The organism is Paracoccus marcusii, assembly GCF_006151785.1.
In the GTDB taxonomy this organism is placed as follows: domain Bacteria; phylum Pseudomonadota; class Alphaproteobacteria; order Rhodobacterales; family Rhodobacteraceae; genus Paracoccus; species Paracoccus marcusii.
This window is the reverse complement of sequence record NZ_VDDD01000007.1, coordinates 1-51,770: the sequence shown is the minus strand read 5'-3', so window position 1 is coordinate 51,770 and position 51,770 is coordinate 1. Positions and strand designations below refer to the sequence as shown.

Annotated in this window: 49 protein-coding genes and 2 tRNA genes; 7 read left to right on the top strand and 44 right to left on the bottom strand. The window is 67.8% G+C overall.

Features of this window, described 5'->3' with window-relative positions; all coding sequences use genetic code 11:
• From ftsZ to FHD68_RS02425, 12 genes are all read right to left on the bottom strand, one after another.
• A partial coding sequence (gene ftsZ / locus FHD68_RS02480) for a cell division protein FtsZ (protein WP_244297738.1) occupies nucleotides 1-1,082 on the bottom strand: 1,082 nt, incomplete at its 3' end.
• Nucleotides 1,083-1,303: 221 nt separating this feature from the next.
• The gene (gene ftsA, locus FHD68_RS02475; RefSeq protein WP_045981146.1) at nucleotides 1,304-2,638 is read right to left on the bottom strand and encodes a cell division protein FtsA; all 1,335 of its coding nucleotides are present in this window, start codon (nucleotides 2,636-2,638) and stop codon (nucleotides 1,304-1,306) included.
• A 3-nt stretch (nucleotides 2,639-2,641) separates the two neighbouring features.
• A complete protein-coding gene (locus FHD68_RS02470; protein ID WP_045981145.1) occupies nucleotides 2,642-3,592 on the bottom strand; it encodes a cell division protein FtsQ/DivIB in 951 nt (316 codons plus the stop codon).
• A complete protein-coding gene (locus FHD68_RS02465; RefSeq protein WP_194885292.1) occupies nucleotides 3,580-4,515 on the bottom strand; it encodes a D-alanine--D-alanine ligase in 936 nt (311 codons plus the stop codon). Before FHD68_RS02465 ends, FHD68_RS02470 begins: the two co-directional genes overlap by 13 nt.
• A 147-nt stretch (nucleotides 4,516-4,662) precedes the next feature.
• The gene (murB, locus tag FHD68_RS02460) at nucleotides 4,663-5,598 is read right to left on the bottom strand and encodes a UDP-N-acetylmuramate dehydrogenase (RefSeq protein WP_127898160.1); all 936 of its coding nucleotides are present in this window, start codon (nucleotides 5,596-5,598) and stop codon (nucleotides 4,663-4,665) included.
• Nucleotides 5,599-5,643: 45 nt separating this feature from the next.
• Entirely contained in the window at nucleotides 5,644-5,991 is a 348-nt protein-coding gene (locus tag FHD68_RS02455) for a hypothetical protein (RefSeq protein ID WP_045981142.1), read from the bottom strand.
• Complete coding sequence (locus tag FHD68_RS02450) at nucleotides 5,988-6,290, bottom strand: DUF2484 family protein (protein ID WP_240542526.1); 303 nt, start codon at nucleotides 6,288-6,290, stop codon at nucleotides 5,988-5,990. The genes FHD68_RS02455 and FHD68_RS02450 overlap by 4 nt, the downstream gene beginning before the upstream one ends.
• On the bottom strand, nucleotides 6,287-7,708 hold the full coding sequence (gene murC, locus FHD68_RS02445) for a UDP-N-acetylmuramate--L-alanine ligase (protein ID WP_127898158.1): 1,422 nt from the start codon (nucleotides 7,706-7,708) through the stop codon (nucleotides 6,287-6,289). Before murC ends, FHD68_RS02450 begins: the two co-directional genes overlap by 4 nt.
• Entirely contained in the window at nucleotides 7,705-8,790 is a 1,086-nt protein-coding gene (locus FHD68_RS02440; protein WP_127898157.1) for a UDP-N-acetylglucosamine--N-acetylmuramyl-(pentapeptide) pyrophosphoryl-undecaprenol N-acetylglucosamine transferase, read from the bottom strand. The genes murC and FHD68_RS02440 overlap by 4 nt, the downstream gene beginning before the upstream one ends.
• Nucleotides 8,790-9,953: a putative lipid II flippase FtsW gene (gene ftsW / locus FHD68_RS02435; RefSeq protein ID WP_045981139.1), complete on the bottom strand. Its 1,164-nt coding sequence runs from the start codon at nucleotides 9,951-9,953 to the stop codon at nucleotides 8,790-8,792. Before ftsW ends, FHD68_RS02440 begins: the two co-directional genes overlap by 1 nt.
• A gap of 197 nt (nucleotides 9,954-10,150) precedes the next feature.
• Nucleotides 10,151-10,894, bottom strand: coding sequence for a cytochrome c biogenesis CcdA family protein (locus FHD68_RS02430; protein ID WP_045981138.1), 744 nt, complete (start codon nucleotides 10,892-10,894; stop codon nucleotides 10,151-10,153).
• 114 nt (nucleotides 10,895-11,008) lie between these two features.
• Nucleotides 11,009-13,408 (bottom strand): Rne/Rng family ribonuclease, encoded by a 2,400-nt coding sequence (locus tag FHD68_RS02425; protein WP_127898156.1) that lies wholly within the window; start codon nucleotides 13,406-13,408, stop codon nucleotides 11,009-11,011.
• Nucleotides 13,409-13,940: 532 nt separating this feature from the next.
• On the opposite strand from FHD68_RS02425, the gene FHD68_RS02420 reads away from it, so the two are divergent.
• Complete coding sequence (locus FHD68_RS02420) at nucleotides 13,941-14,825, top strand: alpha/beta fold hydrolase (RefSeq protein WP_164871405.1); 885 nt, start codon at nucleotides 13,941-13,943, stop codon at nucleotides 14,823-14,825.
• Here the strand turns inward: FHD68_RS02420 and FHD68_RS02415 are convergent.
• From FHD68_RS02415 to FHD68_RS02405, 3 genes are read right to left on the bottom strand one after another with little or no spacing between them, the layout of a single operon-like run.
• Nucleotides 14,822-15,427, bottom strand: a complete 606-nt coding sequence (locus FHD68_RS02415; protein ID WP_045981135.1) for an inner membrane-spanning protein YciB — start codon at nucleotides 15,425-15,427, stop codon at nucleotides 14,822-14,824. The genes FHD68_RS02420 and FHD68_RS02415 overlap by 4 nt on opposite strands.
• A gap of 26 nt (nucleotides 15,428-15,453) precedes the next feature.
• The gene (locus tag FHD68_RS02410) at nucleotides 15,454-16,353 is read right to left on the bottom strand and encodes a DMT family transporter (protein ID WP_139085110.1); all 900 of its coding nucleotides are present in this window, start codon (nucleotides 16,351-16,353) and stop codon (nucleotides 15,454-15,456) included.
• Nucleotides 16,354-16,398: 45 nt separating this feature from the next.
• On the bottom strand, nucleotides 16,399-17,376 hold the full coding sequence (locus FHD68_RS02405; protein ID WP_052714581.1) for a DUF1223 domain-containing protein: 978 nt from the start codon (nucleotides 17,374-17,376) through the stop codon (nucleotides 16,399-16,401).
• A gap of 234 nt (nucleotides 17,377-17,610) precedes the next feature.
• Here FHD68_RS02405 and acnA point away from each other — a divergent pair, with 234 nt between their 5' ends.
• On the top strand, nucleotides 17,611-20,391 hold the full coding sequence (acnA, locus tag FHD68_RS02400; protein WP_127898153.1) for an aconitate hydratase AcnA: 2,781 nt from the start codon (nucleotides 17,611-17,613) through the stop codon (nucleotides 20,389-20,391).
• 155 nt (nucleotides 20,392-20,546) lie between these two features.
• On the opposite strand, the gene ggt is transcribed toward acnA, so the two are convergent.
• The 11 genes from ggt to FHD68_RS02345 form a co-directional block, all read right to left on the bottom strand.
• On the bottom strand, nucleotides 20,547-22,352 hold the full coding sequence (ggt, locus tag FHD68_RS02395; RefSeq protein ID WP_127898152.1) for a gamma-glutamyltransferase: 1,806 nt from the start codon (nucleotides 22,350-22,352) through the stop codon (nucleotides 20,547-20,549).
• A 69-nt stretch (nucleotides 22,353-22,421) separates the two neighbouring features.
• On the bottom strand, nucleotides 22,422-22,964 hold the full coding sequence (locus FHD68_RS02390) for a DsbE family thiol:disulfide interchange protein (protein WP_240542525.1): 543 nt from the start codon (nucleotides 22,962-22,964) through the stop codon (nucleotides 22,422-22,424).
• On the bottom strand, nucleotides 22,957-23,100 hold the full coding sequence (gene ccmD / locus FHD68_RS02385; protein ID WP_045981131.1) for a heme exporter protein CcmD: 144 nt from the start codon (nucleotides 23,098-23,100) through the stop codon (nucleotides 22,957-22,959). Before ccmD ends, FHD68_RS02390 begins: the two co-directional genes overlap by 8 nt.
• Nucleotides 23,097-23,822, bottom strand: a complete 726-nt coding sequence (locus FHD68_RS02380; protein WP_127898151.1) for a heme ABC transporter permease — start codon at nucleotides 23,820-23,822, stop codon at nucleotides 23,097-23,099. The genes ccmD and FHD68_RS02380 overlap by 4 nt, the downstream gene beginning before the upstream one ends.
• Before the next feature lie 43 nt (nucleotides 23,823-23,865).
• The gene (gene ccmB / locus FHD68_RS02375) at nucleotides 23,866-24,522 is read right to left on the bottom strand and encodes a heme exporter protein CcmB (RefSeq protein ID WP_127898150.1); all 657 of its coding nucleotides are present in this window, start codon (nucleotides 24,520-24,522) and stop codon (nucleotides 23,866-23,868) included.
• Complete coding sequence (ccmA, locus tag FHD68_RS02370; RefSeq protein WP_045981128.1) at nucleotides 24,519-25,151, bottom strand: heme ABC exporter ATP-binding protein CcmA; 633 nt, start codon at nucleotides 25,149-25,151, stop codon at nucleotides 24,519-24,521. Before ccmA ends, ccmB begins: the two co-directional genes overlap by 4 nt.
• A complete protein-coding gene (locus FHD68_RS02365) occupies nucleotides 25,148-25,504 on the bottom strand; it encodes an Mth938-like domain-containing protein (protein WP_127898149.1) in 357 nt (118 codons plus the stop codon). The genes ccmA and FHD68_RS02365 overlap by 4 nt, the downstream gene beginning before the upstream one ends.
• Nucleotides 25,504-26,490, bottom strand: a complete 987-nt coding sequence (gene secF, locus FHD68_RS02360) for a protein translocase subunit SecF (protein ID WP_127898148.1) — start codon at nucleotides 26,488-26,490, stop codon at nucleotides 25,504-25,506. The genes FHD68_RS02365 and secF overlap by 1 nt, the downstream gene beginning before the upstream one ends.
• Nucleotides 26,491-26,503: 13 nt before the next feature.
• Nucleotides 26,504-28,168 (bottom strand): protein translocase subunit SecD, encoded by a 1,665-nt coding sequence (gene secD, locus FHD68_RS02355; RefSeq protein ID WP_045981125.1) that lies wholly within the window; start codon nucleotides 28,166-28,168, stop codon nucleotides 26,504-26,506.
• 16 nt (nucleotides 28,169-28,184) lie between these two features.
• Nucleotides 28,185-28,517, bottom strand: coding sequence for a preprotein translocase subunit YajC (gene yajC, locus FHD68_RS02350; RefSeq protein WP_045981124.1), 333 nt, complete (start codon nucleotides 28,515-28,517; stop codon nucleotides 28,185-28,187).
• A gap of 130 nt (nucleotides 28,518-28,647) precedes the next feature.
• A complete protein-coding gene (locus FHD68_RS02345; protein ID WP_127898147.1) occupies nucleotides 28,648-29,814 on the bottom strand; it encodes a M20 aminoacylase family protein in 1,167 nt (388 codons plus the stop codon).
• A gap of 64 nt (nucleotides 29,815-29,878) precedes the next feature.
• Between FHD68_RS02345 and mazG the strand changes: the two genes are divergently transcribed.
• Nucleotides 29,879-30,685: a nucleoside triphosphate pyrophosphohydrolase gene (gene mazG / locus FHD68_RS02340; RefSeq protein WP_045981122.1), complete on the top strand. Its 807-nt coding sequence runs from the start codon at nucleotides 29,879-29,881 to the stop codon at nucleotides 30,683-30,685.
• Here the strand turns inward: mazG and dusA are convergent.
• The 5 genes from dusA to FHD68_RS02315 all read right to left on the bottom strand — a co-directional run bounded on the left by dusA (nucleotide 30,682) and on the right by FHD68_RS02315 (nucleotide 36,216).
• A complete protein-coding gene (dusA, locus tag FHD68_RS02335; RefSeq protein WP_127898146.1) occupies nucleotides 30,682-31,671 on the bottom strand; it encodes a tRNA dihydrouridine(20/20a) synthase DusA in 990 nt (329 codons plus the stop codon). The genes mazG and dusA overlap by 4 nt on opposite strands.
• Nucleotides 31,672-31,745: 74 nt before the next feature.
• Nucleotides 31,746-31,820 (bottom strand) — tRNA-Val (locus FHD68_RS02330).
• Nucleotides 31,821-31,879: 59 nt separating this feature from the next.
• A complete protein-coding gene (locus FHD68_RS02325; RefSeq protein ID WP_045982246.1) occupies nucleotides 31,880-32,197 on the bottom strand; it encodes a hypothetical protein in 318 nt (105 codons plus the stop codon).
• A gap of 124 nt (nucleotides 32,198-32,321) precedes the next feature.
• A complete protein-coding gene (lon, locus tag FHD68_RS02320; protein WP_045999536.1) occupies nucleotides 32,322-34,739 on the bottom strand; it encodes an endopeptidase La in 2,418 nt (805 codons plus the stop codon).
• Between the two features lie 121 nt (nucleotides 34,740-34,860).
• Complete coding sequence (locus tag FHD68_RS02315) at nucleotides 34,861-36,216, bottom strand: ATP-binding protein (RefSeq protein WP_240542524.1); 1,356 nt, start codon at nucleotides 36,214-36,216, stop codon at nucleotides 34,861-34,863.
• A gap of 34 nt (nucleotides 36,217-36,250) precedes the next feature.
• Between FHD68_RS02315 and FHD68_RS02310 the strand changes: the two genes are divergently transcribed.
• Entirely contained in the window at nucleotides 36,251-37,111 is an 861-nt protein-coding gene (locus FHD68_RS02310) for an MBL fold metallo-hydrolase (RefSeq protein WP_127898145.1), read from the top strand.
• A gap of 60 nt (nucleotides 37,112-37,171) precedes the next feature.
• Nucleotides 37,172-37,246: transfer RNA gene (locus FHD68_RS02305), tRNA-Asn, on the top strand.
• A 178-nt stretch (nucleotides 37,247-37,424) separates the two neighbouring features.
• Here FHD68_RS02305 and FHD68_RS02300 read toward each other — a convergent pair.
• From FHD68_RS02300 to FHD68_RS02290, 3 genes are all read right to left on the bottom strand, one after another.
• Nucleotides 37,425-38,339, bottom strand: a complete 915-nt coding sequence (locus FHD68_RS02300; protein ID WP_127898144.1) for an MYG1 family protein — start codon at nucleotides 38,337-38,339, stop codon at nucleotides 37,425-37,427.
• A 72-nt stretch (nucleotides 38,340-38,411) separates the two neighbouring features.
• Nucleotides 38,412-38,723 carry an ETC complex I subunit gene (locus FHD68_RS02295; RefSeq protein WP_127898143.1) on the bottom strand — a complete coding sequence of 104 codons (312 nt, stop codon included), beginning with the start codon at nucleotides 38,721-38,723 and terminating at the stop codon, nucleotides 38,412-38,414.
• A gap of 85 nt (nucleotides 38,724-38,808) precedes the next feature.
• Nucleotides 38,809-39,123: a hypothetical protein gene (locus FHD68_RS02290; protein WP_139085108.1), complete on the bottom strand. Its 315-nt coding sequence runs from the start codon at nucleotides 39,121-39,123 to the stop codon at nucleotides 38,809-38,811.
• 72 nt (nucleotides 39,124-39,195) lie between these two features.
• Here FHD68_RS02290 and FHD68_RS02285 point away from each other — a divergent pair, with 72 nt between their 5' ends.
• Nucleotides 39,196-39,477 carry an I78 family peptidase inhibitor gene (locus tag FHD68_RS02285; protein ID WP_139085106.1) on the top strand — a complete coding sequence of 94 codons (282 nt, stop codon included), beginning with the start codon at nucleotides 39,196-39,198 and terminating at the stop codon, nucleotides 39,475-39,477.
• On the opposite strand, the gene uvrB is transcribed toward FHD68_RS02285, so the two are convergent.
• The 10 genes from uvrB to coaBC all read right to left on the bottom strand — a co-directional run bounded on the left by uvrB (nucleotide 39,474) and on the right by coaBC (nucleotide 51,264).
• Nucleotides 39,474-41,660 carry an excinuclease ABC subunit UvrB gene (gene uvrB, locus FHD68_RS02280; protein WP_127898140.1) on the bottom strand — a complete coding sequence of 729 codons (2,187 nt, stop codon included), beginning with the start codon at nucleotides 41,658-41,660 and terminating at the stop codon, nucleotides 39,474-39,476. The genes FHD68_RS02285 and uvrB overlap by 4 nt on opposite strands.
• Nucleotides 41,661-41,715: 55 nt before the next feature.
• Complete coding sequence (locus FHD68_RS02275; RefSeq protein WP_139085102.1) at nucleotides 41,716-42,933, bottom strand: NAD(P)/FAD-dependent oxidoreductase; 1,218 nt, start codon at nucleotides 42,931-42,933, stop codon at nucleotides 41,716-41,718.
• A 102-nt stretch (nucleotides 42,934-43,035) separates the two neighbouring features.
• Nucleotides 43,036-44,247, bottom strand: a complete 1,212-nt coding sequence (locus FHD68_RS02270) for a cysteine desulfurase (RefSeq protein WP_139085099.1) — start codon at nucleotides 44,245-44,247, stop codon at nucleotides 43,036-43,038.
• Nucleotides 44,244-44,837, bottom strand: coding sequence for a Yip1 family protein (locus tag FHD68_RS02265; RefSeq protein ID WP_046000959.1), 594 nt, complete (start codon nucleotides 44,835-44,837; stop codon nucleotides 44,244-44,246). Before FHD68_RS02265 ends, FHD68_RS02270 begins: the two co-directional genes overlap by 4 nt.
• A complete protein-coding gene (locus tag FHD68_RS02260; protein ID WP_052715289.1) occupies nucleotides 44,834-45,328 on the bottom strand; it encodes a hypothetical protein in 495 nt (164 codons plus the stop codon). The genes FHD68_RS02265 and FHD68_RS02260 overlap by 4 nt, the downstream gene beginning before the upstream one ends.
• Nucleotides 45,325-46,659 carry a SufB/SufD family protein gene (locus FHD68_RS02255; RefSeq protein ID WP_139085097.1) on the bottom strand — a complete coding sequence of 445 codons (1,335 nt, stop codon included), beginning with the start codon at nucleotides 46,657-46,659 and terminating at the stop codon, nucleotides 45,325-45,327. The genes FHD68_RS02260 and FHD68_RS02255 overlap by 4 nt, the downstream gene beginning before the upstream one ends.
• Nucleotides 46,659-47,414, bottom strand: a complete 756-nt coding sequence (gene sufC, locus FHD68_RS02250) for a Fe-S cluster assembly ATPase SufC (protein WP_045982236.1) — start codon at nucleotides 47,412-47,414, stop codon at nucleotides 46,659-46,661. The genes FHD68_RS02255 and sufC overlap by 1 nt, the downstream gene beginning before the upstream one ends.
• Nucleotides 47,415-47,490: 76 nt before the next feature.
• On the bottom strand, nucleotides 47,491-49,011 hold the full coding sequence (gene sufB, locus FHD68_RS02245; protein ID WP_045982235.1) for a Fe-S cluster assembly protein SufB: 1,521 nt from the start codon (nucleotides 49,009-49,011) through the stop codon (nucleotides 47,491-47,493).
• 16 nt (nucleotides 49,012-49,027) lie between these two features.
• Entirely contained in the window at nucleotides 49,028-50,083 is a 1,056-nt protein-coding gene (locus tag FHD68_RS02240) for a cysteine desulfurase family protein (RefSeq protein ID WP_127898136.1), read from the bottom strand.
• The gene (coaBC, locus tag FHD68_RS02235) at nucleotides 50,080-51,264 is read right to left on the bottom strand and encodes a bifunctional phosphopantothenoylcysteine decarboxylase/phosphopantothenate--cysteine ligase CoaBC (RefSeq protein ID WP_127898135.1); all 1,185 of its coding nucleotides are present in this window, start codon (nucleotides 51,262-51,264) and stop codon (nucleotides 50,080-50,082) included. The genes FHD68_RS02240 and coaBC overlap by 4 nt, the downstream gene beginning before the upstream one ends.
• Nucleotides 51,265-51,389: 125 nt before the next feature.
• Here coaBC and FHD68_RS02230 point away from each other — a divergent pair.
• A partial coding sequence (locus FHD68_RS02230; protein ID WP_139085094.1) for a magnesium chelatase domain-containing protein occupies nucleotides 51,390-51,770 on the top strand: 381 nt, incomplete at its 3' end.

The following is a 51,770-nucleotide window of genomic DNA, read 5'->3' as shown; positions in this document are numbered from 1 at the left end:
GCCACGCGGCGCGCCGGGATCGCCGGCTGCTCCTCGGCGGCGGCACCGACCTGCGGGTTCTGGGTCAGCGGCGCAGCCATGCCGCGGCGGGGCGAGGGAACCTCGGCCACCGCGACGGCGGCGTCGATGCCGGTCGCCACGACCGAAACGCGGATCGTGCCGTCCATGTCGGGGTCCAGGGTCGAACCGACGATGATGTTGGCATCGGCGTCCACCTTGTCGCGGATGACGTTGGCCGCCTCGTCCAGTTCGAACAGGGTCATGTCATAGCCGCCGGTGATGTTGATCAGCACGCCGCGCGCGCCGTTCAGGCTGATCTCGTCCAGCAGCGGGTTGGCGATGGCACGCTCGGCGGCTTCCTGGGCGCGGTTCTCGCCCGAGGCCTCGCCGGTGCCCATCATGGCCTTGCCCATCTCGTCCATCACCGACCGCACGTCGGCAAAGTCCAAGTTGATCAGGCCCGGCTTGACCATCAGGTCGGTCACGCCCTTGACGCCCTGGTACAGCACGTCGTCGGCCAGCGCGAAGGCGTCGGTGAAGGTGGTCTTTTCGTTGGCCAACCGGAACAGGTTCTGGTTCGGAATGATGATCAGCGTGTCCACGACCTTCTGCAGGGCCTCGACGCCCTCCTCGGCCTGGCGCATCCGCTTGGTGCCCTCGAACTGGAAGGGCTTGGTCACGACGCCGACGGTCAGGATGCCCATCTCGCGCGCGGCCTGCGCGATGATCGGCGCCGCACCGGTGCCGGTGCCGCCGCCCATGCCCGCGGTGATGAAGCACATATGCGCGCCCATCAGGTGATCGACGATATCCTCGATCGTCTCCTCGGCGGCCTTGGCGCCGATCGTGGGCTTGGCGCCCGCGCCCAGACCCTCGGTGACCTTGGGCCCGATCTGGATGCGCGAGGTCGCACGCGACTGCTGCAGCGCCTGCGCGTCGGTGTTGGCGACCACGAACTCGACCCCGTCGAGCTGCTTCTGAATCATGTTGTTGACGGCGTTGCCACCTGCGCCACCGACACCGAAGACGGTGATGCGCGGCTTCAGCTCTTCTTCGTCATTCATCATCAGATTGAGGTTCATGGTGTCCGCCTGTTACCGCTGCTGCATTGGGGAGGCGGGTGTACCGCTCGAATCCCGTTTCTTAATGGTTACCGTAACAATTGGCACCAGTTCCGTCACCCGAAAAAGCCGGGCGTTTCGCAAAATCTGGAGGGGCTACCCTTGAAATAGGCGGCATCTTGCCATGTCTTCCGAATGTGGTGGGAAAACCCTTGCCACCCCCCAGAACCAAGGTGGTGCAATCACCAGTTGTTCTTGAACCAGCGATAGGCGCGACGCAGGCTGCGCGCGGGATAGCGGTCGGCCGGCATCTCGAAATCCCACCATTCATCCTGCGGATGTGCGGCGAACAGCGCCAGGCCCACGGCGCTGGAAAAGCTGGGATCGGTCAGCTGATGGGCCAGACCGTCGATGCGCAGCGGCCGCCCGCAGCGCACGTTCGGACCCAGGATGCGCGTCGCCAGCCCGTCCAGGCCGGGGATCTGGCTGCCGCCCCCGGTCAGCACGATCTGCTGGCTGGGCATCCAGTCGAACCCGGCCGCGTCCAGCACCTCGCGGACATGCTCCAGCATCTCCTCGACGCGGGGGCGCATCACGCCGATCACGTCGGCGCGGCTGACCTGGCGGCGGTCCGCCTCCCAGTCCCCGGTTTCTCCGCCGACCTCGATCATGTCGCGGTCGTCGCGGCCCGTCGCCTCGACGCCCCCGTTCAGCGTCTTCAGGCGCTCTGCCACGGGCAGGCTGACACGCAGACCCTGGGCGATGTCCTGGGTGATCAGGTTGCCCCCGATGGGCACGTGATCGGAAAAGATCATGTGCTTCTTGACGAAGATCGACACGCCGGTGCCGCCACCGCCGAAATCGACACAGGCCGCGCCCAGCTCCTGCTCATCCTCCACCAGCGACGCGCGGGCCGAGGCATAGGGCGCCGAGGCGATCCCCGCCAGTTCAAGGTCGCAGCGCCGGATGCACTGGACCAGGTTGCCGATGGAATCGCCGTCCACGGTCAGCACATGCATGTCGCAGAACAGCTTGTTGCCCAGATGGTCGCGCGGGTCGGCCAGGTTGCTGCGGTTGTCGACCGCGAAATTCACCGGCTGCGCGTGCAGCACCTCGCGGCCGCGGCCGAAATCGGGGGCGTCGCAGGCGGCCAGCACGGATGCCACGTCATGTTCGCCGACCTTGCCGGATTCCAGCACGATCTCTCCGGCCAAGCCATACGAGGCCGGCCGGCCGCCCGACAGGCAGGCGATGACATGATCGACGCGCACGCCCGCGACCTTCTGCGCGGCGGCGACGACCGTGCGGATCGCACGCTCGGTCTCGGCCATGGTTTCGATCTCGCCGCGGCGCATCCCGCGCGACCGGGTCGATGCCGCGCCGATCACGCGGAAATTGACCTGCCCCGCCATCGGGCCCACGCCGTCGGTTTCCCGGAAGGTGCCGTTGCCGTCGATGCGCAGGACAAGGCAGGCGATCTTGGACGTGCCGATGTCCAGGATGCCGATCACGCCCCGCTGCAGGGCCGCCCGGCGGATGTTACGCATCGCGCGTTGCGTCTGATACAGGTCCACCATTCCTCAGCCCTCCGTCTTCTTGTCATCGGGCAGCACGCTGCCATCGGGTCCCAGCAGCGGCAGGCCGCGTGCGGTGCGTATCGTGTTGCGCGCATCGATCCCCAACCGCAGGACGGGCCGCGTCGGGTCGCGCAGATCGACGATGGTGATGTCGCGGCCCAGCATGTCCTCGGCCCGGTCCATCGCGATCGCGGCCTCCAGCGCGATCACCGCACCGGTCTCGGGCAGCAGGATGCGCTGGCCGTGATCCAGCACCAGGTCCCACCGCCGTTCGCCGCGCCGCACCAGGCCGCGCACGCGGGGCAGGATCGGACCCGCGGCGTCGAACAGGGCCAGCGCCTCGGTCGTGGCCAGGTCCGCCCCCTCTCCGGTGATCAGCGGCAGGTCGGCGCGCACCTCGCGCGAGGTCAGGCTGGCCACGCGATGACCGCCGGCGTCCAGCATGTCGATGCCGCGCGCGTGGCGCCACAGGATCGCGGGTTCGCGTTCCTTGACCACCGCCGACAGGATGCCGCCCGGCTTGATGCGCAGGTCGATGGATTCGACCGCGTCCAGCTGCAGCACCTGCAGGCGCAGCGCCGCCAGATCGATGTCGAAGCTGGAGGCCGGCAGATCCACCGGCAGCATCGCGCGAAGGGCGCGGTCCACCACCGGGGTCGCCCCCTCGATCGTCATGATGCGGACCTGGAATTCGTCGCGGCTCTGGACCTTGGTCACCACGCTGGCGACGGTGTCGTTAAGCGCGGCGCGACGGTCCTCGTCGGCCAGCCACAGCCCCCCGATCATCGCGATGGCAAAGGCCGGAAGGCCCACGCGCAGCACCCGGCGGTACAGCGGCGTCAGCCACATCCGTTCCAGGCGGTACTTCAGGCGCGACGGCGCGGGGTCGCGGCGCTGCCGCGCGGCGGGCGGGGTGATCTGCTTTCCGGGACGGTGATCGATCACGACCGGCACAGCGCGTCCTCCACCATCCAGCGCATCAGCGCGGGAAAGTCGATGCCGGCATGGGCCGCCTGTTCGGGGGCCAGACTGGTCGGCGTCATGCCGGGCTGGGTGTTCAGCTCCAGGATGATCAGCCCGTCCACGCCGCGCGTCTCGTCCCACCGGAAATCGGTGCGCGTCAGGCCGGTGCAGCCAAGCGCCTTGTGCGCGCGCACGGCCATCTCCAGGCAGGCGGCGCGGATGTCGTCGGGAATGTCCGCGGGGATCACGTGGCGCGACCCGCCGACGGTGTATTTCGCGGCGTAATCGTACCAGCCGCTGGTCAGGATCTCGGTCACGTCCAGCGCGCGGTCGCCCATGACCGTGGTCGTCAGCTCCCGCCCGGGGGCATAGGTCTCGACCATCACGCGCTCGGGCATGTCGGCGGACAGCGCGGGCGGCTGGTTGGCGCCGTCATGGACGATATAGACGCCGACGGACGATCCCTCGTCATTGGGCTTGACCACATAGGGGGGCGGAATGACGTGGCGCAGGCGCACCTCGGCGGCGTCGGCGATGACGCTCTCGACCACGGGCAGGCCGGCGGCGCGGAACGCCTGCTTGGCGCGCGTCTTGTCCATCGCCAGCGCCGAGGCCAGCACACCCGAATGGGTATAGGGAAGGTCCAGCCAGTCCAGGAGGCCCTGGACGCATCCGTCTTCTCCCCACCGGCCATGCAGGGCGTTGAAGACGACGTCGGGTGCGGCATCGGCCAGACGCCGGACGATCTCGTCCCCGCGCGCGGCGCCAAGATCGATCTCGGTTACCTGATATCCCGCCACCCGCAGCGCATCTGCGCATTCGCGTCCCGACGACAACGACACCTGGCGTTCAGCCGAGGGTCCGCCCATCAGAACAGCGACCGAGTGGGCTGTCCTGCTCGACCTGCCCGCCACTTTTCGCCTTTCGTGCCCGGTTGATCCGGGCTTGATCTGGTCCGCGCCCCCTTGAACGGAGGCGTCATGTCGCATCAGGTTACAAGCAAAGCGCGAACCGCAAAAGCTCAATTTCGGCTGTCTGCGCAGAATGTTGCGCAGCGGGCGTCAGTCCGTGTCGGGACCGGGGTCGCCGATGCGGATGACCTCCCATTGCAGGTCGTGGCCGCTCTCCTCCAGCACGCGGCGTCGGACCAGTTCGCCCAGGGCCTCCAGCTCGGCTGCGGTCGCGCCGCCAGTGTTCAAAAGGAAATTCGGATGCTTTTCCGACATCTGCGCGCCGCCCCAGCTGTGTCCGCGCAGCCCCGCCCGGTCGATCAGCGACCATGCCTTCAGGTCGTGCACGTCATCCGCCTGCCCGGTCGAGCTGAACCCCGCCGGGTTGCGAAATGTCGAACCGGCGCTGCGTTCGCGGGTGGGCTGGCTTTCGTCGCGCCGTGCCAGCTGATCGGCCATCTTGGCGTGCAGCCGGTCGGGGTCGCCCGGCGCGGCACGCAGCCGGGCACTGGTGATCACCCAATCGGCCGGCAGATGCGTCTCGCGATAGCCGAAACGCAGATCGGCGGGCGTCAGCGTGACGCGTGCGCCCTGCCGCGTGACGGCCTGCGCGTCGATCAGGTGGTCGGCCACATAGCTGCCATAGCAGCCCGCGTTCATCCGCACCGCGCCGCCGATGCTGCCCGGGATCGTGCGCAGGAAGGTCAGGTCCAGCCCCGCCTCCGCCGCCCGCCGCGCGACCTGTGCGTCCAGCGCCGCGGCACCCGCGGTGACGGTGTCGCCGTCGATCTCGACGCTGTTGAAGGCGCGGCCAAGGCGGATGACCACGCCGCGGATGCCGCCGTCGCGCACGATCAGATTGCTGCCCACGCCCATCGGAAAGACCGGGACACCGGGGTCCAGCGCGGCAAGGAAATCAGCCAGGTCATCCTCGTCCGCGGGCTGGAGCAGCCAGTCGGCGGGGCCGCCGACGCGCAGCCAGGTCAGGCCGTCAAGGGTTCTGTCGGGGATCAGGCTGCCGCGGGGGGTGGGAAGGTCGATGCTCATGGCCTTGGGTGGTAGCCAGCGGCGCCCCGCCCGTCAACCGCGGGACTAGAGGACCAGCGTCGCCGCGGCGGCCAGACCCGCGACCAGCATCGACGCCAGCGTCAGGACGATCTGGGGGCTGCGCCACGCCAGGCGGTGGCCGCGGATCCGCGCCAGTGCCAGCCCGGTCACCATGCCCAGCAGTGCGGGCAGGACGGTAAAGCTTTGCGCGACGACGGCCGCCAGATCGTGAAAGCCCCCCTGCCCCTGCGCCGCCCGAAACAGCTGCAGCGCGATCGCCGCCAGCAGTGCCGCCAGGACCAGCAGCGGCCAGCGCAGCTGCAGCCGCGCGCTGCCCCAGGCGATGACGCCCGCGCCCGACAGGCACAGGCCCGCGATGATCCAGGGATTCATCGCTGTCCTTCGGCGGTGTTCATGGGCGCGGGCGTGGGCAGCCGCGCCGCGCGGCGCCGCGCGGTCGGACGGCCCAGCAGCATCAGCAGACCCAGTCCAAAGCCCAGAACGCCCAGGCCCGGTCCCCATTCCAGCGTCAGCCAGCCCAGAACCGGGACGCCTGCCAGCACCAGGACCCAGCTGGCGCGTCGCTGCCAGCGGCGGTTCAGGCGCGGGGTCAGGCAGGCCAGCATCAGCCAGACCGCCGCCCCCGCCAGCGCCAGCAGCGGCAGGATCGCAAGATCGGGCGTGGCCGTCACGCGGCCTGGCCCTGCAACCGCGCGGGCAGCCCGTTGGCCCAGGTCGAGATCGTGCCCGCCCCCAGGCAGACCACCATGTCACCGGGCCGCGCCTGTTCGCGGACCAGTCGCTCCAGGTCGTCCTCGGACAGGATGGCGCGGGCGTGGCGGTGGCCGTGGGCGATCAGCCCCGCCACCAGGTCATCGCGCGAAGCGCCGGGAATGGGCTCCTCTCCGGCGGAGTAGACGTCGGCGATGGCGACCACGTCGGCCTCGTTGAAGCAGGTGCAGAAATCCTCGAACAGGTTCGACAGGCGCGAATAGCGGTGCGGCTGGTGGACCGCGATCACGCGGCCGGTGCTGGCCTGGCGCGCGGCCTTGAGGACGGCGGCGATCTCCACCGGGTGGTGGCCGTAATCGTCGATGATGGTCACGCCGTTGATCTCTCCGATGCGGGTAAAGCGGCGACCGACCCCGCCGAATTTCGCCAGCGCGGTGCGGATCTCGGATTTCTTGATGCCCAGGTGGCGTGCGACGGCCACGGCCGCCAGGCAGTTCGAGACGTTGTGATCGCCCGGCATGGGCAGGGTGCAGCCCTCGATCATCGGGATCGGACCGTCGGTCGCCTCGCCCTGCAGCGCGATGTCGAAATGCGCGATGCCCTTGTCATAGGTCAGGTTCATCGCCCGCACGTCGGCCTGCGCGTTGAAGCCGAAGGTCACCACACGGCGATCGGTCAACCGACCCACCAGCGCCTGCACCTCGGGATGGTCGGTGCAGCAGACGGCCAAGCCGTAGAACGGCACCGAGGACGCGAAGTTGGTGAAGGCCTGGCGCAGCGCATCGAAGTTGCCCCAATGCTCCATGTGTTCGGGGTCGATGTTCGTGACGATCGCGATGTCGGCGGGCAGGCGGTTGAAGCTGCCGTCGGATTCGTCGGCCTCGACCACCATCCACTCGCCCGCACCGGCCCGCGCGTTCGAGCCATAGGCGTGGATGACGCCGCCGTTGATGACCGTGGGGTCCAGCCCGCCCGCATCCAGCAGGGTCGCGACCATCGTGGTGGTCGTCGTCTTGCCATGCGTGCCGGCGATGGCGATGTTCGATTTCAGCCGCATCAGTTCGGCCAGCATCTCGGCCCGGCGCACGATGGGCAGGCCGCGCAGGCGCGCCTCCTCCAGCTCGGGGTTGCCCTTCTTGATCGCGGTCGAGATGACGATGACGCCTGCGCCCGCGACGTTCTCGGCGCGCTGGCCCTCGAAGACGGTGGCGCCCAGGGTCTCCAGCCGGTCGGTGATCTTGGATTTCTTGGAATCGCTGCCCTGGACGCGATAGCCCAGGGTCAGCAGCACCTCGGCGATGCCCGACATGCCGATGCCGCCGATGCCCACGAAATGGATGGGGCCCAGCTCTCCGGGCAGTTTTGTCGCTGCGTTCATCGCGTGATCTCCTCGACGAGGTCGTACAGGCGGCGCGCCGCATCGGGGCGCGCCAGGGTCAGGGCCGCCTGCGCCATGGCCGTGGCCTGGGCGGGGTCCGTCAGGATCGCGCGGATGTCGCGCGTGAGGCTGTCCGCGTCAAGCACGGATTCGGGATGGACATGCGCCGCGCCCGCATCGGCCAGCGCCTGCGCATTCGCGGTCTGGTGATCGCCGGTGGCGGCGGCAAAGGGGATCAAGATCGCCGGGCGGCCGATCACGGTGATGTCGGCCAGCGACGATGCGCCCGACCGGCTGATCACCAGATGCGCGGCCGCGATGCGGTCCGGCACGTCGGTGAAGAAGGGCTGAACCTCGGCCGCGATGCCGGCTGCGGCATAGGCAGCCGTGACCTGATCGGCATCCTCGGGACGGGCCTGGTGGCTGACCTGCAGACGGGCGCGCAGGTCCGCAGGCAGGCCGGCGATGGCGGCGGGCACGACCTGCGACAGGACGCGCGCCCCCTGGCTGCCGCCGATGACGAGCAGGTTCAGCGCCCCCTCGCCCGGCGCGACATAGGGGCTGGCGGCCCGGTCCAGGACCGCGCCGCGGACCGGGTTGCCAACGTGCTGGCCCGAAATGCCCTGCGGCAGGATCGTGGGCCAGGTGCCGCAGGCCACGCGGTGCACGCGCGCCGCGAACATCCGGTTCACCCGACCCATGACGCCGTTCTGTTCGTGGATCATCCGCGGCAGGCCCATCAGATGCGCCGCCGACAGCGCCGGGATGGTCGGATAGCCGCCGAACCCGATCACGACCGACGGGCGGTCGCGCCGGAAGGCCCGGCGGGCGGCCAGCACCCCGGCTGCGATCTTGAACGGTGCCGCCAGCTTGCCCGACAGCCCGCCGCGCGCGGTGGTCGCGGATTTCACGACCTGGCGCTCGACCGCGTCGGGGAAGCCGCCGGCATAGCGCGCACCGCGGTCATCTGTAGACAGCTTGACGCGCCAGCCCTGCGCCAGCAGCAGCTCTGCCAGGGCCTGGGCCGGAAACATGTGGCCGCCGGTGCCTCCGGCGGCGATCAGGGCAAGGGGGGCGGCCATCAGCGGGACCGGCGCAGGATTTCGGCGAACTCGCCCTGCGGACGGGTGCGGGTCAGCGCCAGCAACATGCCAAGCGCAATGCCGGACGCGATCATGGACGAGCCGCCATAGCTGACGAAGGGCAGCGTCATGCCCTTGGCGGGCAGCAGGCGCACCGCGACGCCCATGTTGATCAGCGCCTGCACGCCGAAGGCGCAGGCCAGGCCCGTGCCGGCGATGCGGGCGAAAGGATCGCGTTCCCGCACCAGCCGCAGCAGCGAGCGCATGACGATGGTCATGTAGAGGAGGATGATCGCCAGGACCATGATGAAGCCGTATTCCTCGGCCGCGACGGCGATGATGAAGTCGGTATGCGCATCGGGGAGCGACCATTTCACCGTCCCCTCGCCCACGCCGACGCCGAAGAAGCGGCCTTCCTGGATGGCGTTCGTGGCAAAGTAGATCTGGGTGTTCGCGTCGATTTCCGATGACAGGAAGCTGTTGATCCGGCGGGCAAAGTGTTCGGACGCGTTATAGGCGAACAGACCGCCCATCCCGGCCAGTCCCGCGACGCAGACGATCAGGATGACCGGCGACCCGGCGACGAAATACATCACCAGCCACGAGAACAGCACCAGCGAGGCCTGGCCGAAGTCGGGCTGCAGGGCCAGCAGGATGACGATCGTCATCGCGGCGCCGAAGGAATAGATCCGCCCCGGAGGGCCGCCCGGTTCCTGCGCCGAGGCCATGAACCACGCGCAAAGCGCCACGAAGCCCGGCTTGAGGAATTCCGACGGCTGCACCGACACGAAGCCGAGCGACAGCCACCGCGTCGCGCCCTTTCCGAAGTCCGTGCCGATGATCGGCAGGGCCAGGATCAGCATGAAGGACACGGCAAAACCCAGAACGCCGATGCGGCGGATCTGGCGGGGGGTCAGCATCGAGATGACCAGCATCACGAACAGGCCCATTCCCCCGAACACCATCTGTCGCTGGACATAGTAGAACCGCGGCAGGTTGTTCTTTTCTGCCAGGGGCACCGATGCGGCCAGCCCCAGCAGAAGACCGATGGCGAACAGGCCAAGGACGCAGGTCAACGACCATTTGTCCAGGGTTCGCCACCAGCGTGGAAGAATCGGGTCGCCCGCCCGAACGGGCGTCGTGCCGAAGACCATCTCGGTCATGGGAATACCGCCGTCACTGCCTCTGTCCTGTCCGGTTTGCCCGGATCTGGGCACAAGGATAGCGCGATTGTCGCAGGCGCGCTACCACAGATTGTCCGCGGGGCGGGGCGCGCGCCGCAACGTGATCGCGCAACGGGGCCGGAGCCCGCAAGCGGCCTCCGGCGCGCTGCCGCCCGGCCCCGTGTCGGCTGTGCGGTTCAGCCCAGGGTGGCCAGGGCGGGGAACGTCTCCAGCAGCCAGAAGCTGAAGGCAGAGAAGGCACCGGTCAGCAGCATGACACCCACGACGACCAGAAGCGCGCCCATGACGCGTTCGATGGTCTTGAGGTACGGCTTGACGCGGTTCATCAGGCCGATGGCCCGGTTGATGAAGATTGCGGCCAGCAGGAACGGGATCCCCAGCCCAAGGGCATAGACCGCCAGCAGTGCGGTTCCGCGGGACAGTTCGCCCCCGGTGGCCGCAAGCGACAGGATCATGCCCAGTTGCGGGCCGATGCAGGGCGTCCAGCCAAAGGCGAAGGCCAGCCCCAGCACATAGGCGCCCAACGCGCCGCCGCCCTGCTGGCCCGATTGCAGCCGGGCCTCGTGGTCCAGAAGGGGGATGCGGATGACGTGCAGGAAATGCAGGCCCATCACCACCACCATGACACCGGCGACGCGGGCCAGGATGTCTTGGTACTGCAGAAAGGCGCGTCCGAAGGCCGACGCGGCAAAGCCCATCACAAGAAAGACCGTCGACAGGCCCAGCACGAAGAACAGCGCGGGCACGACGGCGCTGCGTTCGCGGGTCTTCAGCCCGTTCACCCCCACCCCGGTCATGTAGGCCAGATAGGGCGGCACGATCGGCAGCACGCAGGGCGACAGGAAGGACAGGACACCCGCCAGCAACGCCACGAAGGCGGCAGGCAGGAAGGCGGCGGTGGCGAGTTCGATTCCCAACATCGCGACACCTTAGCGGGTGGGGATGCAAAGGACAGGGGCCATGGCGTCACGGATGCGTGGGCCGGATGGCAAAAGGGGCGCGGTGTTGCCACCGCGCCCCTGGTTCAGCGAACCTTACCGGCCCGACCACCATCCGCGCCGCTTGGAGGGCGCGGCCTCGGCGACGGGTTCGGGCTGGGCCTCGGCCCGCGGTTCGGGCTCCGCGGATGCCGCATCGACCGGGGCCGCGGCAGTCTCGACCAGCGCCTCGGCTACCGCTTCGGCGGCGACGGGGGCGGCGTTCAGGCCGGGCAGCGCATCGGCGCGGGCATCCTGGCTGTCCTGCAGATCCACGACCTCGGCCAGGGGCTGCGCATCGACCGGCTTTCTGGACCGCGACCGGCCGCGCGAACGCGTCCGGGTGCGACCGGCAGGAGCCTCCTCCTCGGCCTGGGGCGCATCGGCCTCGGGCTGATCATCGGCAGCAGCGGCAACCGGTTCGGCGGCGGCGGCGGGGGCTGCCACGTCCTCGTCGGACTGGTCCTCGCCCTCGTCGTCCTGATCGTCATCGGCGCGCAGATCCTCGCCCTCGGGACGCTCGCCGGATTTCCGGCGACGACGACGACGGCGGCGACGCGACCGACCCTCGCCATCCGCGTCCGCATCGGCAGGACGCTCGGCGCGCGGCTCGGCGGCGGGTTCGGACGCCTCGACGGCCTCGGCAACCGGCTCCTCCTGCGGCTCGGCGACGTCCAGGTCCTCCTCCTCGTCGATGCTGGCCATCAGCTCGGCATTGACGCCCAGGGGAACGTGGCTGGGCTCGGGCAGCACGCGGGTCGCGGTCTTGAACTTCTCGATCGCGAAGTCCGGGGACACCAGTGCCGGGTCAGCCTCGACGCGCACGGACAGGCCGTAACGCGCCTCGATGCCCGCGACATGCTCGCGCTTGGCGTTCATCAGGAAGTTGGCGACGGCGACGGGCGCCTTGACCAGAACCTCGCGCGAACGCTTGCGGGTGCCCTCGTCCTCGATCGCGCGCAGGATGGTCAGCGCCAGGCTGTCATCGCTGCGGATCAGGCCGGTGCCGTGGCAATGCGCACAGGGCTGCGTGGTCGATTCCAGCATGCCGGGGCGCAGGCGCTGGCGCGACATCTCCATCAGGCCGAACCCCGAGATGCGGCCGATCTGGATGCGGGCGCGATCGGATTTCAGCTTGTCCTTGATACGCTTCTCCACGGCGGCGTTGTTGCGACGCTCGTCCATGTCGATGAAGTCGATGACGATCAGCCCGGCCAGGTCGCGCAGGCGCAGCTGGCGGGCGACCTCGTCTGCGGCCTCAAGGTTGGTCTTGAGCGCGGTCTCCTCGATCGAGCCCTCCTTGGTGGCCCGTCCCGAGTTCACGTCGATGGCGACCAGCGCCTCTGTGATGCCGATGACGATGTAGCCGCCCGACTTCAGCTGCACGACCGGGTTGAACATGCCCGCCAGATAGCTTTCGACCTGGAAGCGCGCGAACAGCGGCATCTGGTCCTGGTAATGCTTCACGCTGTCGGCATGCGTCGGCATGATCATCTGCATGAAGTCGCGCGCCTGCTGATAGCCGCGCTCGCCCTCCACCAGCACCTCGTCGATGTCCTTGGAATACAGATCGCGAATGTTGCGCTTGATCAGATCGCCTTCCTCATAGATGGCGGCCGGTGCGATCGACTTGAAGGTCAGGTCGCGGATCTGCTCCCACAGGCGCAGCAGGTATTCGTAGTCGCGGCGGATCTCCATCCGGGTGCGCTCGCTGCCCGCGGTGCGGATGATCAGGCCGGCGCCCTTGGGCACATCAAGTTCGCCCGCGATGTCCTTGAGTTTCTTGCGATCCGCGGCATTGGTGATCTTGCGGCTGATGCCGCCTCCACGCGCGGTGTTGGGCATCAGGACGCAGTAGCGGCCGGGCAGCGACAGATAGGTAGTCAGCGCGGCACCCTTGTTGCCACGCTCCTCCTTAACGACCTGCACCAGCATGATCTGGCGGACCTTGACGACCTCTTGGATCTTGTAGCGGCGCGCACGCGGCTTTCGGGGTGCGCGGACCTCCTCGGTCACGTCCTCGTCGGCGACCGATTCGATCTCGTCGTCCTTGTCGGTCGCATCCTGGCCCGCGTCGTCGGTCGTCGTCTCGTCCGAGGCATCGACCGCCTCGGCGCGGGGCTTGCGGCGCGAACGGCCACGCTCCTCCTCGGCCTCCTGGGCCTCGGCATCGGCGCGTTCCTCGGCCTTCAGCGCCTCGCGGTCGGCCGCGGGGATCTGGTAATAGTCCGGATGGATTTCCGCGAAGGCCAGGAAGCCGTGGCGGTTCCCGCCGTAATCCACGAAGGCCGCCTGCAGCGAGGGCTCGACCCGCGTGATCTTGGCCAGGTAGATGTTCCCGGCGATCTGGCGCCGGTTGGCCGTCTCGAAGTCAAATTCCTCGACTTTGGTTCCATCGACCACGACCACCCGAGTTTCCTCGGCATGGGTGGCGTCGATCAGCATTTTCATTGCCATTGTTATGTCTTTCGCGCAGCCGAAGACCGGGCGGCGCCATCGGCGTCCCCCGGTTCGGTCTGCGGTGTGATGAGGACACGGGCGCGTCACCGTCGAAGACGTCCGGTCGGACGGGGCATCCTGCCCGCCCGTCCCGAAGTCTGCCGTCCAAAGCGCGCGTCATCGCGTCTGTTCCCTAGGATGGCCCGATGCCGCAAGGCGGGGCCGCTGTTCATCTGACCTCCTGCGCCGCCCCGCAATGCGGTGGCGCGACGGAGGCTTGGTTTTCCGCGGGACACATGGCTGCCCGGTATCGGGATCAGAGGTGCCGCGCTGCGAAACTTTCGGCGCGTGGCAACCCCCGGTTGCGGGCAGCCCTGCGCATGGGGCCAACATAGCGGTGGAACCCATCAAAATTCAATGCCGAAAACGATCCGGGCCCGGCATGGGCGAATTTGCGGCAGCCGCGCAACGTCACGCAGCATTAACAGTTTTTTCACGCGCCCGTCGCAGCCTGTCCCTAGTCCGGGATCGACCGGGAACGGAGGCCGCGATGCCCGTGATGCGGATGGATGCCGACCAGCCTGTGCCCCCTGCCCTGCGGGACGCCGCGCGCCGCCTGCCCGCGGGGGCGCCGGTCCTGGTGATGCTGCACGGCTATCGTTATTCCCCGGCCCATCCGGCGCATGACCCGCACCGCCACATCCTGTCGCCCCAGGCCGGTCCCGGCGGCATCTCGTGGCCGCAGCAGCTGGGCTTTCAGGGCGATCCGTCCGAAGGCCTGGCCCTGGCCTGCGGGTGGGAGGCGCGGGGCAGACTGCGCCATGCCTATGACCGCGCCGCCGAGGCCGGGGCGGACCTGGGCGCGATGATCGACGATCTGGCGACGCTTGCAGGGCGGCCCGTCGGGCTGATCGGGCATTCGCTTGGCGGCCGCGTGGCGCTGCAGGCGCTGGCCCATGCCGCGCCCGGCAGCATCGGCCGGATCGTCCTCCTGAACGCCGCCGAATTCCAGGACGCCGCCCAATCGGCGCTGGACAGTCCGGCGGGCCGCATGGCCGAGGTGCTGAACGTCACCGCCCGCGAGAACGACCTGTTCGATTTCGCGTTGGAGCAGCTGCTGTCGCGCGGGCGCAGGCGGGCGCTTGGCGCAGGACTGGCGCAGGCCCGCGCCAACTGGGTCGACCTGCAGATCGACGATGCCGCCACCCTCGAGGCGCTTGAGACCTTGGGCTTTCCCACCGCCCGCGGAGCCCGGCTGATGTCGCACTGGACGCCCTATCGGCGCCAGGGATTGTTCGCCTTCTACCGTGCGGCGCTGTGCCATCCATGGGCCTTGCCCCTTGGGCTGCTGCGCCATCACCTGCCGCTGCGGCCACAGCCGCGCTGGTCGCGGCTGCGGGCGGGGCCGGTGTCCCTGGGCGGAATGCGGGCCTAGGGCTGGGCGTCGTCCTTGGCGGGCAAGGCGTGATCGCGATACAGTTTCGCATTGCCCAGCAGGAACGCGAACAGCAGCACCGGCAGGCCGAAGGTCTTGAACCAGACCCAGGTGCTGTCCGACAGGTTGCGCCAGACCAGTTCGTTCGCGATGGCCAGCGCCACGAAGAACAGCGCCATGCGCAGCGTCAGCTTGCGCCAGCCTTCCGCGTCCATCGGCAACGCCTCGGACAGGACGGCGCCCAGCCAGTTGCGGCGCAGCATCAGGCCGACGCCCAGGATGGCCGCGAACAGCAGATAGATGATCGTGGGCTTCAGCTTAAAGAAGCGCGGATCGTTCAGCCAGACCGACAGCCCGCCAAAGACGATGACCAACACCAGCGTGGCCACCTGCATCGGTGCCAGCTTGCCGGTGATGCGCCACTGGATCGCGGTCGTCAGCATCAGCGCGGGAATGAAGGCCAGCGTAGCCAGGATGAACCCGCCATAGCTTTCCCCCGCGATGGTCACGGTGTCGTTGCGATACAGCATGAACACCGCAAAGAACAGGATCAGGGGGCCGAACTCCAGCGCCGGCTTGACCCAGGGTTTCGTGTTTTCCATCCCGACTGCCTTCCTGTGGCCGCCCGTCAGGCGGCGAATTCCACGATGACCGCGCCAAGCGCGATCAGCGCCATCAGCGCGACGCGCCGCGGCCCCACCTTTTCGCCCAGGATGACCCAGCCCACAAGGGCGGCGAACACGGTCGAGGTCTCTCTCAGCACGGCGGCGCGACCCACGTCGTCGATGCGCGTGGCCAGCATCACCGACCCGAAGCTGGCGAATGCCACCACGGCGCCGATCATGCCGCGCGCAGCCAGGGGCGCGACCTCGGCCCGCGGCAGGGCGGCCAGCCGGCGCCAGCTCAGCAGCGGCATGAACAGGCCGTCCAGCACGAAGAACCATGCCAGAAACGTGAACGGGTTCGCCGCCAGCCGGATGCCCCAGGCGTCATAGGTCGTATAAGCCGCGACCGTCACGCCGGTGATCAGCGCCCAGGCAAGCGCCGGGACCAGCGTGTCGCGACCGACCTTCAGCTTGCGCAGGCTATTCAGCGCCAGCCCGAAGATGCCGCCGACCAGCAGGCCCAGCCCCACCCACTGCACCGCGTTGAAGCGTTCGTCGAAGACGATCATCGCGACCAGCACGACGACCAGCGGCGCGGAACCGCGCACCACGGGATAGACCACCGTGAAGGCCCCCCGCTGATAGGACTTGGCCTGCGCGATCTTGTAGGCGATATGGATGCCCATCGCGCCCGCCAGCACCGGCCACAGGTGCGGATCGGGCCACGGCACCAGGAACAGCGCCACCGGCAGGGCCAGCACCAGATAGGACAGGTCGATCGCGGCGCGGCTGATCCAGGGATCGTGCCGCCCCTTTTGCAGCGCGCCGAAAACCGCGTGCAGGAAGGCCGCCGTGATCGCCAGGATCGACGCAAGCCGCGCCCCCTGTTCGGTCCCGGCGATCTGGATGATGAAATCGCCCATGCCGCCTGATGGCCCCGATTTGCAGGATGTGCAAGACGCGACGGGTCAGTCCAGCCGGATCGCCGCCACGATCGGTCCCGGCAGGGCACGCTTGCCCATCATCTGCTGGACCAGCAGGGCATGGCGCGTGTCGTCGGGAAAGGATGCATCGCCGACCAGGTCCGCGCGCACCGTCAGGCGCAATGGCTGCAGCCCGTCCCACCGCGTCAGATGCTGCATCCCCAGAACCACATTGGTATAGATGACGGTCTTGCCGCGGTTCTCTCCGGCGGTCATGTCGACGGGGCGTTCGGGGGCATAGCGCACCAGCAGCACGTCGACCTTGCCGCCCAGATCGGACAGGGGCTGCAGCTCGATCGTCTCTCCGGCGTCGGTGCGCTCTCGCTGGATGGTGACCTCGGCGGGGGCAAAGCGGTGGGCGTCGATCAGGCCCATCAGCTGCGCGGGCCCCGGCGCGACCGCGGTGTCCTGTCCGTCCACGATCATCTGCGGCGTATAGACGGACCGTTCGCCCACCGCATGGGCATAGGCGCTTTGGCGTTCGGTGAATTCGGGCCGGGCAAAGCTGTCGGCCCAGCCCAGATAGTCCCAGTAGTCGACATGGAAGGACAGCGGCAGCACGTCGTGCTGTCCCGCCAGCATGGTCAGCATCGCATCGGCCGGGGGACAGGACGAACAGCCCTGAGAGGTGAACAGCTCGACCACGACCGGCAGGTTGGCCGAGGGCAGGTCCGCCGTCACCGGCGGCGCGGCCTCGGCCGGGACGAAACCGTTCACACCGCCCGATTCCGTCAGCGACATCGTCGAGGGGCTCTGCCGGCCCGGATCGTCGGGCGCCAGGATCAGCGGCGCCTCCGGGCGGTTCATCTGGCTGGGCGCGGGGCTTGGCGCGCTGCGCTGCGTGATGTCGGCATGGCCGCCATCCTGCGCCAGCGCCGGCGCCGCGGCCAGCATCGCCACCAGCATCATGACCCCGCCCATCCCGCGGCAGGGCCGCAACGCAGATCGGGGCCACAGGGCCATAAGATGTTTCCCGTCATGTTTCACATCCAGCGTGTTAACGGGTGGCGCGGTGAAACACCAAATCAAGGCTTCGTCAGCGCGTGCGACGGACCGATGCGTGCCTCTTGAGCAACAGCGCGAAAGATGGTATGCAATCGCATACAATTCGTGACGCAACCCTTGCGCGATGCCCCCCGATGGGGCAAAGCAAGGCACACGCCGGACCCATCCATTCTTGCAGACAGGGAGGCCTTGATGCCCATCCAGACCGGAACCGACACCGCCAAGACGCGCCGCACGCTGAGCGCGGGCGCGCAGAGCGTCGACTATTACTCGATCGCCGCCGCCACCGAGGCGGGGCTTGGCGACTTTTCGAAACTGCCGGCCGCGCTGAAGGTCGTGCTGGAGAACATGCTGCGCTTCGAGGATGACGGCCGCACCGTGTCCGTCGACGACGTCAAGGCATTCGCGCAATGGGCCGCCGACGGCGGCAAGTCCAGCCGCGAGATCGCCTATCGCCCGGCCCGCGTGCTGATGCAGGACTTCACCGGCGTTCCGGCGGTGGTCGACCTGGCCGCGATGCGCGACGGCATCAAGGCGCTTGGCGGCGACCCGCAACAGATCAACCCGCTGAACCCGGTCGACCTGGTCATCGACCACTCGGTCATGATCGACGAATTCGGCACCCCCCGCGCCTTCCAGCGCAACGTCGAACTGGAATACGAGCGCAACATGGAGCGTTACACGTTCCTGAAATGGGGCCAGAAGGCGTTCAACAACTTCCGCGTGGTCCCGCCCGGCACCGGCATCTGCCACCAGGTGAACTTGGAATATCTGGCCCAGACCGTCTGGACCGACACGGACCAGAACGGCAAGACCGTCGCCTATCCCGACACGCTGGTCGGCACCGACAGCCACACCACCATGGTCAACGGCCTGGCCGTCCTGGGCTGGGGCGTGGGCGGGATCGAGGCCGAGGCCGCGATGCTGGGCCAGCCGATCTCTATGCTGATCCCCGAGGTCGTGGGCTTCAAGGTCACCGGCGCGCTGCGCGAGGGCGTCACCGCCACCGACCTGGTGCTGAAGGTCACCCAGATGCTGCGCGCCCACGGCGTCGTCGGCAAGTTCGTCGAGTTCTACGGCGAGGGGCTGGACCACATGCCGCTGGCCGACCGTGCGACCATCGCCAACATGGCCCCCGAATACGGCGCCACCTGCGGCTTCTTCCCGATCGACGACGAGACGCTGCGCTATCTGCGCCAGACCGGTCGCGAGGAGGACCGCATCGCCCTGGTCGAGGCCTATGCCAAGGAGAACGGCTTCTGGCGCACGGCGGACTATGCGCCCGTCTACTCCTCGACGCTGGAGCTGGACCAGAGCACGGTCGTCCCGGCGATCTCGGGGCCCAAGCGCCCGCAGGACCACGTCCCCCTGACCGAGGCCGCGACCGCCTTCGGTGAATACATCCGCGGCATCCGCCCGGCACCGTCCGTCCCGGCCGAGGAGAAGGCGGAGATGACCGAGGAAGCCGGATCCCCCGATCCCGCGCCCGAGGAAATCCCCGGCGGCAGCCACGGCCAGCTGAACAGCGGTGCCGTCGAGGGCGAGGACTATACCCTGCGTGACGGTTCGGTCGTGATCGCGTCGATCACCTCCTGCACCAACACGTCGAACCCCTATGTGCTGATGGCCGCGGGCCTGGTCGCCCGCAAGGCGCGCGCCCTGGGCCTGACCCGCAAGCCCTGGGTCAAGACCTCGCTGGCACCCGGCTCGCAGGTGGTCGAGGAATACCTCAAGGCTGCGAACCTGCAGGAAGACCTGGACGCCCTGGGCTTCAACCTGGTGGGCTTCGGCTGCACCACTTGCATCGGCAACTCGGGCCCGCTGCAGCCCGAGATCTCGAAGGCCGTGAACGACAACGACCTGGTCGCCGTGTCGGTCCTGTCGGGCAACCGCAACTTCGAAGGGCGCATCAGCCCGGACGTCCGTGCGAACTATCTGGCCAGCCCCCCGCTGGTCGTGGCCTATGCCATCGCGGGCGACATGAACATCGACGTGACCAAGGACCCGCTGGCGCACACGCCCGAGGGCAAGCCGGTCTATCTGAAGGACATCTGGCCCACCTCCAAGGAGGTCGCGGACCTGGTCGACACCATCGTCACCCGCGAGATGTTCCAGGCGAAATACGCCGACGTCTTCAAGGGCGACGAGCGCTGGCAGGGCGTCGAGATCACCGACAGCGAGACCTATGACTGGCCGGCCTCGTCGACCTACATCCAGAACCCGCCCTATTTCCAGGGCATGTCCAAGGATGCGGGCACGATCAGCGACGTCAAGGGCGCCCGCGTCCTGGCGCTGCTGGGCGACATGATCACGACCGACCACATCAGCCCCGCAGGTTCGTTCAAGCCCACCACCCCGGCAGGCAAGTACCTGACGGAGCGCCAGGTCTCGCCGCGCGATTTCAACAGCTACGGCTCGCGCCGCGGCAACCACGAGATCATGATGCGCGGCACCTTCGCCAACATCCGCATCCGCAACGAGATGCTGGACGGGGTCGAGGGCGGCTACTCCAAGGACGCGTCGGGCAACCAGGCTGCAATCTATGACGCCGCGATGTCCTATGTCGAACAGGACACCCCGTTGGTGATCTTCGGCGGCAAGGAATACGGCGCAGGTTCGTCGCGTGACTGGGCGGCCAAGGGCACCAACCTGCTGGGCGTCAAGGCCGTGGTCGCGGAATCCTTCGAGCGGATCCACCGGTCGAACCTGGTCGGCATGGGCGTCATCCCGTTCGAGTTCACCAATGGCGACACCCGCCATTCGCTGAACCTGACCGGCGACGAGGTCGTGACGATCGAGGGGCTGGCCGGCGACTTCAAGCCGCTGTCGATGGTACCCTGCACGATCAAGTACGCCGACGGCGCCGAGAAGACGATCCAGCTGAAGGCCCGCGTCGATACCGAGGTCGAGATCGACTATCTGAAGAACGGTGGCGTGCTGCACTATGTGCTGCGCAACCTCGCCGCCGCCTGATCGGCCCGCGCTGCGAAAAGGAAACCCCCGGCACCGCGCCGGGGGTTTTTTCATGACCAAGGCCAAGATGGGCGCCGACCACGGCGGGGCGGGCATCTTTGCTGCCGGAAGCCCCGCGAGGACCGACGCGCGGACAGCCCCCCGCCCGGCGCGGATCAGCCGCCGATGGCGACACCCTCGCGGCGCGGGTCGGCGCCGCCCTGCAACCCGTCGGGGGTGATCACGATCCCCTGCAGGCCCGACGTCAGCTCGGTCTCGTTCAGCTCGAACCCCATCGCGGTCAACCCGTCGGTCAAGGCCGCGGGCAGCCCCGCCTCGACGTCCATCGGGCCGAAACGGTTCACCAGGTTCGGCCCGGCCACGGCGGCCTGGATGTCCAGACCCCAGTCCAGATGCGCCACGATCGCCCGCGCGACATAGCCGATGATGCGGCTGCCGCCCGGCGATCCGATCACCATCACCGGGGCGTCGTCCTTCAGCACGATGGTCGGCGCCATCGACGACCGCGGCCGCTTGCCCGGCGCGATGGCATTGGCGATGGGCCAGCCGTCCGCATCATGCGTCTCGAAGCTGAAATCGGTCAGCTCGTTGTTCAGCAGGAACCCCGCCGCCATCACCCGCGATCCGAAACCGTTCTCGATGGTGGTGGTCATCGACAGCGCATTCCCGTCGCCATCCACGATCGAGATATGGGTGGTCGAGGGCAGTTCCAGCGCGCTGTCCTGGCCCCACAGGGCGGCATGGCTCCACCTAGGCTGGCCGGCGCTGACCTCGGGCAGGCTGTCGTCGCCCTGCAGCAGGGCGGCGCGTTCGTCCAGATAGGCCGGGTCGATCAACCCTTGGGTCGGCATAGCCACATGATCGGCATCCGCCATGAAGCGGCCCCGATCGGCGAAGGCCAGTCGCGAGGCGTCGCCGAGCAGGCGCCACGCCTCGGGGCTTTCGGCGCCAAGCGAAGCCAGGTCATAGCCGCCCAGCATCCCCAGGATCTGCCCCACCGTCAGCCCCCCGGAGGACGGCGGCCCCATGCCGCAGACGTCGTGATCGCGATACTCGACGCAGACCGCCGGACGCTCCACGACGCGATAGGCCGACAGGTCTGACCGCGTCAAAAGGCCGGGATTATCCTCGGCCCCGCGGACCGCCGCGACGATCTGGTCCGCGATGGGACCGTCATAGAAGGCATCCGCACCGTCGCGGGCCAGCGCCCGCAGCGTGTCGGCATAGGCGGGGTTGGTCAGCGTCGCCCCCTGCGCGACGGGTTGACCGCCCGGAAAGAAATAGTCCGTCGTCGCCGGATAGCGGGCCAGGGCATCGCCTTCGGACGCGACCAGCGAGGCCAGCCGCGGCGACACCGTGAACCCGTTCTGGGCCAGATCGATGCCGTCCTGGAACAGCCCGGCCCAGTTGGCGCGACCCCATTTGCGGTGCGCGGTCTCCAACAGGCGCGGCGTGCCGGGGGTACCGACGGACCGACCGCCCACCACCGCCTCCATGAAGTCCAGCGGCTGACCCTCGTCATCCTGGAACAGCGTGGGGGTCACGGCCATCGGTGCGGTCTCTCGGCCGTCCAGCGTGGTCACCTCGCCCGTGGCGGCGTCGTACCAGACAAGAAACGCCCCGCCGCCCAAGCCGGAGCTTTGCGGTTCCACCAGGCCCAGCACGACCTGGACCGCGACCATCGCGTCGGCCGCGCTGCCGCCCTGTTCCAACACGCGGGCGCCGGCCTGCACGGCCAGCGGGTGGGCGGCGCTGATCATCCAGTCGGGGGCGGTAACCGGGCGACCCTCGGCCTTGGCGGCCAGCCCGTCGCGGGCGGCCTGCGTCAGATCACCAAAGCCTTCGGTCGCGACCTGCGTGCCCGACGCGGCCTCGGGCGCGATCGCATCGGTCGCCTGCTGGGCCATGCCCCAGGTGGTGCTGCCCATCAGCAGCGCCAGTGCCAGACCTGTCCGTGTCATCTGCCGTCTCCCTTATTTGTGCGTGCCTTTGGGTCAGCATGTCGCGCAAGGGGACTGGGTGCAAGCGGCCTAGTCCTGGTCGGCCAATGCGCGTTCCAGTTCCGGCAGGAATCGCGTCTGGTAATCGGCATCGACCAGCGGGCCGGCGAACCGGTACAGAACCGTCCCGTCGCCATCGACGATGAAGGTTTCCGGCGGCGCGGTCACGCCCCAGTCGATGGCTGCCCGTCCGCGCGGATCGGTCGCCAGCGCCGCGAAGGGGTCGCCGTCGGCAGACAGGAACTGCAGCGCGTTGGCCTCGACATCGCGCAGATCGACGCCATAGACGGGCAGCTGTGCGGACAGCGCCATCAGGGTCGGATGTTCGATCCGGCAGGGCGGGCACCAGCTGGCCCAGAAGTTCACCAGCTTGACCCCCGGCTCGCGCAGCATCGCGTCGGTCAGCTGGGTCTTGCCGGGCAGCGTCGTGGCCGGCACGGGCGGCGCCTGACGCCCGATCATGGCCGACGGTACGCTGCCAGGATCATCGCGGTTCATGCCCCACAGGAAGGTCGCGGCCAGCGCCGCGAAGGCCAGCGGGGGCAGCAGCATCAGCGGCGCGATCCTAGCCATTGCGCTCGAACTCCTGCAGGGCGCGGCGGGCGCGGGCATTGGCCGCGACGGTGTGCCAGACCAGCCCCGCGATCAGCACGATGCTGACCCCATAGGCGGCCAGCACGGTGCCGGCATACCGTCCAAGATCGATCATGCGCGCATCTCCCTGGCTTGCAGCGCGGCCAGGCGGCGCTTGCGGATTTCGGTTCGGGTGCGGATCAGGATCAGCGCCAGCGTCAGCAGGAAGAACCCCAGCATCGACAGGTACAGCGGGTGGCGATAGACGGCCGACATCCGCTCTCCCGGGGCGACGGACAGGCTGGCGCCCTGGTGCAGGCCTTGGTTCCAGAACAGCACCGCATAGCGTGACAGCAGGGCAAAGACCGACCCCACCAGGCACAGTACGCCCGTCAGGTCGGCGGCGCTGTCGGGATCCTCGACCGATGCCCAGAGCGCGATATAGCCGATGTAGAACAGGAACAGGATCAGGAACGAGGTCAGGCGCGGGTCCCATTCCCACCACGTCCCCCACATCGGTTGACCCCAGATGGCCCCGGTCGCCAGCGCGATCAGTGTCATCACCGCCCCGATGGGGGCCGCGGCCCGGGCGGCCAGCGCGCTGACATGGTGGCGGCGGATGATCCAGATCAGCGACGCGACCAGCATCATCACCCAGATGTTGATGGCCATCATCGCGGCGGGCACGTGCAGGAAGACAATCTTGACCGTCGATCCCTGGCGGAAATCCTCGGGCGTCATGAAGCCCCAGACCACCCCGCCCACGCAGCAGATCGCGGCGCTGCCGACCAGCCAGGGCAAGGCCCCTTCGGTGGTGCGCATGAACTTGGCGGGGTTTGCGTATTCCCAGATCGACATGTGTCCGTGTATTCCCTGTTTTCCCCGCGCCCTCAAGGGCGTCTCACCGCAGATTGACGCGCAGCGCCGCCGCTGCCGCCAGCGGGATCAGCGCCAGCACCGCCAGCGTGATGCCCGCCAGGAACACCAGCGGCGTGCCGATGGCCTGCCCCTCGACCCCGCGGCGGGTGATCTCGGCGCCGAAGATCAGTGTGGGGATATACAGCGGCAGGACCAACAGCGACAAAAGCAGCCCCCCCCGGCGCAGACCGACGGTGATCGCCGCCCCGAAGGCCCCCAGCATCGACAGCGCCGGCGTGCCCAGGGCCAGCGACAGCACCAGCGCCGGCACGGCCTGCAGCGGCAGGTGCAGCAGCAGCCCGAAGATCGGGGCGGCCAGCACCAGCGGCAGGCCGGTGGTGATCCAATGGGCCAGAGCCTTGATCGCGACCGCCCCCTCCAGCGGCAGGGGGGCGGTGGCCAGCAGGTCCAGGCTGCCGTCCTCGTGATCCAGCGCAAAGATGCGATCCAGCGACAGAAGGCATGCCAGCAGCGCCCCGACCCACAGGATGCCCGGCGCCACGGGGGCCAGCGTGGCGCGGTCCGGACCGACACCAAAGGGCACCAGCGCCGACAGGATCAGGAAGAACGCGACGCCCAGGCCGAATCCGCCGCCCGCCCGCGTGGCCAGACGCAGGTCGCGGATCAAGAGCGCGATCATCCGAACGCCTCGTTGAAGCCGGACGGCCGCGCGACGGGCGCGCCGGGCCGGGCGCGGAACGGGGTCAGGTCCAGGACGCGCGCCTGCGGCAGGGTCAGGTCGATATGCGTGGCGATCAGCGCCGCACCGCCCTGCCCCAGATGGTCGGCCACCACCTGCGCGAAGCGCGCGACCGAGGCGGCATCCAGCGACACCGTCGGCTCGTCCAGCACCCACAGCGGACGGCCTGTGACCAGCAGTCGCGCCAGCCCCAGTCTGCGTTTCTGCCCCGCCGACAGCGCCGCGGCGGGACGCGTGGCCAGCGTGGTCAGGTCCATCGCGGCCAAGGCCCGATCGACGCCCTGCCCGCCAAAGACCCGCGCCCAGAATGTCAGGTTCTCGCGCGCCGTCAGGGCCGGTTTCAGCCCGTCGGCATGGGCGGCATAGGCGACGACGTCGTCGGCCATGTCGATCCGCCCTGCGACGGGGGATTGCAGCCCCGCGACCGTGCGCAGCAGCGTGGTCTTGCCCAGCCCGTTCGGGCCGCGCAGGATCAGCGCCTGACCGGGGTCCAGAGCAAAGCTGACGCCCTCGACCGTCCGCAGACCTCCGCGCGCGACGGCAAGGTCATGGACGGCCAGCAGGCTCACACGGGGATCAGGGCGCAGGCGACGCGCCGCCCTTCGGACAGGGTGACGTTGTAGGTGCGTGCCGCGGTGGCCGAGGCCATCGCCTCGACCCGCACGCCAAGCGCGTCCAGCTGCGCCGCCAGGTCGCGCGGGGCATAGCCGACGTGCGCCCCGAGGCCCAGGAACAGCACGTCCACGTGCCCGGCCAGCGCCAGCAGCGGGCCGGGATCGTCCAGCCCGCCCCAGGGCGTCACGCGATCGGCCTCGACCACCTGCGGACCCTGTTGGACCTTTCCGGCAATGCGGAAGAAGCCGGGTCCATAGCCGTCGACCGCGTTCTGGCCGGTGAAATCCGTGGGCGTCAGGGCGGGCATCAGACCTCCTCGGCGCCCTCGAAGGGGGACACGTTCTTCTTGGGACCGTCGCCATCCTTGGACCAGTCGCGTTTCACGCCCAGCCACAGAACGACGCTTTTGGCGACATAGACCGTGGAATAGGTGCCCACGAACACGCCCCACAGCATCGCGAAGACGAACCCGCGCACCACGTCGCCGCCCAGGACCAGCATCGCGGTCAGAGCGATGGCGGTGGTCACCGCGGTCATGACGGTCCGCGACAGCGTCTCGTTCACGGTCAGGTTCATGACGTCGATCAGCTTCATCGTCTTGAACTTGATCAGGTTCTCCCTCAGCCGGTCGAAGACCACGACGGTGTCGTTGACCGAGAAGCCCAATGTCGTCAGCAGCGCCGCGATGGTCGTCAGGTCGAACTTCATCTGGAACAGCGCGAAGACGCCGACGGTCAGGATGATGTCATGCAGAAGCGACACCACCGCGCCGACCGCGAACTGCCATTCGAACCGCAGCCAGATGTAGAGAAGGATGCCCACGGTCGCCGCCGCCACCGCCATGATGGCGGTGCGGATCAGTTCGGCCGACACCTTGGGTCCGACGGATTCGACCGAGGCGAAGGTCACCTGCGGATCGACCTGCTGCAACGCGGCCTCGACCTCGGCCAGCTGCTCGGGAGAGACCGATCCCGCCTCGTCCGTGGTGCCGATGCGGACCATGGCGACGTGGCGGTCGGCCCCGAAGGACGGGTCGAACACCTCGGTGATCGAGACGTCGCTGAACCCCATGCCGTCCAGCGCTTGGCGATAGTCGCCGATGTCGAAGGCGGTGGTGCTTTCGGTGCGGATCGTCGTGCCGCCCCGGAAGTCGATGCCGTAGTTCAGCCCCATGAGGATCGTGGCCAGGATCGACACGACCACCGCCACGGCGGACGCCCCGACGGTCAGCCATTGCCAGCGGAAGAAGTCGATCCGGGTGACGTCGGGGACCAGTTTCAGACGGAAGGCCATGATTGCGTCCCCCTTACAGGTTCAGCTGGACGGGCTTGCGCCATTCCAGCCAGGTGAGGATCATCAGGCGCGTCAGGAAGATCGCCGTGAAGACCGAGGTGACCAGACCGATGGTCAGCGTGACGGCAAAGCCCTTGACCGGGCCCGAGCCCAGATAGAACATGACCGCCGCCGCGATGAAGCTGGTGACGTTGGCGTCCATGATCGCGCTCATCGCTTCGCGGAAGCCGTCCTCGATGGCGCGGAACGGTCGCTTGGCGCGGCGCAGCTCCTCGCGGATGCGCTCGAAGATGATGACGTTGGCGTCGACCGCGGTACCCACCGTCAGGACGATGCCCGCGATGCCCGGCAGGGTCAGGGTTGCGCCCATCATGCTCATGATCGACAGGATCAGGATGACGTTGACCGCGACCGCGATCGAGGCGAACACGCCGAACAGCCCATAGCTGGCGATCAGGTAGGCCGCGACCAGCCCGGTGGCGACGATGGCCGAAATGCGCCCGGCCTCGATGCTGTCCTGGCCCAGTTCGGGGCCGATGGTGCGTTCCTCGAGGAAGGTCAGCTCGGCCGGCAGGGCGCCGGCGCGCAGCAGGATCGACAGCTGGTTCGCCTGGTCGAAGTCCATCGATCCCGAGATCTGGCCCGATCCGCCGGTGATCGCCGAGCGGATGACCGGGGCCGAGATGACCTCGTTGTCCAGGACGATCGCGAAGGGCTGGCCGATATTGGCCGAGGTATAGGCCCCGAACGCCCGCGCCCCCGTCGGGTTGAAGCGGAAGTTGACCGAAGGCAGGCCGTTCTCGTCGCTGGCGGGCATGGCGTCCACCAGATCCTCGCCGGTGACGACGGGGCTTTGCTCCAGGATATAGAACAGGTTCGGCTGGTCGATGGACGGCGCGATCGTCTGGCCGACGCCGGGCTGGGCCTGCGGGTCGGCGGTGGTGCCCACGACCGGGTTGAAGGTCAGCTGCGCGGTGGTGCCGATCAGCTCCTTGAGTTCCGCGGCCGATCCGATGCCCGGCACCTGGATCAGGATCCGGTCCTCGCCCTGGCGGGTGATGGTGGGTTCACGCGTGCCGACCTCGTCGACGCGGCGGCGCACGATCTCCAGCGATTGCTGGATCGTACGGTCGTCGGTGACGGCCTTTTCGGCATCCGACAGCTGGATGGTCAGGGTCGCGCCCTGGGTGCTGATGGCCAGCGACTGCTGGCCCGCGCCGGTCAGCGTGGTGACGGGCGTGGAAAATCCGCGCACGATCTCGGTCGCGGCGGCCATCTGGTCGGCATTGCCGATCTCGATGGCCAGAACGCCGTCGGGGGAGGCCACGCGGCGGACCGATCCGACGGTGTCGCGGGCATCCGACAGCGCGCGGCGCAGTTCTGGCCACAGCGCATCCATGCGCGACTTGTAGACCTGGTCGACCTGCACCTCGCCCAGCAGATGGGCGCCGCCGCGCAGGTCCAGCCCCAGATTGACCAGATGCGACGGCATCCACGACGGCCACCCATCCCGCGCCGCGGCCAGTTCGGGCGTCTCGACGCCGGTGGCCTCGATCTGGGCCACGGCATCGTTATGCGCCTCGACGCGGGCGTAGAAGGCGTTGGGCAAGGCATATAGCAGGCCCAGAAGGCAGATCCCGAAAATCAGGACGCGCTTCCATCGGTCGATCTGAAGCATCTTGGCTAGGGCCTTTTCAGCTGTTTGCGGCGACAGGTTCGGTCTTGGTGACGACCTGTGCCAGGGTGCTGCGGATCACGCGGACACGCACGCCGGTCGCGATCTCGACCTCCAGCTCGTCCTCGCCCACCGACACGACCTTGCCCAGGATGCCGCCCTGGGTGACGACGCGGTCGCCCTTCTTGACGTTCTCGACCATCGTGCGATGTGCCTTCAGACGCTTCTGCTGGGGGCGGATCATCAGGAAGTACATGATCGCGAAGATCAGGATCAGCGGGATGAACTGCGCGAATGCAGCACCGGCACCGGCGCCGCCGGCGGCTTGGGCATAGGCGGGGGTCACGAACATCAAGGGTCCTTTCGGTCTGGGGGCGCGACCGGGGCCGCGTCAGGATTGGCGCGCAACCTAGCCGCGCTGTCCGCCCTTGGCAAGAAAGCGCCCGCCGCCTTGCTGGCAAGGGCGGCGAACGTCCTTGTGATCAGGGTTGCGCCGGCTGCGCCCGTTCGACCAGCCGCGCGAAGAAGCTGGCCCCGACCGGAGAGATCGCATCGTTGAAGTCATAGGCCGGGTGATGGACCCCCGCGCCGTCCCCCTGCCCCAGGAACAGATAGCAGCCGGGCCGCGCGTTCAGCATATAGCTGAAATCCTCGGCCCCCATCTCGCGGCCGGCGTCGGGATCGACATTGGCGGGGCCGGCGATCTCCTTGGCGACGCGCACGGCAAAGGCGGTCTGTTCGGCATCGTTGACCGTCGCGGGATAGCCTTCCTGATAGTTCAGGCGGATCTCCACGTCATAGGCCTGGGCCTGCCCGTCGCAGATCTGGGTCATGCGGCGGCGCACCATGTCGCGCACATGCGGCGCAAAGGTCCGCACCGTCCCGCAGATATAGGCCGTGTCCGGCACGATGTTGTCGGCGCTGCCGGTGTGGATCTGTGTGACCGACAGGGCCAGGTCGTCGGCGGTGTGATGGTTGCGGCTGCTGATCGTCTGGATCGCCTCGACCACGGCCACGGCGGCCACGATCGGGTCGGCGGTCAGGTGCGGCATCGCGCCATGCCCGCCGCGGCCCTGCACGTCGATCTCGAACGTGTCGACGGCGGCCATGATCGGACCGGGGGTGGTCTGGAAGCTGCCGGTCTGCTGGCCGGGATTGTTGTGCATCGCAAAGACGCGTTGGATGGCAAAGCGGTCCATCATCCCGTCCTGGACCATCGCGTCGCCGCCGCCGCCGTTCTCCTCGGCGGGCTGGAAGATCAGCGCGACGCGGCCGGCAAAGTTGCGCGTCTCGGCCAGGTACTTCGCGGCCCCCAGCAGCATCGTCGTATGCCCGTCATGCCCGCAGGCATGCATCCGCCCCGCCACGGTCGAGGCCCAGGGAAGGCCCGTCGTCTCGGTCATGGGCAGGGCGTCCATGTCGGCGCGCAGGCCGATGGTCGGGCCCTCTCCCTGCCCGCGGATGATCGCCACGATTCCGGTGCGGCCGATCCCCTCGTGGATCTCGTCCACGTCGAACTCGCGCAGGCGCGCCGCGACGAACGCGGCGGTCTGGCCGCAGTCGAAGCCCAGTTCGGGATGCTGGTGCAGGTGGCGGCGCCATTCGGTCATCTGATCTGCGAAATCGGCGATGCGGTTCAGAACGGGCATGTGGACTTGGGCCTTATGCTGTGGCAGTCGATGGGCCATCTTCCGCCTGACGAAGGGAATTGCAATGACCCTCGACCCCGCCGCGCAGATCACGCGTCTGCTGGACATCATGGCCGCCCTGCGCGACCCCAAGACCGGCTGCCCCTGGGATATCGAACAGGACTTCGCTTCGATCGCGCCCTACACGATCGAGGAGGCCCACGAGGTCGAGGACGCGATACAGCGCCAAGCCTGGGACGAGCTGCCCGGAGAGCTGGGCGACCTGCTGCTTCAGGTGGTGTTTCACGCCCAGATGGCGCGCGAGGCCGGGATGTTCGATTTCGCCGACTGTGCCGCCGCGATCAGCGACAAGCTGATCTTCCGGCATCCGCATGTCTTCGGCGACGAATCCCGCGACAAGTCCGCCGAACAGCAGGTCAAGGACTGGGAGGCGATCAAGGCCGTCGAACGGGCCGGCAAGGCCGAACGCGGCACGCTGGACGGGGTTGCCCTGGGTCTGCCCGCGCTGACGCGGGCACTTAAGCTGCAGAACCGGGCGGCGCGCGTGGGGTTTGACTGGCCCGGCCCTGCGGATGTCCTGGACAAGATCACCGAGGAAACGGCCGAGTTGGTCGAGGCCCGCGACACCCTGGGCCCCGACGCGATGGAGGAGGAGTTCGGCGACCTGCTGTTCGTCATGGCCAATCTGGGCCGCCACCTGAAGATCGACCCCGAACTGGCCCTGCGCCGCGCCAACGCCAAGTTCACGCGCCGCTTTGCTGCCATCGAGGCCGCGCTGGCCGCCGACGGCCGCCGCCCCGAGGACAGCGACCTGGCCGAGATGGACCGCCTGTGGAACGCGGCCAAGGTCGCGGAGAAGACCGCCGGTTAGGCCGGCGCGGCCTCGGTCACCTGCGCCAGGGCCGCGTCATAGACCTCGATCCCGCCCTTGGACGCCCCCTCGGACAGGGTGCGCTTCCAGGCGCGGGCGCCGGGCTGGCCGTGGAACAGGCCCAGCATGTGCCGCGTGAACTGGTGCAGCCGCCCGCCTTTGGCGATGTGATCGACGATCATCGGGCGCATCGCCACGGCGACCTCGGCCGGGGCGGCAAAGGGCGGAACGTCGCCCCACAGCGCATCCGCGCCGCCCAGGATGTTCCACGGTTCGTGATAGGCCGCGCGGCCGATCATCGCCCCGTCCATCACAGCAAGCTGGTCACGGGCCTGATCCAGCGTCGCGATGCCGCCGTTGATCGACAGATGCAGCGCCGGGAACTGCGCCTTCATCGCGTGGACCAGCGGATAGTCCAGCGGCGGGACCTCGCGGTTTTCCTTGGGGCTCAGGCCCTTGAGCCAGGCCTTGCGCGCGTGGATCGTCACCCGCCGGATGCCGCCCGTGCGCTGCAGCATGTCCAGAAACTCGGGCAGCACCTGTTCGGCCTGCTGGTCGTCCACCCCGATGCGGCACTTGACGGTCACGGGCACGGCGCTGGCGTCCTGCATGGCCGCCACGCAATCGGCGACCACCTGCGGCGTGGTCATCAGGATTGCGCCAAAGGCGCCGGACTGCACCCGGTCGCTTGGACAGCCGCAGTTCAGGTTGATCTCGTCATAACCCCAGGGGGCGGCCAGGCGCGTGGCCTGGGCCAGTTCCGCAGGGTCCGATCCGCCCAATTGCAGCGCCACCGGGTGTTCGGCGGCGTCATGATCCAGCAGGCGCGGCCGGTCGCCGTGGATGATCGCCGGCGCGGTCACCATCTCGGTGTACAGCAGCGCACGGCGCGACATCAGCCGGTGGAACCGCCGACAGTTGCGGTCGGTCCAGTCCATCATCGGCGCGACCGAAAGGCGCGCGGCATCACTGATCGGGTCGGGCATGGGCGGTCCGGGATTGCGGGTCAAGGCCGCCGATATAGGCGCCCGCGGCGAAAAGCGCAAACCGGCAAGGGAAATGGTGGGTGATAAGGGATTTGAACCCCTGACATCTTCGATGTGAACGAAGCGCTCTACCACTGAGCTAATCACCCGTCGGGCTGGTCATTACCGCCAGCCGCAGCCGGTTGCAAGAGGGCGATGCGCGTTTCGCCTAGCTGTTTTCCACGCCATCAGGCCGGTGGGGGGCACGGCGGCGCAGCCGCAGCGTGATGACATCGCCGCCGCGGGCGTCACGCTCCAGATTGATTCGCGCCCGCCCCAGGGGCGGTACCGCAAGGGTGTGCCCGGCGGACAGGACGATGCCAAGCTGCGCCAGCGTCGCCTCGATGATCGGGCGCGCATCGGTGCGCCGGGCGCCCGTCGCGGCCACGACCCGGTCGATGAAGTCTCGCTTCTGAACGACGATCGCCACATGCGGATCGTGCAGCACGGGCGTCGGGCCGTCGGCCCCGATGATTTCGGCTGGCATTGCTGTTCCCCCCCGTCAGGCAATGATGGGATCAGCCTAGCGCGATTTGACGTTGCGTCAATCTTTGTTAACGCCCGCCCGCGCCATGGAAAAAGGGCCGGGGATCGCCCCGGCCCTCTCCCTGTCAGTGCGCGACGGCGCTGCCCTGCCCATCGCTGCCGCGATGGTTGGCTAGCCGCGCGGCCTCGGCCGCCTCTTCGGCGGCCTCGTCCCACTCGATGGCCTTGGGTTGGCGCACCAGGGCGTGGCGCAGAACCTCGCGCACGTTGCTGACCGGAATGATGGTCAGGCCCTGTTTGACGTTGTCCGGGATCTCGACCAGATCCTTTTCATTGTCCTGCGGGATCAGCACCGTCTTGATGCCGCCACGCAGGGCCGCCAGCAGCTTTTCCTTCAGCCCGCCAATGGCCAGCACATTGCCGCGCAGCGTCACCTCGCCGGTCATGGCGATGTCCTTGCGGACCGCGATGCCGGTCATGACCGACACGACCGAGGTTACCATGGCGATGCCCGCCGACGGACCATCCTTGGGCGTGGCGCCCTCCGGGACGTGGACGTGGATGTCGCGCTTGTCGAACTCCGGGGGCCTGACCCCGATATCCGGCGCGATCGAGCGCACGAAGCTGGACGCCGCGTCGATCGATTCCTTCATCACCTCGCCTAGTTTGCCGGTGGTCTTGACGCGACCCTTGCCCGGCAGGCGCAGCGCCTCGATCTGCAGCAGATCGCCCCCGACCGAGGTCCAGGCAAGACCCGTCACCACGCCGACCTGGTCCTCCTTCTCGGCCAGGCCATAGCGGTGGCGGCGCACGCCGAGGTATTCCTCGACCTTCTCTGGCGTCACCTCGACCGATTTGACCTTGCCCTTCAGGATCTCGGTCACGGCCTTGCGGGCCAGCTTGGCGATCTCACGCTCCAGCGAGCGAACCCCGGCCTCGCGGGTGTAATACCGGATCATGTGGGTCAGGGCCTCGTCCGAGACACTGAACTCTCCCTTGCGCAGACCGTTCGCGGCGATCTGCTTGGACAGCAGATGGCCCTTGGCGATCTCTCGCTTTTCATCCTCGGTATAGCCCGACAGGCTGATGATCTCCATGCGGTCCAGAAGCGGGCCCGGCATGTTGTAGCTGTTGGCCGTGGTCACGAACATCACGTTCGACAGATCGTATTCCACCTCAAGATAGTGGTCCACGAAGGTCGAGTTCTGTTCCGGATCCAGCACCTCCAGCATGGCGGATGCCGGATCGCCCCGGAAATCCTGGCCCATCTTGTCGATCTCATCCAGAAGGATCAGCGGGTTGGTCGTCTTGGCCTTCTTCAGCGCCTGGATGATCTTGCCCGGCATGGAGCCGATATAGGTCCGGCGATGACCGCGGATCTCGGACTCGTCGCGCACGCCGCCAAGGCTGATGCGGATGAACTCGCGCCCCGTCGCCTTGGCGATGGACCGTCCAAGCGAGGTCTTGCCCACGCCCGGAGGACCGACTAGCGTCAGGATCGGGCCCTTCAGCTTCTGGCTGCGGGCCTGCACGGCCAGATACTCGACGATCCGCTCCTTGACCTTGTCCAGACCATAGTGGTCCGCGTCCAGAATCGCCTCGGCGCGGCCAAGATCCTTGCGGGTGCGCGACTTGACACCCCAGGGTAGCGACAGCAGCCAGTCCAGGTAGTTGCGGCTGACGGTCGCCTCGGCCGACATGGGTGACATCGACTTCAGCTTCTTCAGCTCGCCCTCGGCCTTATCGCGGGCCTCCTTGCTGAACTTGGTGGCGGCGATCTTCTGCTCCAGCTCGGCCAGTTCGTTCTGGCCGTCCTCGCCATCGCCCAGCTCCTTCTGGATCGCCTTCATCTGCTCGTTCAGATAGTATTCGCGCTGAGTCTTCTCCATCTGGGTCTTGACGCGCGACTTGATCTTCTTCTCGACCTGCAGGACAGACATCTCTCCCTGCATGTGGCCATAGATCTTCTCAAGGCGTGCCGCGACCTCCAGCGTGTCCAGCAGGTCCTGCTTGCGCTCCAGGTCGATGCCCATGTGTCCGGCGACAAGGTCGGCCAGCTTGCCGGGCTCGGACGCCTCGGACACGGCGGTCACGACCTCCTCGGGGATGTTCTTACGGACCTTGACGTAACGCTCGAACTCCTCGGTCACGGTACGCACCAGCGCGGCTACCGTGGCCTCATCGCCCATCGTCTCGTCCAGGACACGGGCCTCGGCCATGAAATGGTCGTCATGGGGCACGAAGTCGGTGATCTCGACACGCTCGCGGCCCTCGACCAGCACCTTCACGGTGCCGTCCGGCAGCTTGAGCAACTGCAGCACGTTGGCCAGAACACCGGCGCGGAAGATGCCCTCCTCGGTGGGCTCGTCGATGGCCGCGTCCTTCTGGGCGGCCAACAGGATCGGGCTGTCCGATTCCATCACGGCCTCCAGCGCGCGGACCGATTTCTCGCGTCCGACGAACAAGGGAACGATCATGTGCGGGAAGACGACGATATCCCGCAGGGGCAGCACCGGATAGGTCTGGGTGGTGAATTCCGTCATGGTATGTCCTTTCTGCCCGAAGCCGCGGCCCCGTCATGGCGACGCGCGGCCTCTGCATGCGATCAATCTAGGGGTGTCGCCCCCCGCGTTCAATATGACCGCAACAATGCCACCTATTTCGTCAGCGCGGAATGACAATCTCTGCCCGCAGACCGCCCAGACGCGGGCCGCGGCCAAGCCGCAGCTGCCCGCCATGCGCGCGCGCCACGTCCGCGGCGATCGCCAGGCCCAGCCCGGCCCCCTGCGCGCTGTTCCTGCGCCGCGACGGATCCAGCCGGGTAAAGGGCCGCATAGCCGCGTCCAGGCTGTCCTCCGGGATGCCGGGGCCGTCATCCTCGATCCCGATCCGCAGGCTGCGCGGGCCAAGCGAGGCGTCCATCTCGGCCCGGCTGCCGTAACGCACCGCGTTGCCGATCAGGTTCTCCAGCGCGCGGCGCAGCATGTCGGGGCGGAAGGTGGCCAACCCGTCCCGATCGCCCTCGAACTGGACTAGGCTGGCCTGCTGGCCGGCGCGTTGCGCGTCCGCCACCAGACCCTCCAGGAAACCCGCTGCGGCGATGGGCTGGGGCGCGCTGTCCTGCGCGTCGTCGCGGGCATAGTCCAGAAAGCCGTCGACCATGCGGTTCATCTCCGCGATGTCGGCCTCCATCGCGCTGATGTCACCGGGCTCAGGCGGCATGTCGGGCCCGATCATCGACAGCCCCAGCTTCATCCGCGTCAGCGGCGTGCGCAGGTCGTGGCTGATCCCAGACATCATCAGCTTTCGTTGGTCGTTCTGGCGCTCCAGCCGGTTGCGCATGTCCAGGAACGCGGTGCCCGCGCTGCGCAGCTCAACCGCCCCGGACGGGCGATAGGGCACGATCCGCCCCTTGCCGTATTCCTCGGCCGCATAGGCCAGCCGCCGGATCGGCCGCAGTTGATTGCGCAGGAAGATCATCGCGATCCCCGTCATCAGGACCGACGTGAACACCATCAGCACCAGCAGCTGGTGCGGGTTCGACGCGCTGACCCGCCGCCGCTCGAAGCTCAGCGCATAGGGTCCGTGCGGCCCGTCCAGCGCCACCGACACCCGCCGGTCGCTGCTGGCCAGATCGACCGAGATCACCTGCGGCAGCGCGTCGCGCAGCACCTCGGTCACCACCCGTCCCGAAAAATCGTAGAACAGCCGCCGATCCTCGGCAGGCGGATCGACCGGCAGCGCCAGTTCCAGCTCCAGCGGGCGCGCCACGGACACCCCGGCGCGCCGCGCCGCGTCGGGCGTCGCGGCACTGTCGATCAGCCGCGCGACGAAGGTCAGCTCGTGCGACATGCTGGCGGTCATCTGCCGGGTCACGCCCTCGAAATGGCGCTGCAGGAACATCACGCTGACCACAGTCGTCACCACCACGACCGGCAGGAACAGGATCAGCGCCGCGCGCGCATAGAGGCCCCGCGGGACCAGCTTGCGCATCTGCGTGGCGTCGGCATTGTTCGACATGGCGGCCTCCTGCGTTGCGCGCTAGGCTAGCCCCATGACCCCGCCTGCGAAAGAGCCGCTGCAGATCCTGGCCCCGAATCCGTCCCCCCTGACCGGGCCGGGCACGACCACCTTCCTGCTGGGCGACAGCCATGTCGCGGTGATCGACCCCGGCCCCGACGATCCCGCCCATATCGACGCCGTCGCCCGCGCCGGCCGCGGCCGCATCAGCCATATCCTGATCACGCACGCGCATCGCGACCACAGCGCCGGAGCCACACGCCTTTCCCGCCTGACCGGCGCCCCGGTGCTGGCCTTCGGCGATGCGCTGGCAGGGCGGTCGCCGCTGATGTCCCGCCTCGCGCTGGAGGGTCTTGGCGGGGGCGAGGGGCTGGACCACGCTTTCGCGCCCGACCGCCACCTGCGCGACCAGGAGGTGCTCACCACGCCCGACTGGTCGCTGACCGCGTGGCACACGCCAGGTCATGCGGCAGGGCACCTGTCATTCCAATGGGGTGACCGGATCTTCTGCGGTGACCTGGTGATGGGCTGGTCCTCGACGCTGATATCTCCGCCGGATGGGGACCTGGCGGAATACTTCCGCTCGCTGGAACGGCTGGCGGCACTGTCGCCGCGTGTTCTGCTGCCCACCCACGGGCCCGCGATCACGGCCCCGCAGGACCGGATCGCGGAACTGACGCGGCACCGCCGCGACCGCACGTCCCAGATCCTGGCCGCCCTGCGGGTCCGGCCCGATTCCGCGGCGGGCCTCGCGCGTCGCATCTATGCGGTGCCCGAACCGGTCCTTCCCATCGCCACGCGCAACGTCCTGGCCCATCTGATCGCCCTGTCCCAGATCGGAGCCGTTGATTTTCCCGGCGTTTTGACGATCGAAACGGTTTTTTCGACCGGATGACAAAAAACCCCAGAACGCCACTGGACGCCCCTGACCGAGGTTGCTATATCCGCCCCGTGTTCCGGCGTAGCTCAGCGGTAGAGCAGTTGACTGTTAATCAATTGGTCGTAGGTTCGATCCCTACCGCCGGAGCCAGACCTCTGTAAGTTCTTGAGTAGGTTTGGTTAAACACACAGGTGCCAGACAGACGGCACAGCATTCTCCCAATTTCGAAAATCTCCGCCGCGCCCTCAGGTCGACAGCTTGCACATCCAATCGACCGCCCCGCAGTCCTCCGACCGCAGGGCTGTCCAATGGTTCCGGCTGTCAGCCGTCACACTTCGCTTGCCGCCACCGCCAGGTCGGCAAGACGCAAAGCGGCGTCGCGATCGGCGGCAACGGCGATGAAGCGGGCATTGTGGCAGAAGCGCGCCCCGGGAACGCCCGATGCAGCCTCGAAGGCACCATCGGTCAGGCCGGCCCAGGCTGCCGGCAGGTCAGCGCGCAAGGCGAACCCGTCCGCGTCGCGGCGGATGCCGGTCAGCGCCCAGTCCGTGTCCCGCGGATGGATCACGAACAGCAGATGGTCCGCCCCCGCCGCGGTGATGGCGGAGCGAAACGGCATCCCCATCGGCAGTTCCAGCACCCGGCCGTCGCCCGCGGCGGCAATGGCTGCCATCACGACGGCCTCGGCGCGATACTTTGCGGCCTTGCGGGCCACGGCCGCCTCGACGAAGGCGCGGGCGATCGCGACCGCACCGTCAAAGGCACGGTCGTCGGCGTCGGGGCTGCGGTCATCGAAGACGGGCTTGAGGCTCTCCAGCAGCATCGGCAGGGACAGATCGGCCAGCGGCCCGGTCGGCGACAGCGCGCCGTTGTCGACCAGGTCGATGGGCAGCACCAGGTCGACGTCAATCGCCGCGTGGATCGCCTCGAGATCTGCTTCGGGCACCTGCAGCGCGGCCAGGTAGTCACGCCCGAACTGCCGCCAGATCAGTCCGAAGGAACTGTAGGGCTGGCCGTCGTCGCGCAGCGGAGGAGATTTCTGATGGTGATCGAAGATCATGCGCGCGGCATCGAAATCGCGGCCCACGTCATAGATGATCCGCCCTTCCGCAGGCGTGATCCAGTCGGCGTCGCGCGTCCGCATGATCCGCGCCTGCGGGTGCAGCCGGGTCAGAATGACCGTGGACAGGACCTCATCGGCGTGAAAGCCGCCGGAATGGGTGACGAGATGCGTGACTGTCATGGAATATCCCTCAAATGCAGATGACCGCCCGGGGGCGGTCAGCAAAGCTTTGTGTCGATGGCGGATGCGGCCTCAGTGGCTCCAGGGCTCGCGGCGGTCGGTGGCGAAATTCTCGCCATAGCCGCGGGGGCGGATGTTCGTGCCGCGGCGGTGCGGTTCCTGCACCACGAATTCCAGTCCATGATCGCGGGCGTAATCCTCGGCCTGCTTCCGGGTGTCGAAGCGCAGGCGGACCTGGCTTTGGGTATCGCCGCTGCTGGTCCAGCCCATCAGCGGATCGACCTCGCGCGCGTCGGTGGGCGGGAATTCCAGCACCCAGCCCTTGGTCTTGGCGGTACCGGACTGCATCGCGGTGCGGGCGGGCTGATAGATGCGCACGGGCATGGGTGATCCTTCGGATTGACTATCCGCTGTATCGCCAAATCCGGGCGGCGGATCAAGCCCCCTGCCCCGGTCATGCCGACGCAGGTCAGGGCTGCAGGGTATCGGGCAGATTCTGGAACGGAACGCTCAGCTGCGCCGCGCCGGTCTGTTTGTCCAACAGGCAGACCGACAGTTCCGACGAAAGGTCTGGCAGCGTGGCGACGACCAGTGCCAGCGCATGGGTCTCGGTGCCGAATTCGTTCGGGGTCACGGACAGTTCCGCGTCGAGCGCCGCGTCCTGTGCCAGGCGTGTGCATTCCGCCACGGTGCGGTCGCGCAGTTCGGCCCATGCCTCGTCCGTCGAGGATTGCGCGACGGCGGGCCAGAATGCCACCATCGCCACCCAAACCGTATGTTTCATCATCTTGCCACCGGAACAACTGAACATGGCCCACGTTGGCATTCCAACACGCTGTTGTCACATGAGAGAGACGTGATCATGACCCCCTTTCGCCACCCTGTCCTTTCCGCGTCGCTGCTGATGCTGACCCTGGGCGCCTGCGCCGGCAGCCCTTACGACGTTCCCGCACGCCAGTGCGACCTGTCCCAGCACCAGGCCCTGGTCGGACGCAACATCGGAGAGGTCCGCCTGCCGCCCAACCTGCGCAAGCGCGAGGTGCACAACCAGGGCGTCATGACGCGCAACTACAATCCCGCGCGTCTGACCATGTTCCTGGACGCCAAGGGCTGGATCGCCCGGGTGGAATGCAGCTAGCGGCCGCGCTTGGACCGCTTGTTGCCGCCCCGCTGACCGGCCCGTCCGGCGGTTGAACGGCCCGATGACTTGACGGCGGCCTCGGCCGCCTCCTCGATCACCGACTGCCGCGCCATCGGATCGTCCGAGATCGCCAGGTCAACCGCCTCCAGCCGCTTGACCTCGTCGCGCAGGCGCGCGGCCTCCTCGAACTCCAGGTTCTCTGCGGCCTTGCGCATCTGGGTGCGCATCGCGTCCAGATGGGCGGCCAGGTTCGCGCCGATCAGCGGCTTGTCCACCTTCGTGGTCACGCGCGACTGATCGGTGTCGCCCTGCCACAGGCCTGCCAGCACGTCCTCGACATTCTTGCGGACTGTCTGGGGCGTGATGCCGTGCTCCTCGTTATAGGCCATCTGCTTGGCGCGACGCCGTTCGGTTTCGGCCATGGCGCGTTCCATGCTGCCGGTGATCCGGTCGGCATACATGATGACCCGCCCTTCGGAATTTCGCGCTGCCCGGCCGATGGTCTGGATCAGCGACGTCTCGGACCGCAGGAAGCCTTCTTTGTCGGCGTCCAGAATGGCCACCAGCCCGCATTCGGGAATGTCCAACCCCTCGCGCAGCAGGTTGATGCCCACCAGCACGTCGAACGCGCCCAAGCGCAGGTCGCGCAGGATCTCGATCCGCTCGATCGTGTCGATGTCGCTGTGCATGTAGCGGATCTTGATGCCCTGCTCGTGCAGGTATTCGGTCAGATCCTCGGCCATGCGCTTGGTCAGCGTGGTGACCAGCGTGCGGTAACCTGCGGCGGTCACGCGGCGCACCTCGTCCAGCAGGTCGTCGACCTGCATCTCGACCGGGCGGATCTCGATGTTGGGGTCCAGAAGGCCCGTCGGACGGATGATCTGCTCGGTAAAGACACCGCCGGTCTGGTCCATCTCCCACTGCGCGGGGGTGGCAGACACGAACACGGACTGGGGCCGCATCGCGTCCCATTCCTCGAACTTCAGCGGGCGGTTGTCCATGCAGGACGGCAGGCGGAACCCGTGTTCCGCCAAGGTGAACTTGCGCCGGAAGTCGCCCCGGTACATGCCGCCGATCTGCGGGACCGACACGTGGCTTTCGTCGGCAAAGACGATCGCGTTGTCCGGGATGAACTCGAACAGCGTGGGGGGCGGCTCTCCGGGCGCGCGCCCGGTCAGATAGCGGCTGTAGTTCTCGATGCCGTTGCAGACGCCGGTCGCCTCCAGCATCTCGATGTCAAAGGCGGTGCGCTGCTCAAGGCGTTGCGCCTCCAACAGCTTGCCCTCCTCGGTCAGCTGCTTCAGGCGCATGGCCAGTTCCTGCTTGATGCCCTTGATCGCCTGCTGCAGCGTCGGGCGCGGCGTCACATAGTGGCTGCTGGCATAGATGCGGATCTGCTTGAAGCTGTCGGTCTTGACCCCGGTCAGCGGATCGAACTCGGTGATCGCCTCCAGCTCGTTGCCGAAGAAGTCGAACCGCCAGGCGCGGTCCTCAAGGTGGGCGGGCCAAACCTCGACCAGATCGCCGCGCACGCGAAAGCTGCCGCGCTGAAAGCTGGTGTCCAGCCGCTTGTACTGCTGCGCGACCAATTGGCCCAGGAACTCGCGCTGGTCATAGCTTTCGCCCACGACCATGTCCTGTGTCATCGCCGAATAGGTCTCGACCGAACCGATGCCATAGATGCAACTGACCGAGGCCACGATGATCACGTCATCGCGTTCCAGCAATGCCCGGGTGGCGCTGTGGCGCATCCGGTCGATGGCCTCGTTGATCTGCGATTCCTTCTCGATATAGGTATCGCTGCGGGCCACATAGGCCTCGGGCTGATAGTAGTCATAGTAGCTGACGAAGTACTCGACCGCGTTGTCGGGGAAGAACCCCTTGAATTCGCCGTAAAGCTGGGCGGCCAGCGTCTTGTTGGGCGCCAAGATGATCGCGGGACGCTGCGTCTCCTCGATGATCTTGGCCATGGTGAAGGTCTTGCCCGTCCCCGTGGCCCCCAGAAGCACCTGGTCGCGCTCTCCGGCGCCGACGCCCGCCACCAGTTCGGCGATGGCCGTGGGCTGGTCGCCCGCCGGTTCGAATTCGCTTTTCAATGCGAAGCGTTTCCCGCCCTCCAGCTTGGGGCGGGTCACTTCGGGAACGCGCATCACGGGCGCGTTGGTGTTGTTGTGACCCATGAGGTTCCTGATCCGTTCGGAGTTGCCCTCAAGATGTGATGGCAGCCGCCCGGTTTCAACCGCGTTTCAGACGCCCCGGCTGAAGTTCCGCCCAGCCTTCGCCGCCCGACAGCTCATCCGCCAGGATTTCGGCCGTGACCGGGCCCAGGGTAAAGCCCTGGTGACCGTGACCGAAATGCGCCCACAGGTTCGGCTGGTCCGGCACGCGGCCCACCACGGGCAGCATGTCGGGCATGCAGGGGCGCCGTCCGGTCCAGGGTTCGGCCTCGACCGCCGCCCCGATGTCGAACAGCTCGCGCGCGGCCTTCTCGCCATGCTTCAGCTGCGGCGGCGACAGGCGCGGATGGGGCGTCAGCTCGGCCGCGGTGGCGATGCGCAAACCGCGGCGCATGGGCGACAACACGACTGAATTGCCGAAATCGGCGATCGGGTGATGGGGCGGCAGCTCCATGTGATAATGCTTATGATAGCCGCGCTTGAACACCATCGGCACCTTGAGGCCAAAGCGCTGCGTCAGCATCGGCGACCAGGGCCCAAGTGCGATGACGGCATGCTCCGCCTCGACCTCGTCGGCGCGCCAGCCCGCGCCATGGCGGTGCAGATCGCCCGCATCGCCGTTCACGACGCGCCCGCCCCGCTTCTGGAACAGCGCCGCATAGCTGGCGACCAGGCCGCCCGGATCGGCGCAGTTCCAGCTGTCGGACCAATGGGTCGCGCCCTCGACCTCGATGCGGATCGCGGGCTCCATCGCGCGCAGTTCGGCCCCGCTCATCAGCCGCGCCTGCACGCCGAACTCGGTCGCGAAACGCTCGGCAGTCTTGCGGGCGACATCCATCTTGGCGGGGGTGCGGTGGATCTCGATATAGCCGTTGCGGCGGATGATGTTGTCGGCGCCCGCCGCCGCGATCAGCGGGCCGTGACGGTCGGTCGACTGGCGGATCAGCTTGCCCCAGGTCACCGATGCCCGCCTGTGCGCGGCAGGCCGCGAATTCCACGCATAGGTCGCGACCGCGCCCAGTTGCGACAGCAGGCCCTGCGGCGTCCATTTCACGTCATAGCCGCGCCCCAGGGCGATCTGGAACAGTGCGCCGGGCGACAGCGGCATGGCATAGGGCTCGACCGCTTCGGTCTGGATCAGGCCGGCATTGCCGTAGCTGGTCTCGCGCCCCGGCACGCCGCGTTCGATGATGGTGACGTCATGCCCGCGCGCCTGCAGCGCCAGACCGGTGCTGACGCCCACCATACCCGCACCCAGAACCAGAACCTCGGCCATTCCCGCCCCCATCGCTGATGATGGGTCAGGGATGCAGACATTCCCGCCATCCGGCAAGATTTATCGGGCATTCTTCGACGCCCCTCGAAATCTTTGCAAGAATCAGGCGAAAAGCTCGCGGCAGAAGATCAATCCTTCGACCAGCGCGTCCACATCTGCCTGCGTGTTGTACATCGCAAAGCTGACACGGGCGCTGGCATTGATTCCCAGATGCTCCATCAGGGGCATGGCGCAATGGCTGCCCGCACGGACCGCGATTCCCTTCTTGTCCAGGATGGTCGAGATGTCATGCGCGTGCGCCCCGTCCATCGTCATGGAGAAGATCGCGCCCTTGCCCGGCGCGTCGCCCTGCACCTGCAGCCAGTTCAGCGCGCGCAGGCGGTCGCGGGCATGATCGCGCAGCGCGCGCTCATGGGCGGCGATGTTCTCCATCCCCAGGGACATCATGTATTCCAGCGCGGCGCCCAGGCCGATCTGGTTGACGATGCCGGGCGTGCCCGCCTCGAACCGCAGGGGCGGGTCGTTATAGGTGACGGCGTCGCGGCTGACGGTGCGGATCATGTCGCCGCCGCCCAGGAAGGGCCGCATCTCGGCCTGTCGGTCGGCGCGGATCCAGATCGCGCCCGAGCCGGAGGGACCGTACAGCTTGTGCCCCGTGATGCAGTAGAAATCGGCGCCAAGCGTCGACAGGTCCACCGGCATGTGGACCGCAGCCTGCGACCCGTCCACGACCATCGGCAGGTCGGTGCCACGGCGGATCGCCGCGATGTCCACGACCGTCCCGGTCACGTTCGACATGTGCGTCAGCGCCAGCATCCGCGTGCGCGGCGTGATCGCGGCCAGCACCTTTTCCGGCGGCAGGCTGCCATCCGCATCGGGTTCGACCCATTTCAGCACCACGCCCTGGCGTTCGCGCAGGAAATGCCAGGGCACGATATTGGCGTGATGCTCCAGCAGCGACAGCACGATCTCGTCGCCGGCCTGCAGGCGCGGCGCGGCCCAGGCATAGCTGACCAGGTTCAGCGCCTCGGTCGAGCCGCTGGTGAAGATCACCTCGTCGACCGCGGGCGCGTTCAGGAACCGTGCGATGATCCCGCGGACGCGTTCGTAATTGTCGGTCGCAAGGTTCGACAGGTAATGCAGGCCGCGATGGACATTGGCGTATTCGCCTTCATAGGCGCGGGTGATGGCGTCGATCACGACGCGCGGCTTTTGCGCGCTGGCGCCGCTGTCCAGATAGACAAGCGGGCGCCCGTTGACCGTCGTCGACAGGATCGGAAAATCGGCGCGGACGGCGTTGACGTCAAAGCTCATTGCGGCATCTCCGGCATGAGGCCAAGCGCGGCCATGAAGAACGACAGGACGAATCCCATGACCAGCAGCGTGCCGAACATGACCAGCAGCACCTTGGGGCCGCTGGTGAACCCGTGGAGCGCCTTGGTGAACTGCACCGTCAGCCACAGGAACAGCGCGACCGCGATGATCCCCAGGATCCCCGCCAGCCCCGGCAGGGCCAGCGACAGCACGATCTGGGCCAATTGCACGACCAGCAGCATCACCTCGATCCAGACGGTCAGCAGCAGGGCATCCTCGAACCGGCCGTGGCCGCCGAACATGCGCCCGACCCCGGCCATCAGACCCGCGCCCAGAACGATCGCGACCAGCTGCATTCCGGCCAGGACCAGCGGCTGCCGGCTGATCGAGAACACGGCCGCCCCCTCGTCCGAGGGCAGCGGGAACAGCAGGGTCGAGCCGTAGGCCAGCAGCCCCGACAGCGACACCGCCAGAACCAGCGCCATCCAGCGCACCTGCATCGGCCAGCGCTGGTCGATCAACCAGCGGGCCGCCCCTTCTGGATCGCGCAGGGTCCGGCGCGCCAGCGCCTTGAAGTCGTCGAAGGTCATTTGCGTCTCGCCAGCGCCATGATCCCGGCGCCCCAGATGAACAGGAATCCCGCACCCGCCACCGTGCGGGTCAGGGTCAGCGCGGGGGACGGGCCGATCAGCCCCGCCACCATCCCGCCCAAAAGCGTCGCGGGCGCCACCGCCATCAACGCCCAGAACAGCGCCAGACGCGCATGGCGCGCCTCCAGCCGCCACGGGGTCAGGCGGCTGAGCAGCGCCGTCAGCCCCGCCATGGCATAGGCCACCAGCGGCATCATGAACATGGTCCCAAGGGCCGCACCCCCGATCCGCGCGTCCAGCGGGATCGACGGGTCCAACTGCGCCGCGCGCGACAGGCCCGGCGCCTGCCCGACCAGCGTGATCAGCATCGCCACCATCAGCACGACCAGCAGCGTGCTGTCGGGCATCGCCGACAGGCCCCGCACCACCCGGCGCGGGGCCCACCAGCTTTCCAGCACGCGCAGCACCATCCCGCCGCGCGGGCCGGTCATCCCTGCGGGCGTTCGGTCAGCCACGCGTCCAGCCGTTCGTTGATCTCGTCGCGCAGGCTCTCGTCGTCGACCTCGGCCAGGGCGTCGGCCAGGAACGACAGCACCAGGAACACGATCGCCCGGTCATAGGGCACCCCGCGAGAGCGCAGGTAGAACAACGCCCCCTCGTCGATCGCCCCCGTCGTGGACCCGTGCGAACACTTGACGTCGTCGGCATAGATCTCAAGCTCGGGCTTGGCAAGGAACTGGCTGGCCTCGTCCAGCAGCAGGGCCTGGCTGATCTGATAACCGTCGGTCTTCTGCGCGCCGTTCTTGACCAGGATCTTGCCCTGGAACACGCCGGTCGCCCCGTTCTTCAGGACCTTCTTGAACACCTGCCGGCTTTCGCCGCGCAGCGCGCCATGGGTCACGAAGACGGTGTCGTCATGGTGGAACGGACCGACATCGCCGTCGCCCAGCACCGCCGCGGCGACATGTGCCACCGCATCGTCGCCGACCATGTCCACGACGGCCTCGTGGCGCATGGTGGTGCCGTTCACGACCAGCGCGAAACTCTTCAGCACCGCACCTTCGCCCACACGGGCGAACAGGTGCGACAGGCCGACCTTGGGGTCGACCGCGCGCTTGGCCGCGATGTGGTGCAGCGTGGCGCCCGGCAGCAGATCGGCCTCGATCATGCCGTTCGACCGCGCGCCGACCATGCCGCTTTCCAGCAGCGTCAGTTCGGCGCCCGATTCGACCCGGATCACGTGATGCCAGACGGCATCCGCGCGGTCCGACCCGCGGCGATGCAGCACATGCACCGGACGCGAGGGCTTGCCTGTCACGCGGATCAGCAGGCCATCGGCCGCCACGGCCGTGTTCAGCGCCGCGAAGGGACGCTTGACCGGGGTCTGACCCGCCAGTTCTAGCGTCCCGTACAGATCAGCCGACCAATGATCGCCCGCCCGGTCGGCCTGTGCCAGGGTGGTGATCTCGATCCCGTCCAGCGACAGGTCGTCGGATGCCGCGGCGTCGAACGCACCGTCGACAAAGACCAGCGTAAGCTTGTCACGCGCGGTGAACAGCGGCGATTCCGGGCCCGTATCGATGGCCAGCGCCTGCGGCTCTGGCGCGTTGAACGGGCGCGGGTCGGTATAGCGCCAGTATTCGTCACGGGGGCCCGGCAGGCCCATGGCACGCAGCCGTGTCAGCGCGTCGGCGCGGGCGGCGGCGGTGAACCCACCCGTGGGCAGCGTGGTCGCGGCCAGCCGCGCATCCAGCGCATTGGCGGGCTTGGGCGCGCCAGTGACCTGCGGGGTCTGGATTTCCTGAACGGCGGATTCGGACATCAGCCGGCCTCCGCCAACAGGTCGCCATAGCCGTTCTCTTCGACTTCCAGCGCCAGTTCGGGGCCGCCCGACTTGATGATCCGGCCGTTGGACATGATGTGCACGACGTCCGGCTGGATGTGGTTCAGCAGGCGCTGATAATGGGTGATGACCAGAAAGCTGCGGCCTTCGCTGCGCAGGGCGTTCACGCCGTCGCTGACAAGGCGCATCGCATCGACGTCCAGACCCGAATCGGTCTCGTCCATGATGCACATGCGGGGCTCCAGCATGGCCATCTGCAGGATCTCGTTGCGCTTCTTCTCGCCCCCCGAAAAGCCGACATTGACGGGGCGCTTCAGCATGTCGGGGCTGATCTGCAGCTCTGCCGCCTTGGCGCGCACGACCTTCAGGAACTCTCCTGCAGTCAGCTCGGCCTCGCCGCGCGCCTTGCGCTGCGCGTTCACGGCGGTGCGCAGGAACGTCATGTTGCCGACGCCCGGAATCTCGACCGGGTACTGGAACGCCAGGAACAGGCCCGCGGCCGCACGCTCCTCGGGTTCCATGTCCAGCAGGCTCTCGCCGTCCAGCGTGGCGCTGCCGTCGGTGACCTCATAGCCGTCGCGGCCCGACAGGACATAGGACAGCGTGGACTTGCCCGACCCGTTCGGGCCCATGATCGCATGGACCTCTCCGGCCGGAACCTCCAGCGTCAGACCCTTCAGGATCTGCTTGTCCTCGTCCTCAAGTTTGACGTGCAGGTTGTTGATTTTCAGCATATTTCCCTCAAACGGCAAAGGCGCCACCGGGGCGCCGCATCTATGGTGGCCGGGCAGCAATGCCCGGCCGGATCGATCAGCCCACCGAGCCTTCCAGCGAGATCGCGACCAGCGCCTGCGCCTCCATGGCGAATTCCATGGGCAGTGCCTGCAGGACCTCGCGGCAGAACCCGTTGACGACCAGCGCCACGGCCTCTTCCTCGTCCATCCCGCGCGACCGGCAATAGAACAGCTGGTCGTCGTCGACCTTGCTGGTCGTCGCCTCGTGCTCCACGCGGCTGCTGCTGTTCTTGACCTCGATATAGGGCACGGTATGCGCCCCGCACTTGTCGCCGATCAGCAGGCTGTCGCACTGGGTATAGTTGCGGCTGTTCGTGGCGCGCGGGTGCATGGTAACCAGCCCGCGATAGGTGTTCTGCGCCTGCCCTGCTGAAATCCCCTTGGACACGATCCGCGAGCGGGTGTTCTTGCCCAGGTGGATCATCTTGGTGCCGGTATCGGCCTGCTGCCAGTTGTTGGCGATGGCGATCGAATAGAACTCGCCCTGGCTCTCGTTGCCGCGCAGGATGCAGGACGGGTACTTCCAGGTGATCGCCGATCCGGTCTCGACCTGCGTCCACATCACCTTGGCCCGGTCGCCGCGGCAGTCGGCGCGCTTGGTGACGAAGTTGTAGATGCCGCCCTTGCCGTCCTCGTCGCCGGGGAACCAGTTCTGGACGGTCGAGTACTTGATCTCGGCATCCTCGAGGATGACCAACTCAACGACTGCGGCATGCAGCTGGTTGGTGTCGCGCTTGGGTGCCGTGCAGCCTTCCAGATAGCTGACATGGGCGCCCTTGTCGGCGATGATCAGGGTCCGTTCGAACTGGCCGGTGTTCTCCGCATTGATGCGGAAATAGGTCGACAGCTCCATCGGGCACTTCACGCCGGGCGGGATATAGACGAAGCTGCCATCCGAGAACACGGCGCTGTTCAGCGTCGCGAAATAGTTGTCAGACTGCGGTACGACCGATCCCAGGTACTTGCGCACCAGTTCGGGATGCTCGCGGATCGCCTCGCTGATCGAACAGAAGATCACCCCGGCCTTGGCCAGCTCGTCCTTGAAGGTCGTGCCCAGGCTGACGCTGTCGAAGACGGCGTCCACGGCCACGCGGCGACCCTCGGCGGGCGCATCCTCGGCGCCCTCGACGCCCGCCAGGATCATCTGCTCGCGCAGCGGGATGCCCAGCTTGTCATAGGTCGCCAGCAGCTTGGGGTCCACGTCGTCCAGCGACTTGGGCTTCTCCTCCATGCTCTTGGGACGCGCATAGTAATACTGGTCCTGATAGTCGATCTCGGGATAGTTCAGCATCGCCCATTTCGGCTCTGCCATGGTGACCCAGCGGCGATAGGCTTCCAGCCGCCATTCGGTCATCCATTCCGGTTCCTGGTTCTTGGCCGAGATCAGACGGACGATATCCTCGTTCACGCCCTTGGGCGCATAGTCCATCTCGATCTCGGTGTTCCAGCCGTATTTGTAGCTGCCCATGTTCTGGACAGTCTCGACCGTTTCCCGGTCTACGCCTTCGCGCACGTCAAGATCGGTGATGTCCGTCATCCTTCAGTCCTTTTCCTCAAATGGCCGCGGTCGGTCCATTCCTGTCGCGCCAGCGTGAATACGCCTTTTCCCAGGCATCCGCAAATCGGTTGATCTGATCGTCCCCAACAGCGGGGCTTATCGAGATCCGGATCGCCGATTGCGCAAGCTGATCATCGAACCCCATCGCCTGCAGGGCACCGCTGGCCCGGACCTTGCCCGACGAACAGGCCGAGCCGGCCGAGATCGCGAACCCTGCCAGATCCATCTGCATGACCTGGGTTTCGCCCTTCCACCCCGATGTAAGAAGGCATGTCGTGTTCGGCAAGCGCTGCACGGCCTTTCCGACGATCACCGCGCCGGGCGCGATGTCGCAGATCCGCGCCTCCAGCGCGTCGCGCCGCTCGCGGACTGCGTCCCACAGCCCGGCGTCCAGATCACGCTGTGCGGCCGTGGCGGCGGCGGCAAAGGCCAGGATGCCGATCAGGTTCTCGGTCCCCGCACGGCGCCCCTGCTCCTGCCCGCCGCCCTTGATCAGCGGAGGCAGGTCGGTGCCTTTCTTCAGGATCAGCGCACCGATTCCCTTTGGCCCGCCCAGCTTGTGCGCGCTGACGAAGCCTGCCGTCACGCCAAGCCAGTTGAACGCCATGGGCACCTTACCGAAGGCCTGCGTAAGGTCGCTGGAATGCAGCCCCTGCGGCAGGTTCTGCATCACGCCGGTCTCGTTGTTGGCCAGCTGCATACTGGTTCGTGCGGGGTCGGTCACGGTGACGATGCCGTCGCCGTCGACCGCAAGGTCCGCCTCGCACCAGACCTTGACGGCGCTGTGTTCCACGGGGGCGCAATGGATCCCGCCCTGTCCCAGGACCATTGCCGCGGCCTCGGTCGCACCGGCGGTGAAGACCACGTCGGCCCCGTCTGCGCCCAGGGCCACGGCCACCTGCTCTCGGGCGCGTTCCAGCGCCATCTTGGCGGCCCGCCCCTCGGTATGGACCGATGACGGGTTGCCAGAGATTTCCAGCGCCTCGGTGATGGCGGCCTTGACCTCGGGGCGCAGCGGCGTGGTGGCGTTCCAGTCCAGATAGGTTCTCATGCCAAGGCCTCCGCGATCCGCGCGGCCAACCGGGCGGCCACGGCATGCTTGTCCATCCGCGGCCAGTCCTCGGCCCCGGCTTCGGTGATCAGCGTGACGGTGTTGTGGCTGCCGCCCATGATGCCCGTGGCGGGGCTGACATCGTTCGCCACGATCCAGTCGCAGCCCTTGCGCAGCCGCTTCGCGGTCGCATGGGCGGTCACGTCCTGCGTTTCCGCCGCAAACCCCACGACCAGGCGCGGACGGCGCGCATCGCGGCTGATCCAAGCCAGGATGTCCGGGTTTTCGGCCATCTGCAGCGTCGGCATGTCGCCGGTCTTCTTGATCTTCTGGTCGCTGCCGTTCAGCACGCGCCAATCGGCCACCGCCGCCGCCATTACCGCCGCATCGGCGGGCAGCGCGGCCGCGACCGCATCCCGCATCTGCTGCGCGGTTTCCACCGCGATCACGTCGACGCCCTGCGGCGCCGGCACGGATGCGGGGCCGGTCACGAAGCTGACCCGCGCGCCCAGATCGCGCAGCGCCGCGGCGATCGCCGCCCCCTGCGCCCCGCTGGAGCGGTTGGCGATATAGCGCACCGGGTCGATCGGCTCATGCGTGGGGCCGGACGTCACGATCACATGCCGTCCCGTCAGCGGCCCGTCGGTCAGGGCCGCACGGATCGCGGCCACGATCGCCTCGGGTTCGGCCATGCGGCCCGCGCCGTATTCGCCACAGGCCATGTCGCCGTCGTCCGGGCCGACGAAAAGCACGCCGTCGCCCCGCAGCGTGGCCAGGTTGCGCTGTGTCGCGGGGTGGTGCCACATCCGCACGTTCATCGCCGGTGCGATCAGGACGCGCTTGTCCGTCGCCAGCACCAGGGTGGATGCCAGATCATTCGCCGATCCCTGGGCCATCTTGGCCATCAGATCGGCCGTAGCCGGGGCCACGACGACCAGATCGGCCTGCCGCGACAGCTGGATATGGCCGATCTCGGCCTCGGCACCCTGATCCCAAAGCGTGTCGTGCACCGGCTCTCCGGCCAGCACGGACAGGGTCATGGGCGTTGTGAACTGCGCGCCCGCAGCTGTCAGCACCGGCGTCACCGACGCGCCCGCCGCGCGCAGCAGCCGGATCAGCGCCGGCGCCTTGAAGGCCGCGATCCCGCCGCCCACGATCAGCAATATCCGCCTGCCCTGCATGCGCCACCCCCATCGGTCCTGCGCCCCAGATAGCGACGCGGCGCCGCTGCCGCAAGGAAAGCGCGCCCGTTAACGCTTCCTTAAGCCCGCTGCCGTTAACCATTCCGGGACAACCGAGGGGTAACATGGTCGCCATCGCCTATTCCGTGGCCTTCGAAGGCATCGAGGCCCGCCTGGTCGAGGTGCAATGCGCCGTGGCGGCAGGCCTGCCCGGCTTCTCCATCGTGGGTCTGCCCGACAAGGCCGTCAGCGAGGCCAAGGAACGCGTCCGTGCGGCCTTTGGCGCGCTGGCCATCGCGCTGCCGAACAAGCGGCTGACCGTGAACCTGTCGCCTGCCGATCTGCCCAAGGAGGGGTCGCATTTCGACCTGCCCATCGCGCTGGCGGTGCTGGCCGCGCTGGACATCGTGCCCCGGGAGGAACTGGCCCGCTGCGTGGCCCTGGGCGAGTTGGCGCTGGACGGGCGGCTGGTCGCGGTCGCGGGCGCGCTGCCCGCCGCCGTCGCG

Coding starts and splice junctions, on each gene's coding strand:
- sufB (WP_045982235.1), bottom strand. CDS start 49,011: ATGACGGACATCACCGATCTTGACGTGCGCGAAGGCGTAGACCGGGAA.
- FHD68_RS02390 (WP_240542525.1), bottom strand. CDS start 22,964: ATGGCTAGGATCGCGCCGCTGATGCTGCTGCCCCCGCTGGCCTTCGCG.
- murB (WP_127898160.1), bottom strand. CDS start 5,598: ATGAGCATCGACCTTCCCACCCCCCGCGGCAGCCTGATCCCCGACAGA.
- secD (WP_045981125.1), bottom strand. CDS start 28,168: ATGCTTCAGATCGACCGATGGAAGCGCGTCCTGATTTTCGGGATCTGC.
- ftsW (WP_045981139.1), bottom strand. CDS start 9,953: ATGACCGAGATGGTCTTCGGCACGACGCCCGTTCGGGCGGGCGACCCG.
- FHD68_RS02265 (WP_046000959.1), bottom strand. CDS start 44,837: ATGACCTTCGACGACTTCAAGGCGCTGGCGCGCCGGACCCTGCGCGAT.
- FHD68_RS02260 (WP_052715289.1), bottom strand. CDS start 45,328: ATGACCGGCCCGCGCGGCGGGATGGTGCTGCGCGTGCTGGAAAGCTGG.
- mazG (WP_045981122.1), top strand. CDS start 29,879: ATGACCCTCGACCCCGCCGCGCAGATCACGCGTCTGCTGGACATCATG.
- FHD68_RS02325 (WP_045982246.1), bottom strand. CDS start 32,197: ATGCCAGCCGAAATCATCGGGGCCGACGGCCCGACGCCCGTGCTGCAC.
- yajC (WP_045981124.1), bottom strand. CDS start 28,517: ATGTTCGTGACCCCCGCCTATGCCCAAGCCGCCGGCGGCGCCGGTGCC.
- murC (WP_127898158.1), bottom strand. CDS start 7,708: ATGAACGCAGCGACAAAACTGCCCGGAGAGCTGGGCCCCATCCATTTC.
- FHD68_RS02315 (WP_240542524.1), bottom strand. CDS start 36,216: ATGTCGAACAATGCCGACGCCACGCAGATGCGCAAGCTGGTCCCGCGG.
- FHD68_RS02345 (WP_127898147.1), bottom strand. CDS start 29,814: ATGCCCGTTCTGAACCGCATCGCCGATTTCGCAGATCAGATGACCGAA.
- ccmD (WP_045981131.1), bottom strand. CDS start 23,100: ATGATCGATCTTGGACGGTATGCCGGCACCGTGCTGGCCGCCTATGGG.
- FHD68_RS02380 (WP_127898151.1), bottom strand. CDS start 23,822: ATGTCGATCTGGGAATACGCAAACCCCGCCAAGTTCATGCGCACCACC.
- secF (WP_127898148.1), bottom strand. CDS start 26,490: ATGGCCTTCCGTCTGAAACTGGTCCCCGACGTCACCCGGATCGACTTC.
- uvrB (WP_127898140.1), bottom strand. CDS start 41,660: ATGGGTCACAACAACACCAACGCGCCCGTGATGCGCGTTCCCGAAGTG.
- lon (WP_045999536.1), bottom strand. CDS start 34,739: ATGACGGAATTCACCACCCAGACCTATCCGGTGCTGCCCCTGCGGGAT.
- ggt (WP_127898152.1), bottom strand. CDS start 22,352: ATGACACGGACAGGTCTGGCACTGGCGCTGCTGATGGGCAGCACCACC.
- FHD68_RS02300 (WP_127898144.1), bottom strand. CDS start 38,339: ATGACAGTCACGCATCTCGTCACCCATTCCGGCGGCTTTCACGCCGAT.
- ftsA (WP_045981146.1), bottom strand. CDS start 2,638: ATGGTGGACCTGTATCAGACGCAACGCGCGATGCGTAACATCCGCCGG.
- coaBC (WP_127898135.1), bottom strand. CDS start 51,264: ATGCAGGGCAGGCGGATATTGCTGATCGTGGGCGGCGGGATCGCGGCC.
- sufC (WP_045982236.1), bottom strand. CDS start 47,414: ATGCTGAAAATCAACAACCTGCACGTCAAACTTGAGGACGAGGACAAG.
- FHD68_RS02255 (WP_139085097.1), bottom strand. CDS start 46,659: ATGTCCGAATCCGCCGTTCAGGAAATCCAGACCCCGCAGGTCACTGGC.
- FHD68_RS02410 (WP_139085110.1), bottom strand. CDS start 16,353: ATGGGCGATTTCATCATCCAGATCGCCGGGACCGAACAGGGGGCGCGG.
- FHD68_RS02240 (WP_127898136.1), bottom strand. CDS start 50,083: ATGAGAACCTATCTGGACTGGAACGCCACCACGCCGCTGCGCCCCGAG.
- FHD68_RS02290 (WP_139085108.1), bottom strand. CDS start 39,123: ATGAAACATACGGTTTGGGTGGCGATGGTGGCATTCTGGCCCGCCGTC.
- FHD68_RS02295 (WP_127898143.1), bottom strand. CDS start 38,723: ATGCCCGTGCGCATCTATCAGCCCGCCCGCACCGCGATGCAGTCCGGT.
- FHD68_RS02270 (WP_139085099.1), bottom strand. CDS start 44,247: ATGAGCTTTGACGTCAACGCCGTCCGCGCCGATTTTCCGATCCTGTCG.
- dusA (WP_127898146.1), bottom strand. CDS start 31,671: ATGCCCGACCCGATCAGTGATGCCGCGCGCCTTTCGGTCGCGCCGATG.
- FHD68_RS02405 (WP_052714581.1), bottom strand. CDS start 17,376: ATGGCCCTGTGGCCCCGATCTGCGTTGCGGCCCTGCCGCGGGATGGGC.
- FHD68_RS02420 (WP_164871405.1), top strand. CDS start 13,941: ATGCCCGTGATGCGGATGGATGCCGACCAGCCTGTGCCCCCTGCCCTG.
- FHD68_RS02425 (WP_127898156.1), bottom strand. CDS start 13,408: ATGGCAATGAAAATGCTGATCGACGCCACCCATGCCGAGGAAACTCGG.
- acnA (WP_127898153.1), top strand. CDS start 17,611: ATGCCCATCCAGACCGGAACCGACACCGCCAAGACGCGCCGCACGCTG.
- FHD68_RS02455 (WP_045981142.1), bottom strand. CDS start 5,991: ATGAATCCCTGGATCATCGCGGGCCTGTGCCTGTCGGGCGCGGGCGTC.
- ccmB (WP_127898150.1), bottom strand. CDS start 24,522: ATGATCGCGCTCTTGATCCGCGACCTGCGTCTGGCCACGCGGGCGGGC.
- FHD68_RS02440 (WP_127898157.1), bottom strand. CDS start 8,790: ATGGCCGCCCCCCTTGCCCTGATCGCCGCCGGAGGCACCGGCGGCCAC.
- FHD68_RS02365 (WP_127898149.1), bottom strand. CDS start 25,504: ATGCCCGCCCTGACGCCCACGGATTTCACCGGCCAGAACGCGGTCGAC.
- FHD68_RS02430 (WP_045981138.1), bottom strand. CDS start 10,894: ATGTTGGGAATCGAACTCGCCACCGCCGCCTTCCTGCCTGCCGCCTTC.
- FHD68_RS02415 (WP_045981135.1), bottom strand. CDS start 15,427: ATGGAAAACACGAAACCCTGGGTCAAGCCGGCGCTGGAGTTCGGCCCC.
- FHD68_RS02310 (WP_127898145.1), top strand. CDS start 36,251: ATGACCCCGCCTGCGAAAGAGCCGCTGCAGATCCTGGCCCCGAATCCG.
- FHD68_RS02275 (WP_139085102.1), bottom strand. CDS start 42,933: ATGGCCGAGGTTCTGGTTCTGGGTGCGGGTATGGTGGGCGTCAGCACC.